Raw genomic sequence first — 57671 nt, 5'->3', positions numbered from 1 at the left:
ATTCTTCTGTTTCCGGTCTAGGGATCAAAGTGTCCTCTGTCACTTTTAGGCGGTGACCATAAAAGTCAGCATACCCCAACAAATATTGAGGCGGATAATTGTTCATCAAATGCTCCAGATCTTGTTCGATCATCTGTTGATCTTCGCTAGAAATGGGCTCATTCATCTGCAACAACCAATCAAGTTTTTGCCAACCTTTACGTTCAAGAAAAAGAAATTGGATACTATGTCCTTCTTTTCCATGATCTTCTAAAAAAGAAGAAGCCCGTGATAGGACTTCTAAATACGTGGTCTTACCCATTTTGCATTTCTTCCAATTTTGATGTTTGGTCATACATGATCAACGCATCCACGATCTCATCCATTTTTCCAGCAAGGATTTGATCTAATTTTTGGATAGTTAAACCAATACGATGGTCAGTCACACGGTTTTGCGGGAAATTATACGTACGGATCCGCTCAGAGCGATCACCCGTTCCAACGGCTGATTTACGGTTTGCATCGTATTCACTTTGTGCTTCTTGTTGGATTTTATCATAGACACGGGCCCGTAAAATCTTCATGGCTTTTTCACGGTTTTTCAGCTGTGAACGTTCATCTTGCATTGCTACCACGATTCCAGTAGGTAAATGAGTTAGACGAACTGCCGATGCTGTTTTATTGACGTGCTGACCGCCAGCCCCTGATGCATGATAGATATCTGTTCTGATATCTTTATCTTCAATATCGATTTCTACTTCTTCTGCTTCTGGCATGACCACAACGGTTGCTGTTGATGTGTGGATTCGTCCTTGTGATTCTGTAGATGGCACTCGTTGTACACGATGCGCACCACTTTCATATTTTAATTTTGAATAGACATTTTCTCCAGAGATCATCATGATGACTTCTTTATAGCCACCGATACCAGTAATACTTGCCTCCATCACTTCCGTTTTCCAACCTTGTGATTCTGCATATTTCTGATACATGTTGAATAAGTCACCAGCAAATAACGCTGCTTCATCTCCACCTGCTGCCCCACGAATTTCCATGATGATGTTTTTATCATCGTTCGGGTCCTTTGGTAGTAATAAGATTTTGATTTTTTCTTCTAATTCTTCTTTTTCTTTTTTCAAATCAGATAATTCTTCTTTGGCCATTTCAGCCATTTCATCATCCAACTTTTCACCTAACAGCTCTTCTGTATCTTTGATCCCTTGTACGACATCTTTGTAACGACGGTAGACATCAACAGTTTCACGAGTGTTTGCTTCTTCTTTTGATAATTGCATAAAACGTTTCGTATCTGAAATTACTTCTGGATCGCTTAGTAGCTCGCCCAGTTCTTCATAACGGTCTTCAATTGCTTGTAATTGATCGTACATCTTTATTCTCCTTCTGTCATAATTGATGGTTCAAAATAGTGTTTCCGACAAACGGGGTAATAGGCTTCATTTCCACCAATTTGTACCTGATCCCCCTCGTAAACTGGTTGACCATCGATATAATGTAAATTCATGATTGCTTTCTTATGGCAGAACCAGCAGATCGTTTTCATCTCTTCGATTTTGTCTGCATAAAGCAATAGATATTTTGATCCTTCAAATAACTCATTTCTAAAATCATTCTTCAAACCAAATGCCATCACCGGAATGTTTAATTCATCAACAATTTTCGTAAACGCAATTACGTGTTTTTTCTTTAAAAATTGCGCCTCGTCGATCAATATACAATATGGCTTATCCTCCATTTGAAAAATGACATCAAAGACATCTGTTTCTTCAAAAATCGGCGTGGCTTCTCTTTTTAACCCAATACGACTAGAGACAACACCAACACCATCTCTGGTATCGATCCCACTTGTCATCAAGACAACTGGTTTATTCTGTTCTTCATAATTATGTGCGACTTTTAAGATCTCAATTGTCTTGCCGCTATTCATTGCGCCATACTTAAAAAATAGTTGTGCCATTTACTTGCTCACCTTCCAGTTTGTTCCTATGGTATTATACTTGATTTTCATTATTTTTTACAGTGAGAATTTTTCATCTGGTAAAAACGTTACTTTAGATTAAAACACTCATACATTTAAAACAATAGCTGCGTGTCTTTCAATCCTTCAAAATCAACTAGTGGTTTGGGAAAACAGTTTTTTTTGCTATACTTAACAAAATTCATCTAACTTATGAAGTCAGGAGTGACCTTATGTCAGAAATCTTCAATCAAATCGCAAACCATTATGATACTCCCGAAAGAAAAGCACTAGCAAAAATTATTCAAGACGAACTAATTTCTCAACTACCTTCTTCCACCAAAGAACTGACTTTTATGGATTATGGCGGAGGTACCGGTTTGGTTTCGTTAGCTTTAGCTGACCGATTCAAGCAACTTCTTCTAGTTGATTCCTCTGATGCGATGCTAACAATTGCTGAAGACAAAATTAAGACTAGCGGATTAACAAACGTCTCTTCGGCAACGTTCGATGCCACAACCGAATCCATCGATCAAAAAATCGATCAAAAAGTAGATCTTATTTTGATGTCATTAGTCCTACTGCATATTCCTGACACACGTTTGATCTTAGAAAAACTCTACCACATGCTTACGCCAAACGGTCAACTTTTGATCATTGATTTTGATCACAATGATGCGATCAACCATCCAAAAGTCCATAATGGGTTTGACCATGAAGCACTTATGGCTCTACTTGAACAAATTGGGTTTCATTCCACGAATATCCACACTTTTCACTCTGGTAAAAATTTATTCATGAACCAAGATGCCTCTTTGTTTTTTGCTAGCGGAAAAAAATAAAAAATAAGCCACAGAATCCTTAAAATAGGAAAAACTATTTCGGATTCTGTGGCTTATTTTCTGGGCTAGACAACTTGGTCATGACCACTGTTGCCTGCTTTTTGCTCATGCTCTTTCTGATACCTGCTCAGAAAGAGACTTAAAAGATTTTGATTTCGTTCAAAGGCCAGTAACGGAAAACTACTTTTCCTTGAATCATGTCTGCATCCACCAAGCCAAATATTCGGCTATCTTTAGAGATCAAACGATTATCTCCCAAAACTAAATATTTTCCTTTGGGCACAACATATTCAAAATCACTTGTGAAATGCTGCGAATTTTCAGCCTGTGCTTGGAAAGCTTCACTGTAAGAATATTCATTCTGCAATTTATCTTTCGCAAAATCTTTTTTAAACTCATTTAAATAAGACTCATTATATTTTTTACCATTAATCGTCAATTGATCATTTTCCATTTTCACGGTATCGCCCGGCATGCCAATGATTCGTTTAACGATCATTCGTTCTTCATCTCCAGGTTCTTTCGTCGTGATAATATCAAAGCGTTCATACTTTGAGATTTTCGACGAGATCAATCGTTGACCATCACTCAACGTCGGATCCATTGAATGTCCGTTAACGGTAACTGGCGTAAATACATAGACCCGAGCTAATAAAATAGCTGCTAGTACTACGATCAAAATACCCCAATTTTTAAAAAATTCTTTCACAACATACCTCCCGCTTTACTTTTGTTTTCTCTTCGTATTATTCAATTGATTTTTTTATTGTTCTTTTTTATTTTACCTTTTTTAGAAAGTAAAGGAAAGAATAAGAATACATCACGTATAACCCTATTTTTTTCTTTTATTATTCAAAGGGAGATTCTGTCATTTTTCATCCACAATTTTCCAACCTGTCTTGATCAACGTGATCCATTAACTTCGTGAATGCTTTCTTCGTTGACTTCTACTGTAAACCATTGCTTCATTTTCTGGTTGTTCTTTTTTCACGATAAGTTTTAAACGATAAGGCTCATGATACCTTAAGCCTTCTTTGACGAAGTCACCACCTACAATAAACAACCCAACTGGTTCGAGCTTTTCATCCGCCGAATCCATAAGAATCGTTCCAACAGGGGCTAAATCCGAGTAGCTGCGCCCAATACTCAACTGATATTCTTTTTCTGCTACTTTTTTAACGTAATAATAAGGATAAAGTGTGTTACGATCCACAAGATAGCCATCCATTCTTCCTAGATCATTTGTTTTAATCTCACCATTCCCGATTAAATAACGCATGTTTTCAGCTAATCGCAATTGATAATCTTCATCATAAGAAACACTGACTTCTTTCGTGTTCACTTTGTCGATTGCACCGCTATTCAGCATCGCTTCTTCTGTTTGAATATTGAATGCTTCTTCCGGTAAATATTTGACAAACAATTGTGTCACATCCGCTTTGGTATTCTTATCCAGAAAGTAATAAAATACATTCAAAATGATAAAATACACTAACACTAAAAAGCCGATTCCATACAAGAAAAATTGTAAGTAATTTTGGTTTTGCCAAAGTCCATAAATAATCCGTAAAAGATACATCGTTGGGATTACACTTAAAATCGTATAGCCTCGATTTAAATATTTAGGACTAATATCTAAATAACCTAAAAACTTATGCACGCTATTGATAATATCTAATAAAATTGTCATTGTGAATCACCTGCTTGCTGATTATACACTTGTTTTCCATCTGTATTTTGGGTTGGCGTTACATTTTTCACGGTAGCCTCTCCACTATCCTGTCCTTCAGTACTTGGTGTCGTATTACTTGGTACTGTTGACGAACTTGAGCTTGGTTCTGTATGATTTCCTCCATTGATCGCATTCGTATCACTGGTTTCGGATGAACTGCTTCCTTGCTTGTCAGACTTTTCTTTCGAACTACTTGGTTGCTCTGTAGAATACGTATTTTCGTTGGTTGAACTCGTATTTTCTTCCCATGTGCTCGATGAATCATTCGTCTGATCCAGTGTTGTCGACGTTTCATTAGATGTGGTCTCTGGTGTTGATGTTGGTGTTGTTTCTTCCACCGAACTTGAACTAGGGGTACGATAACTTGAGCTGTTGACAACACCGGTCGCAGTAGCAACGATTGTTGAAATAGTTAAGACTGCTATTGGTTTCAAAATAGGTGCTACTTTTCGCATCATATCTCTTCCTTTATGTTTTATTTTTCATCACTATTATTTTTTATGCTTGGTCTAAAATTCATTTTTCCACCAAACTGAATATTCGTTTTCAATCGAATCAATCGCTTTTATTTTGACACTTAATTATACTTAACATAAATTTCTTATTTTTTTCTTACGTTTTCTTGAAAATTTTATAATAGAGCTAATTAATTGAAATTTTTGAACTTGCTAAATAATCCTTTGCTTCTTGGTTTATTTTCTTTAAATCACAACCTTGCTGTTTAGCTGCAAAGACACAGCCACAGTAACACTGACGAAAAATGTCATACTCTTTACACATCTGGATCGATCGCTCGTATCCTTTATTTTTCTTAAAATCACTTGGTAAGTAATGAGTTCCATAAATTTTTTGGATATCCATCCCGATTTGGTTGATCAGAGTAGCATTTTTCTTGGGTGAGATCGTTAATGCACTCCCAAAATAATCATAACCAAGTTCTTGGGCTTTTTGTGCTACCAGGTCTAAACGCATATTAAAACAGGCACTACATCTTGCGCCACCTTCTTTTTCTTCCGTAAGGCCTTGCGTAATGACCATTTTATTAAACTCGCTGGGGCGGTACTCATCAACGATCAGCTGAACATGATGATTGGTTTGCTCGTTAAACTGATTAACAAATCGCTTTTGTTCATGGAGTCTTCTTAAATATTCATTTTTAGGATGGATATTAGAATTTGAAAAAAATAAAGTAACCTCTGCAAATTGGCACATAAATTCTAACGTATGTGTGCTGCAAGGAGCACAACAAGTATGGATTAATATTTTTGGTCGAGTTTCTTCTTGTTGCCATTGTTGGATCATTTTTTGTAGTACTCGATCATAATTTATTTTCTGGTTTTTCATTTTTTCAACAATTACCTTTGCATCAATCATTGGGAGACCTCGCTATTCTTCAATTCTTCCATAATTATATGCTATTTGATAGCAAATCAAAAGAAAACGTACATTTTGTTTAAGATTTCTTTGAGTATTATTTATAACCTCGGTATACTGAAAGAAACAACTTTTAAAAAGGAGGATAGTTTCTTGAAATTAACCCTTTTCATGCGGAAATTAAGACGTCGAAGCGAACGTTACGCTTCTAGTCATTTTTCTTCAATCCAAGTCATTGTTTTTTACTATCTTATTATGACCATTGTCTCTTTAGGATTGTTTTACATTCCTTTTTTTCGTGAACCAGATAGTCACGTACCTTTTATCGATATGCTTTTCATGGCGATCAGTACAATCAGTGTAACGGGATTGTCCACATTTGATATTAATTCGGCTTTTAATGATAACGGGGTAATCTTACTTGAAATACTATTCCAAGTAGGTGGATTAGGGATTATGATGATCTCTACTGCTTTTATTATCTTTTCTAAACGAAGAATCACGTTACGACAGCGACAACTGATCATGACGGATATGAATCAGCCACGCTTATCTGGTATTGTTCGTTTGATTCGTATCACCTTTGTAATTTTGTTGTGGTTCCAAGTCCTTTTTGGCGCTTTCTTTTCCATTTATTTCTATTATCGAGGCTACTTTGATCATTGGCGGGATGCACTTTTCTATGGATTTTACCAATCGATTTCTGCTGTGACCAATTCGGGTTTCGATGTCACAGGAAACTCAATCGAGCCGTTTGCACATGACTATCTGTTCCTATTTGTTATCATGTTTTTGATTTTTATTGGTGGGATAGGATTTCCTGTTTTGATGGAATTTCGTGAATGGATTTTGTATAAACGCTCAAAAGCAAAATTACCGTTTCGCTTTTCCTTATTTACAAAATTAGCGGTTTTAGCCTTTATCATCTTATTTGTTGGTGGGACGCTGTTAATTTTTTTACTTGAAAAAGACCATCTTTTTCAAGATTCTAGTTTAAGTGTCAAGTGGATCAATTCTATGTTTTACTCTATGACTACTCGTAATGCTGGCTTACAAATCCATGATTTGGGTAATTTCCAAATCACTACATTGATCGTTTTTTCTTTATTGATGTTCATTGGATGTAGCCCCAGTTCGGTAGGTGGTGGGATTCGTACAACGACCGTAGCAATTATTGGTCTTTATCTCTACTCTTTCCTTAAAAGCGAAGACAACATCAATATTTTTGGTCGTCGAATCGATAATGATGATGTGCGTAAGTCAGTCGTTGTATTTATGTTATCTCTTGGTATGTGTTTTTTCTGTATCGTCTTTTTATCAGCTACAGAAAATCAGCCTTTAATTGCAATTATCGTTGAAGTAACTTCAGCCTTCGGAACCACTGGCTTATCCCTGGGAATTACTGGGAACTTGTCAGTAATTGGGAAAATCACGATCGCAGCTTTAATGTTTATCGGTCGTATCGGTATGTTGTATACTTTGATGTTATTTGTTCCAAAAGAAACACGAGATTTAGGCTACGAATACCCTACTGAAAAAATCATCATTGGGTAAAATTTCAGACAATCGACAAACCTTGAAAGGCTGAATCTGTATTTAGTATACAAAAATGCATCCTGTGTCGCTCTAATAAAAATAACCCAAAGTAGTCAGAAAATAGAAAAGCTATTTTCGGCCACTTCGGGTTATTTATTTGTACTGAAAACTTTGCTCTTATTTGTCTAAGAGGATAATAAACTTCCTAAAACAAAAGCAATTAAATCAAAAGCATAATGCACTGCCCAACTAGTATTCAATGACTTTGTTTTTAAATAGGCTTGGTTAAACCAAAGTCTAATTCCTCCTTGAACTAAGATGACTTGCACAATCGTGAACAACGCTGAACTTCCTAGATAAGTTTCAAAATGAATCAGTCCAAAAATAATTGCTGTGAGCAATGATGCCACCTTAGTATTGATCCTCATTTTTTTACGTAAAGTATCAAAAATAGTGATCGAAAATAGTTCTTCTCCCAGTAAAGCAATTGGTAAAATAAATACAAAAAACCACCAAGGATTATCTTGCGCACTATTTGCTTTCGTCTGAATATCTAACAACTGTGCCAGTATTCCCATGATCATCGAAGCCAACATACCATAAATTTGTGAACCAACTAAAATCAGCAAGAATGTTTTTATCAATCGTTTAGGTGTACTAAATAATTGCCTCACACCAACAAAACCAAATACCAGTAAATAGCTTACTAAACCACTAATAACAAGAAAACTAAACTGAATATAATAAAAGTCAACCTGGGTCAACCCATAGAACCCTACCCCTAACACTCCAAAAGCAATCATTATTCTAAGGACTTGATTATTTGGTTCTGTAATTCTTTTTGTCATATTTCTTGTTCCTCTTCCGTTAAATAATTATCATTTGTTCATTGATTAGTCGCTGACGACCCTTCACATGAGTATTGTTTACGTGTCTTTTATACTGCCCCATCTCCTCAAACAAGCCTTCATCATTGACAGATTTCCAATGATTTATCATGAATGTTTTCCTTTAATTTTCCATAGTATAATCATCTACGAATGAAAATTCTTTTATAGTCCTATATTTAAGACTTTTGGTACTTTGTATCTAAAAATAATCTGACCATAAATACAATAAATATGCGAATAATTAGTTTTTTTGAACTCCACTTGACCTTCATTCGTACTTATTTGTTATAAGAAACGTGCGGATAACACCCCTCGTCTAACTCTACTAAATTCTCTTTCTTTCAGTCGCTTTTCTGGTCACTTTTCCAAAAGTATCTTTCTTAGAATTTTGACAATTTTTTTGCTACTATTACTTCATTACATAAACACATAAAATAATTTTGATGGAGAGATACTATGGAGTATGGTCAGTTAGTACGAAAAATCCGATTAGATAAAGGTTTTTCTCAAAAGGAAATCTATTCAGGAATCGTAACAAAATCTTATTGCATTGAATTTGAAAAAGGAAACCATGACTTGTCTTTCCGACTTTTAGCTCAAGTGTTGGAGCGATTGCTGGTAGATGTGGAAGAATTTATCTTTTTATATGACTATTATCACTCTTCTTCACAAAATTTATGGAAACAATATGAATTGGCTTCTAATACAAAGGACTTAGAAAAGCTCTTTGAGATCTATCAAACGACAACCGCTTCAAAAGATAAAAAAATTCAGCTTCTAAACGCTTTAACTAAAATTGGCCATGATCAATTGAGCGACCATCAAATAGACAATGAGACCTTGGAGTTCCTTGTTGATTATTTAAAATCCATCGAAACATGGACACTACAAGAAATCAAAATTTATACCAACACCTTGAATTACTTTTCAGAAGAACAGCAACAAATTTTCTATAAAAATTCATTAAAAAAAATTCAGATCTATCAAGAATATCCCGCTGGTAAAAAAATTTATTTGACGTTGCTTCTTAATAGTTGCGGTCATTTTATTTCCTATGGGAATTTCTTTTTAGCAAAAGATGCGCTTAGTCATTTAAAGGAATTAACTACCGGAACTGAAGATACAATCTTTAAATTATATCGTATTTATTTTGAGAACATTCTGATTTACTGTACAGAAGAAAAAAGCACAAGTGAAACAATGATCCACTTTATTATCGAAACCTTAGACAAACTGGAGTATTCTTTTTTAAGCGAACAATGTACACTCTTTTTTCAGACGATCAAAAACAACTATTAATTCACTATAGTTATTCCTAAAAAATCAACTGTTATCCGCTGGGGCTATTCTTAGACTAAACGAAACTTCAAATAAAAAATCAAGCCTAGTACCAATCGTTGTTAGACAAGAGAATCGCAACCATTTCTAAAAAAAAAGAAAAGCAATTTAACCTTTTTTTGAACATATGGTATGATTAATTGAATTTACTCGTCGTTAAGACGTTTTATGGAGGTTACATAATGGGAGTACGCAGTCAATTTGCGATTGCTGTTGGTAAAACATCACAATGGGCATTAAAAACCTTCTTTAAAGGAGGATCAAGTTTACCGGGTAAACTTGCACTTAAAATCGACCCACACATTTTAGACAGTCTTGCAAAAGATTATCAAGTGGTTGTCGTTACTGGAACAAACGGAAAGACATTGACAACTGCTTTGACAGTTAATATATTACGGCAACAATTTGATGAAGTATTAACCAACCCAACTGGGGCAAATATGGTTCAAGGAATCGTTTCTACTTTTTTGCAAGCCAAACCTAAAAAAGGGCAAAAAAAATTCGCTGTTTTAGAAATCGATGAAGCAAGTTTGAGTAAAGTAACTGAATACATGAAGCCTGAACTATTTTTATTTACAAACATTTTCCGTGATCAAATGGATCGTTATGGAGAAATCTATACCACCTACAAAATGATTGTAGACGGAGCAGCGAAATCACCTGATGCCACAATTATCAGTAACGGAGATTCGCCAATCTTCAACTCTGTGGAAACAATCAATCCTCGCCAATATTATGGGTTTGATCATGAAGAAGACCATGAACAAATGGCTCATTATAATACGGATGGTGTGCTCTGTCCTAAATGTCATCATATTTTACATTACAAGATGATCACGTATGCAAATTTAGGGAAATACTATTGTCCAAACTGTGACTTTAAACGTCCTGAACTTGATTATCGTCTAACGGATATGTTGCGCATGGACAATGTCTCAGCTGATTTTACGATTGATGGTCATAACTATGGAATTGAAGTTGGCGGGATGTACAATGTCTACAACGCGTTAGCTGCCACAGCGGTAGCTGAATATTTTGGGGTAACCCCTGAAAAAATCAAGCAAGGCCTAGGATACGACGAAAAAATATTTGGTCGTCAAGAAATCATTGATATCAATGGTAAAAAATGTACACTCGTACTTGTTAAAAATCCTGTTGGAATCAATCAGGTCATCGATATGATCGGCTTAGCCCCTTATCCATTCTCACTAGTTGCTTTATTAAATGCAAACTATGCAGATGGAATTGACGTTAGTTGGATCTGGGACGGAAATTTTGAACATTTTGCTGATATGGATATTCCTGCAGTGATCGCTGGTGGGGATCGTCATACCGATATGTCGTTACGTCTAAAAGTTGCAGGAATCCCTGAAGATAAGATCATCGAAACAAAGGAACTGAATGAAGTCATTAAAAATATCAAACAATTACCGACCGAACACGTCTACATCCTAGCTACCTATACAGCAGTTCTTCAATTACGAAAAGAATTAGCGAATCAAGGATTTATCAAAGGAGGGATGAATCATGCCTAATTATGAACTGAATATCGCCCATCTTTACGGTAATTTGATGAATACTTACGGAGACAACGGCAATCTATTGATGCTTAAATATGTCGCTAAAAAATTCGGTGTGACCTGTCATACCGAAATTGTCAGTCTGCATGAACCATTTGAAGCAGATAAATATGATTTAGTCTTTTTTGGTGGCGGACAAGATTATGAGCAACTGATCATTTCAAAAGATATCCAAGAAAAAAAAGCAGCACTAACAAACTACATTGAAAATGATGGTGTGATGTTAGCTATCTGTGGCGGGTACCAATTCCTTGGACACTATTATGTGGGTGCCAATGGAGAAAAAATCCAAGGAATCAGTGCCTTAGACCATTACACCTTAAGTCAAGAAAATAATCGTTTTATCGGCGATATCGTTATCTATAATGAAGAGTTTAATGAAACCTATTATGGTTTTGAAAACCACAATGGGCGGACATTCTTAGGGGAAGGCGAACGACCTTTAGGAAAAGTCGTTCAAGGTCACGGAAATAATGGTGAAGACCAATCCGAAGGCGTCATTTATAAAAATGTTTTTGGCTCTTATTTCCACGGACCGATTCTTGCCCGAAATGAGAATCTTGCGGAACGATTGATTCGTTTAGCACTTAAACAACGTTATGGAACAGAACTTGATTTACCAGTCGAATCTTTAGCATAAAACATAACTTTTGTTACCATTAATATTTGCTGGATTGTGATTGTAAATAAATCAATAGTAACAAGCGCAACACCACAACAGAAATAGCAAACTTTAATAATTGAGCCAAAGAATACGAAAATCACTGCTCTGATTTCTGGTATTCTTTGGCCTATTTTTGATCAAGTAATGATTATTACCTTGGGATACGATTGGAAAAGCAAATGACTTCACTGACGATAAGAAAGAATCGTTTGAAAAAGCGAACTAACTTTTCTGCCGTTACCTCTTTTCATTAACACTTCAACACTATCTTTTAACTAATAATTTTAGCTAATTTGCCAATCAGTTTTTCTTTTTTATTATTCTATTCCCCTTAATTAGTTACCCTTCGACAAATAACAACTGAATCCAAGACCACTCATTCCCTATCATTGATATCTGATTGACCAATCATTTCTAATCATTGTTCCCACAATAATTGATTTCCCGGATCTTCATTTTGCTGGTATAACTCAATAAAATCAATAATGATGGAAGCTTGTTCGATATAAGTTTGTAATATTTTTTTCACTTCTTCCTCTTGGATCAATTCTAAATGTTTCGTTGTTTCTGCAATCTTCTTCTGTTTTAAAAAAACAACCCTTTCTGTAAATAATTTTGGTCTAACTTTCTTGATAATTCTTCACTTTCTAAATATTTATTTAATATCTCTGCTTCGGCCAATTGTTCTAATTCAATGTAAGCAAATGCAAGCATCACTTTTCTTTTGTCAGATAAATTTTCTGGGGACGTTTCAATAACTACTTCCCAATTTTTTTCAAAAAAAGCTAAATCAAATTGTGCATCTGCGGTGGGATAATATTCATTGATCTCTTTCAACCATGTAAATTCTTGTTGCTCTGTCAAATAGTCGATCAATTCATGACGCTTTTCTGGATATTCCGTTGCCGCTTGAAGATAGGCTTGCGCTTCGATTAATTTTGCCCACTCCTGCTCCTCTGTCGTGGTAATTTCTTTTTGATCTACTTTCGTAATAAAGTGTGGCCACATTACGCTAATGCCTATGAAAAGACTGAAAACAATCACCACAATAAACCAGACCCTTTTGATCGTGGGAATCAAAGATAGTAATTTTCCTTTGGTTGATCTGCTAGGTTCACCATACTTAATTGCTTTTTTCGTGCGTATCGCTGCTTTACTTTTTGTCGTCTTCTTTTTACTTCGGACTATCTGATATTGCCCACTGATTATTTCTTCTATGGCATCCTTTAACGGAAATTGTAATTCCATTGAATGAAGAAGGTGATTTTTATGATTGTAAATCCGAATACGACAACTACCTATGCTTTTATTAAGGATCGTTTGTTTATTGACCTCTTCTAATAAAATGAGGGCCTCGAAAATCGGTAGACGCTCTTCTTCGATTTCTAGCCTTTTGACATGATCAATCAGTACAGTTTCTCTTGCCATAGATAGACATCCTTTTCATTTACCAAAAGTGATGGACAAAACCGGTATTTTCATTCTGCGTATTCTTTCGATTCCTTTTCAGCTATCTCTATTGGTTGATACCTTTCCACCAAAAAGTGTTTTGTAGCTGAATCAAACACATACCAAATTTGAAACAGCCCTTCATTCTCAAGTGTTTTAGTAGACTTACCTTCTTGATTCAAACTATCAATCGTCCTTGTGACGTTGGCAATCACTTCAATTTGTTGGTCATTCACGTGACGTATAAAATTCTTACTTTTTATAAAACGAGAATGTCCAAAAAATTGTGGAAAAAAAACGCTTTGCTTTCTGCTTTCTTCTTCAGCAATTTTCGCTTGTTTTGCTAAAAATTTCTCATAATTCAAATAATTATCCCCGTACTCTGTGAAAGTAAAATACGAGCGTAAAAAATCATTGACCTGTTGTTCCGAGAAATGAGCAACAGGTATACGGTTATTTGCTTCTTGCTGTGTGTTCTTTTTACCAAAAGTATATCCAATACTTACGGCTATACTGCTACTGATAACCAAACAAGCAATCGTTGTAAATAATTGATGTTTATTTCTGATTTTTACCCGCTCCCTACGATTCGATAAAAGTAAACTGGTGCCAGTTGTGGATCACCATAATACCCTGCAAATGGAGTAATGACGACATCACCATTTTGACTAAATCCTTTTTTCGTAGCGGGTGTACAGTGAATAATCGTTTTTCCACCAGCATCTAAAAAGAATCCTGTATGCCCAAAATCGCCCGACGAATTACCTTTTTCTCCCCAAATAAATAAGTCACCTGCTTGTACTTCGGAATAGTTGATCGGATAGAGAAGTTGTCCTTCCAAACCATAAAGTGTTTCTGTATTTCCCAACGGTACATTTAGTCCCATTTCATTCAACACCCAAATTACGTAAGACGAGCAATCGTGATAAGGAAATACGCCTCTTTGGTTTCCCTGAGAATAATACACACCTTTTTGATGAAGACTTTGTGCTTTAGCTAAAAGAGCCTCATGAAAGTCAGAGAATCGCTCCCACAGCAATCCCATCTCTTGCTTTCCACCCAATTGCACCATTAATTGTTTGATCGCAGGCACCCAATAACGATTGAGCCCCATGGGATCATTTGTCGCATCAATCGGACAATAGACCGCTCCTAATTGTTCGATAGTTACTCGTTGCTGGTCAATAATCAGCTTTTTAAGTGTTCGACCAGTTGCTTCGATTCCTTCGTCTAACGTACGATATGAAATTAAACCTTGATCATTCATTAGACCAGCTGGGTTATTTTTTTCTAAGATTCCTTTACTAGTTCCCCAGGCACTTTCATGAATCATGATCGCCGCTAAGATCACCGGTGAGATGCCGTTTCTTTTTGCTTCTTGTAAAATTTTATCTGCTCGATCGCTAAACGCATGACACTTAAGCAGAATTAATTGCCGAAATGTCCATTCATCAAATGACGTGTTTTGATTACCAGAGTCTAATTGGAATGTTTCCGAATATGCTACTTCTTCAAAATAAAAACTTGGATTTACTGATTGTCCATTTTTGGAATATTCAATGGTTACTTCATTTTCTTTCGCTACAGTTCCAATCAATTCTCCCGAAACGACTTCTTGGTCATGATTGACTAATGGTGAAACATTCTTTAAGACAAGCTGTCGATTATTGAATTGGATCACGATTGACAGATCAGTCACAGTCGTTTTCCCAGCCATCGGAGCATATAATTCTATATTTTTCTCAGCTTGTAATTGGATTCCCTGAAATAGCTTTTTTTCTTGGCCATCGAGAAAGTAACCATATCTTTGATTGACCATTAATCGATGATCTTCCTTAAATGGCGATTGTAGTTCCATCAATTGACGATAACGACCAATCGTTGAACCAACATTCAATCGTTCTTTCAATTCTTCTGTCCATTCAATAATCTGAGTAAAATATTTTGTTGTTAATGTTGCTTCGTTCCCTTTTGTATGAAGGGACCATAAGTTATCATGGATCTCATGGATTTTCGCTTTGATTACTGGATTTTCGAGTTCCACATTCTCATAACAAATACCCAAATAAGACAATAATTCATCAATATTAGAAACCAAATTCGTGTCTTGTGTCATCCCTATCTGTCCGTTGATTTTAATAATGTTATGCTGCTGACGAAGCACTCGATTTTTTTCAACATCCAAATGAGTCATGTACGTCCAAATATTTGTTAATTCAAATTCATTGATATTGGGTACACTCGAATAAATGACACTGGTTATCCCTATCGTCAGTAAGAATAGTAATACACAACTAAGAACCATGAGTGATCTAAAAAAATGCTATTTATTGGGCTGAACAGCTAAGAACTTACGACGCTTTTTTCTGAAGGGAACTAACATTTTATTTGTAACGCTCCGTTTTATCGATTGATTCAAGCTACTTGATAGAAAAATTTTCCGATACTCGTTGTCTCGTTTGTTCCAATTAGATTTATTCATCGGATTGTTCCTGTTTTCTTTTTATCCGTTCCTCGGGATCAGTCGTGATTAATTCATATAATCTTGTGGTTGAATCAACGGTATTAGAAAAAGGCACGATTGCATGACCTGCACGTATCAACCCTGCACCTTTTGGCGGATGGATCAAGTGTTTTTGTTGTTGAGTAGAAAGACGAAAAAGAGTAGAAAGTTCGTCCAGATCACTTTTAGCCTGTTTTAGCATAATGATAAATTCAGTGTTGCTTAGCATCCTCCGTGCTTTATCTGAAAGCAGTAACGTCTCCACATTTTGCGTGATCCCTGTAGGAATTGCTCCCCACTTTCGGATACGACTCCATAATTCAAAAAAATAATTTTCACAGTAAGGATCATTTAGCATCAACTGCATTTCATCAATGTAAATCCACGTAGTGATCCCTCGATCCCGATTACGTACCACCCGATTCCATACTTGCTCTAAAACCACCATCATCCCAAATGTTTTTAACTGACTTCCTAACTCTTTGGTGTTGTAGATGATAAAACGCTTATTTAACTCAATATTTGTCGTATGGGAAAAAATCGCTAAAGAACCTTCAATATATAATTCTAAGTCTAATACTAGTGCCTGCGCTTCTTTTTCCGGCTGTTCTTTGAGCAACGTAAACCATTCCTTCGCTAATGTTGGCATTTGCTTGTCCTGAGAATGAAAATAGTTAAAATAAGTCAAGCGAGTCACACGATCAATGATGGAACGTTGTGCGGAATTCAAACCCGATTGTCCACCGATCAAAGCTTCAAATGCTGTTAACAAAAAGTCGGATTTTAATTTTACTGGATCAACTTCCCCACTTAAATCATCTGTGATATCCAATAGATTGATAAATGTATCGGTATTTGGTGCAATTTTAACAATTTGCGCATCAAAAGTTTGCCCAATTAATGTATCTTCATCTTCAGGATCAATCGAGATGATTTCGTCTGTTGGATTTTTTAGTAGTGTAGTAATTTCTTCATATTTTTTGGCTACCCCTTTTCCTGAGCCTGAACTACCTAAAATCATTCCACTTGGGGTATTCAACCGTTTCCGATTGATCCGAACTACATTTTTCGTTAGCTTATTCATTCCATAGTATTTACCCTCCTCGTGGTCAAGTTCTTGCGCAGTAAATGGAATAAAAATAGCTGCACTTGCTGTAGTCAATGTTCGGCGGGTTGTTATCCAATTTTTTCCAAATGGAAGGACGGAGTTCATCCCTTCTAGTTGTAGATAATCCAAATAATGAAAGCCACAACCATTTTTTCTGGCAATACTCAAAACTCGTTCGGCTATATCAGTCAATTTTTCTTTTGTGTTTGTTCTGAAATAGACAAAAACCGAAACGAAAAATAAATTCTGTCCTTCTTTTAACAAATCATCTAATAATAAATTAGCTTCATTGATACTATTGGTTAATTCATATGGAATACTTGTATAAGGATCGTAGCCTTTTTGAGTTGCTTTTCTTTGAGCAGCGACTTTGTCTCCTTCCATATAGGCTTTTTTTATTTGAACCAGATGATTGGCTTGCTCAGCCCCGACTGGATCAATGTGGATCGATAACGTGATTTCTTCGGGTATTTCCATCAATTCTGCCATGAGTTTATCTGACAATCTAGCTGGATAGTCTTTTAGGTAAAGAATCTGGGCATATTCCTCATTGATTTCAAAATAGTTTTTCTTTTTAAAATTAAAACTGGAAGGAGCAATCACAGCTTTTGTTGAAAGATGATTAAAGACTAAATCGGAATAGTTAAATTGAAAGTGTTCCGATGATTTCAACAACTGATTGACCAATTTTAGACGCTTTAAACCGTCTAATGGGTCAACCGTTGAGCCAATTTCTTCCAAATTTCCGATTAAATTCTTTTCGATTCGTCCCAATAATTGTTTTGCCTGCTCTAAGTGATTGGCTGGAGTACTGAAAGTCAAATAGTTTTCTTTTGTAAAACGATTCTCCCCTTCATTGATTTTTTGAAGAAGCATCTGATTGACTTCTTCACGATAGCTATCATGTTGATCGCCTTTACTCTCATAAAAAAGCTTATCCGTCATCTCATCAAGCTCAACTCTTTTTTTTAAGATCGTGATTGTTAGATGGATCGTATCATCAAGACTGTTCAATAGTTCACCGTACCTTTGGAATATCAGCAATTGTTCATCTTGTTGAGCAATTTGATAATTCACATCTGAAAATCGAACACTTTTGGAATAATAATTAGGTACAATTTCACAAATGCCACTTTCAAACATTTTTTCATAACGCAACAAATCTTGGACATTACGCTTTGGCGCTAACTTTTTTTGATATTGCCCTCTTTTTTTCTTTTGTTTTTGCATCAAACGAATAAATTTTTTATTATTAGTTTCCGTACTCAACTTGTTTTCTTTCGGCACGCTTACTCCTTTGACCCACCATGGCATTTGAATACAACTCCTCTACAATAGGATAAGTATAATAATTCGCCAATTGAAAATAATTCCATCGAATCTGCACATACTTTTCTAAAGGTAAGTGATTAGGTGTCAGCCAGCCCACTGACAAGATAGGGGCACTGAGTACCATAAAAACGATCCCGATATCATCAATCGGATACTTCCAACTGACATAATTTAAAATGCCCAGAGGAACGATCAAAAGCAACGTTACAACAGCAGAGATAAATTGTCTTAACGAAACGCCAAAAAACAATTTTTCTTGGTAGGTTAAAATTTCTTTTCGAATTGGTACTTCAATCATCGATTTTATTTCCCTCCAGTTAAAAATGATTCTCTAGGCAGTTGCAAGAATGATTTTTGCCCATTTATTGGTATAAAATAAACTAGCACATAATGTTAGACAATTCCCTGATATCCCACTGATCACTGCAATCATTCCCTGTTTTTCATCAATTGAAAACACAGAATGTACGAGCAGTGGATAAAAACTTAATATAATAAATAAGAGGATCCCTTGCAGGGAGGAAGCACAAACTAATTTCAAAAAATTTTTACCAATCGAACTAACTTCTTCATTAAGAAACGTCACAAGAGGTAATGGAGAAATGCTAAAATACAAATAAATTTCAAAAAAACGCATGAAAATAACCAGTTTTGTTAGCACACTTGTTAGTACGGATAAAATCAACGGGATCAACAAAATAATTAACAACGTAAGTTTTTCAAAAAAGCCCCAATGATAGATTCCCTCAATCAATGAAAGAACATCAACAGCCTTACTTCCACCTTCTCGAATCCCAATTTGACTGATACCATTACTGATTGTTGTACTAATTTCAACGATCATATGGATAAATATTGTTAAATGGCGCATGATCAACAGGCTTACTCCTAATTTAAGAAAGAGCGGGAGGAACAACTCCATGCCACCAAAACCGGAATAATTTCCATAAATCTTTTGTGCCATTTGTTGAAACTCCAGCAATAGTAAAAAGCCTAGTACAGAATAAGCAATTGGTTTGATTACTCCATTCATAATTAACTCACTGTATTGATAGATATCAGGTAGATAGGTTTCTAGATTTTGTAGTAGCATATTTTTAGGGTCGTTTGAAAAATTTAATTGATCAGCAATTGTTTGCAGTAAAAATTTGATTGCACCGTTCAGCTTAGCCACTTCCTTAGATTGAAATAGTTGCTACCCAAGCGCCAGCTGCAACGATAACAGCCCCACCAACGATCTGAAAAAGAGCATTTTGCATTCCGGGACCATTATGTTCTTTGATAGCCGCGCCGAGTTGAATAATCCCCCATACAGTGAGCAGACTGCCAGAAGCAAGTACTCCTTTTGAAAACAACGACATCGCTTGCTCAAAATAGTCCATATTATTCTTTCTCCTTTTCTATCGCTTGTTGATTCATAATGGTTACTTGGTAACTAGCATGTACCCGCTCAAAAGAATCACTGATACTCAAACTGACAGTGTAAGTTCCTGGTTTGTTGACATCGACGTTTTCAGTCACTTCGACATCTGTTAAAGATAATGTTTCTTCTTTGTCGTAAACCTCAATTCCTGCTAGCGGATCAAATGCCTCTCCAATAGCTAGCACCTTATCGGCTATGCCTATAAATCGTGGTGGTTCATTGATGACCGTGATTTTCCCATAACCACTGGTTGTTTTGCCATTTGTATCAGTGACTTTAAGAGGAAGCAAATATTTTCTTAATTTAGATGTATCGATCCGATTCCATGCTGCTTCATCTATTTCAATATTTAATCGTTCTAACGGATCTTCTCGATCTGAAACAACCAGTTGTGCAAAATAATCTTCTTTCTTCAAAGCAGAGAAAACATTGACTTGAAGATCCGCCTGGATGATTTTAGGGGCTTCATTCGTTACTTGTACGAGAAGTCGCCTCTCCTCTGCATATTTTCCATATCGATCTTGCACATTGCCAATCCTAAAGAAATATTTTCCTTCTTTATTGGAATCAAAATTAGTTTCTAAGATATTGGTTTTAGTTAATGAGATATCTCCGTCTTCCCTATCCCAAGCTTTCACATAGTCGAAAATATTCAACTCTTGATTTATCTGATGGTCAATCCATTCGGGTATATGGATTACCGGTGCATCATTTTCAATTTTGATAAACGCTTTCGTTTTCGCTTGAGCCCCATGTCGATCATTGACAGAATAAAGCACCTCATAGCTTCCTTCTTTGTTGATATCTAGATTTGTTTCGACTTCAATCTTTGCGGTTAAATCCCCATCTTCTTGGTCCATTGCGGATACTCCTGCTAACAAATCAACTGGTACACCGATCTGCTGGTACATTGTCGTCTGCTTCAAGTTGATTTTCGGTAAGCTATTAACAAAAAAGTAGATGGTGGCATCTGTAAACATTCCTGCCGAGTCGGTGACACGGATCGTAAATTTTTGCTCGCCCAGCTTCGACGTGTCAATAAAATTATGTTTGACTGTGGGAAGAGCGTCGTTACCCATGAGAATCTCAAAATAGTCTGCTGGTTCAAATTTACTATATTGCTCAATGACCATGTAAGTGGATGCTAGTGAAATTTGTGGTTTCTGCCAAGTCGTTTGGTCACTCTCACGATTCTTTTCTTTTTCAATAGAAACTGGAGGGGCCTCATAGACTGGGGCTTGTTTACTATCCGCTCTTTCTTTTGAAGTTTCTAAAGTTGTGACTTCTGTTTTCTTTTTTTCTTTAGCAAAGGCAACGACTAATTGCGCTACCTCATGCTCTAGTTGTTGAAGTGGCAATTCCGTTCCCTCAGTTTTAGAACTAAAATAGTCAAATTGTTCCATGACTGCGATTGCCGGATCATGATCCTCTTCAAGAAAATAATGAGTGGGTATTTCTTCTTTTTCTAAGTTTTTTGTATCAATGATATTTGCTACTTGTTTTTGTTTACTTGCTACTGTTTTTTCCTGATTGTGACTTAGGTAGATGCTAGTAATTCCTGTGATACTTCCACTGATAAAAAGGAACAAAAGTCCATATTTTATCCTGCCTAGATTCTTTTTCGATAACTGATCTACAACGATTGAACGTTTCACCATTCTTTAGACCATCCTTTCTTTTATCTTCTAAACACTTTGATCATACTTTTAGTAAAAATAAGCGAAATCAATTTTTTCACAACTTTACATGTTTCTGCTTTTTTTGAAGATAAAGATAACTGCTAACGATAATAATCAAGCTCAATCCAAGAAGAACCATCTCCAGCGAACGTCGTTCATTCGTTTTTGGCAATATGCTTTGCTTTAATAATAATTTTTCTTTTTTTAATGTAATTGTCTGATCTTTGTTCCTTAAATCATCCTCACGTCCTACTTCATTTTTTTGCTCTTCTTCGTAATATAAGACGTGGGTCGCTGTTAATTGATCGCTATCTTTGAGGATATTTGCCTTCAACTCAAGAAATACTTCAAATGTATCTTCTTTGTTCTTTGGAGTGTAAGTTGATGTCGCTTCACTGACCACTTCTCCTGTTTTCGTATTCTTATATTGCGTAAAAACAGTATAAGTGTGTCCGATTTCGATTGCCTCGCCTTTGACCCACACCACATCTTTCAACTGATTATCTACTGTTGGGTCAAGTGTTTTTTCGCCAGCAATATCGGTAAATAAAGAGGTCAACTCTAATGGTTCCCGTTCATTGTAGGCTTCAAGAACAAGTAGTTCGCCATCCTTTTCAACCGTGACAGAAAAATCCATTGGTTCTTCTAATGGTAAATAGCCTGCCAAAGGTTCCACTTCAACAAATTTATAGTTGCCATAAGGTAGTGCCTCTACATTGATTTTCCCTTCTTTATCAGTCAAATATTTTTCAATTAAGGTTTCAGTCAATTCTCCATTTTCATCCGTTGCTATGTTGTATAAATGAAATGGGACATTTTCTAATGGTTGTTCATTCAACCGATCTCGTTTGATCAATTGGATATCTTGTCGAGCTAAGCGATTCGGAATTTCTAAACGAATCAAGGCATCCGCATTCTCTTCTGTGACACTAAAAATGAGTGGTTCTTCTAGTGGTACATATCCTTCTGGTGCTTTGATCTCATGGAGTTCATAGCGATCCACACCCCAAGGCAAACTTTCTGTGGTAATGATTTCGCCTTTGTCATTAGTTTCAAAAATCTCGGTCTGTTCCGTGTCAGTTGGTCGCACCATCGAAACAAATTCGCCTTCTCCTTCATTTGCCCAAGTATCAAAAATTTTGAACTGAGCGCCTGCGTAAGGTATGTTCTCGCCTGTTTCTTCATCCACTTTGATGATATGCAATCGAGATTCAATCACTTTATCTTCCAATAAAAAGAAATGGGTATAACCGTCTTCCGTGATCGTCACTTCAAATGGTTCGATCAATAAATAGCCATCCACACCTTGGGTTTCTTCAATGGTATAAGTGTCATAAGGTAGATTCTCAAACTTGAAATACCCGTTCTTACCAGTGACTTGGACATATTCTTGTCCAGTGGTGTGGGAAGTAGCTGTCAGTTCAACGCCTTCTAAAGGTGGCTTTACCCCCTGTTGCTCTTTCGCCAGTCTGGCAATTACTTCAAAAACGGTTTGAGGAATCAAGGGGCGTGAACCAAACTTATAGCCTTCTACATTTCCTTTGATGACTCGATCAGTCACCGTTTTACTGTGAAGCGCTACGGTTTCATTTTGTCCAGCATACGTGAGGTTAACGGTATGTTTTGTATCATCCAAATTGTAGCCTTCTGGCGGTTCGATTTCTTGGAGATAATAGGTTCCTAACTTTAATCCTTTCACCTCTGCTTGTGCTATGCCATTGACATCTTGCATCGTTAGTTTACTAATAGAAGTCCCATTCTTATCGGTTAATTCGTAAACAGCTCCTACCAATTGAGAAGCCCCTTGTGGTTTACTGCCTGTTTCTTCATCTTCTTTGATCACTTTGAGATTTGCTAGTTGCTCTTTATTATCTAAACTGATCGTGGTGGTCTCATTGGCTTTGATGGTCACTGTCTGAGGTGTGGCATTGAGGACATAGCCATTCGGTGCTTTGATTTCTTGTACCGTGACTTTTGTGTCGACTAACAAATCATTCCAGGTAGCATAGCCATCAGAATCTGTAGTGATTTCTTTGGTTTTTCCATCAGACGTAGTAAAACGAAAAACGGCACCTGCCAATGGTTGCTTGGTCGTTTCATCTACTTTGCGTACACGGGCATTGCCGTTTTTTAAAACAGTTATGGTTAAAGAAATTTTTTTACGTTCATTTAATCTGCCAACCATCATATTTTGGGTATATGGGTGTTGATAAATTAGCGGAACACCTTGAAAAGTAGAGGCAATATCATAGTCAAATTCAACTCGACTAGTCGCTTCTGCATTTTTGTTGGCAAGAATCGTTAATTGATTTCCTTTTTTAGAAATACTTAGTCCTTGTGAGACGAAAGATGGTAATGACTGATAATTACTAAAGGCATGGGTCGTGTCAGTTAAGGTGATACTTTCTCCAACTTTTAAGTTTATCGTTTGTTTGTCAAAAGAAGGTGATGTATAGAAATAATTGACATTTTTCATGACAGCAGATTTAAAGGTTTGATAGTCCGTCATCGAAAATACCCCTGAAATACTCAACGGTGTAATCCCTTGTTGTTCCCATGCCAAAATTTGAGTCATCAATTCTTTTTTCAACGTGTGGCCCGAAACCATCAGCCCGTAATACTTAATCAAAGAAATTTTTTTCATCTGTTCAGTATTTCGCTCAGCGACTGTATAGCCAGAGTTATTTCCAAGATTAAGTGCAGCACCTGGTTCTATGCACAAGGCAATTTCATTGTTGATCCGTTTACCGTACCAGCCATATTCACGTACACCGTTCGATAAGCGAATATCAATATTGGAGATATGAGCATTGGGGTCAACATAAATCGTTTGATTGTTTCGTTGGTGGGTTTGAGTTTCTCCTAAAGCAGCATGAATCGAGTGAGTGATGTAATTCGAAAGAGTTGTCGTATATAATTTGCCGTCTTCAGTTTGAATCAACTGATTCTCTTGAAGAAAACTTATCTTACGATCGTCTTGATCTGTATTTTCTAAATTTCCTGCTAAAACAACAAGTGGTCGGCAAAACGAAACGGATAATAAATGAATGATCAAAAATATGCGTACAATTAACTGGTATTTTTTCATCGAAATTCTCCTGTTTTTTGATAATAAACCTGCTTATCTACAAAAGTTCTCTCATAAACATAGAATTACTACTGACACTAAAAATCAAAATATTCGCTACTGAATCAAGCGAATCACATATTCATTTTTAGTGCGGTCATACCTTAAAACGCCACTTTTTTGTATCTGATTGATCAATTTTGCTTTGTCTCCATTTGTCCATCCATCTTGATGAACAAGTTGTTCATATTCACGCAAAGTAATCTGTTTTCTTTTACTACTACGCATAACAGTTAATAATCGCTGGAGTTCTGTCATCAAGTTGTCACTCCTTAAAAATTTTAAGGCCACACCATTTTTAGGATAAATGGAAACCTGACTTTTTTAGGAAAAAGCCAACCCATATCCTCACGGTCCTCGGAAAAAACATTACGTAAGAAATTTTTCTTCAAACCATTAATCACAGTTATCGGTTCCGTCCTCCGTGAGAGATTCTAGTCATACTTTTGCTGTTAGCATGCCAACACTAACAGGACTGTCATTTAGTTGAGCATCGATAAAGATTGACAGCAAATCATCGTTATCAGTTAGATTGCTAACCAGTAATGATGCTCACATATAACGTTTTCAACGAACAAATATGTTTTTTTGCAACGACTAAACTTGCCAAGCTTTTACTTTCATTGGTCGTTCCACGTACTGTAAGTTTTGTTTTGTGTTCCTTCGTTTAGCAAAGATAAGACCGCCAGAAGAAACGGCTGTTTTTATTTGTGGATAAATCTTGTAGTCAGGTAATTCTTTTTTTGTCTCTTGATTGATAAACTGTCCATTCCCTAAATTAGCCCACGTAGAACCATCAAATAATCGAATCGTTAGTGCTTTACTTCGAATTGCTTTTTTTGAACAGATTCGTAACACGTAAATCCCTCCTCACTCTATAATTACGATTTATTTGCGATTCTTCCAAAAAAAATAAAAGACATTGATCAACTTAAGTCAATCAATGTCTTTCAGTTCAGCTTATTTTGTTTTGGGGAAGAGTTAGATCATTACAGTGATCGTAGCAGCAGCTAAAATCAAGACTAGTCCAATAACTGTAACAGTCATTTCTTTCTTGGTTTTCTTTTGTCCTAGGAACCAAATACCAGTCAGTGTCGCTAATACTACGGATGTTTGAGAAAGAATAAACCCTGTTGCTAACCCATTCATATCTGGTTGAGCTGAAATTAAATAAGTTAAAGCAGCGAAGGCAAAGAAAAATCCTGAAAAAATATGTTTATAAGAGACCACTTCGACAAACGCTGATTTTTCTTTAAAACTTAAAACAGCTGAATAAACAACAGCAACGATTACCATACCAATTGCTTGAGGTAAAAAGGCATGCATTCCATCAATTGAAGTTGCTTGAGGAGCTGCGGAATAAGCCCAGTAGCCGATTTCACCTACTGCTAACAAAAGGACCGCTTTTTTCAATAAGTTACTGCCTTCTGTATTTTTCTTTTCAGTCCAAACAGTCATCCAAGCACCTAAAATAATCAAAACTAAAGCAAAGGCACCCAAGACTTTCGCAGTAGCGCCTGGCCAATTTCCTAAAGCAAACACGCCCCACAATGAAGCCCCTAATAATTGAAAAGCAGTAGTAATAGGCATTGCACGAGAAGAACCAATCAAGGTAAAGGATTGGAATGTAATGATTTGGGCGATTGCCCAACCAACACCAGATAAGATTGAAAAAGTCAGGTCAGATCCTGTTGGTAACTCCATTCCTTTATATAAAGCAAAAACAATTGCAAAAATCAATGTTCCTAATGTTGAACCTAAAATTTGATTGACCGGACGTCCCCCGATCTTAGATGCGATCGTAGGATATAACCCCCAACCAAGTAGTGGGCCTAAGCCAATTAAAAGCGCGGTAGTATTCATGGTAGACTATTCCTCCTTCTTTTTTAAAAAACGACGCCGCTTTCTAAAATAATATTAGCATAAGGTGTCATTTCCCCTGTGCGAATAAACGCATGACACTGATTCAAATCAGCTTTCATTTTACTATGAGGGATAAAAGTAATAGGTGTTTCAGGTAGCCGTTGTTGAATTTCCGATAATACTTTAGGGTTTTCTGACTTGATTTCTTCAGCTAAATAAATACGTTGAACTTCTAACTCTTCAAGCACATTGTTCAAGACTTCCATAAAGCTTGGAATACCATTATCCACAGCCAAATCGATTTTTTCAGTTGTCATCGGCACGGGCATACCTGCATCACCGATACTTAATGTGTCAAAATGTCCCATTTGTGCGATTACACGAGAGATATCTGAATTGATTACTTTTGATTTTTTCATAATAAAAACGTCCTTTCTTAATTCAATTCTTGTTTATATGGAATAGAAGGTTGTGCGCCAAAACGTTGAACAGTCAAAGAAGAAGCTTTATTTCCATAGGTAATTGCTTCCTCTAAATTACTAAAATCAGTTGCTAACATGCTACTCATCGCACCAATGAATGTATCACCTGCAGCTGTCGTATCGACTGCATTCACTTTGAACGCTGGCACGATCCCATTTTTGCTGTTTTTAATCGAGTAAAATGCGCCTTTACTTCCGATCGTGATAATTACAACTTCGATTCCTAATTGATGTAAGTGAGCTGCAGCCTGTTTTAAGCTTTCTTCGTCCGTAATCGAAATCCCTGTTAAAATTTCTGTTTCTGTTTCATTAGGAATAATCATATCTGTTACTTTCAATAACTCTTCAGGCACATTTTCTAATGCTGGGGCAGGATTCAAAATTGTTTTTACTCCAACCTCTTTTGCTAGGTTAAAAGCTTCAATCGTACTTTCTATAGCGCTTTCAAACTGTGCAATGATAAAATCACTTTTTTCGATGATCGCTTTGTTTTGTCTAACTTGTTCTGGTGTAAACGCATTGTTCGCTCCGGCATGGATCATAATACTATTTTCCCCAGCATCATCAACAATGATGTAAGCTTGACCAGTCGCTTGGTTTTCAAGAGTTGCTACACCTTGTAAATTGATTTCTTCTTGTTCTAAAAGCTCAGCCATTGTTTTGCCAGCTTCATCGGTACCAATCGCTCCAATAAAATGAGTAGTAGCTTCTGAACGTCTTGCAGCAACTGCTTGGTTTGCTCCTTTTCCTCCGCCAGCTGAAAATGTTTCTTTCGTGTGGATCGTTTCTCCTGGCTTAGGCATATGTTTGACTCGGATGGTCCGATCTAAATTAATGCTACCGATAACTGTTACAGTGTTCATTCCTTCATCACTCCATATTACATATTAATTGAATCAAACGCCATTCATCAATAATTAAAACGTTTTAACTCTACACCGAAAATATACCACAGATTGAAAGCTATTTCAAGAACCTATTTTTCCTAATTTTTTATTAGCAATCAGCAGCTTCATTTTTACCAGCATTCTAAAACAAAAAAGCTGAACACTTGTGCTGACTTGCTTCAGTTAGATCTTGGTCTAACTTAAGACATTCACAACACAAAGCTCAGTTTTTTTTTATTTCACAACACTAATCAGAAAAAATAACCATCTGCAAAGTTAACTAATAAATCACTGATTCTTTATTTCGATGTTTTACCTGGTTCAGAGGCAATGATTGATAACTCTCCTTGAACCGTCCATTCTGTCACATCATTTGGTAAAATAAAACTTGCCCCTTTAGTTAATGGGTAAATTTTTTCATTAACAACTAACTCTCCTGCTCCATCGATTACTGTCGCTAATGTATAAGGTGCTTGTTTTTTAAATGATGTGATTCCTTTGATATCCCATTCATAAACATTAAAAAACTCGGTCTCTAAATACGTAACGATCGAAGAATTCCCTTTACGTACTTCTTTCATTTGAATCTGTGGCGTAATAGCTGGAACAGTTGTCACATCAATTGATTGTTGGATATGCAATTCACGCGTATTGCCATTTGCATCTTTACGGTCATAATCATATACACGATAAGTCGTGTCCGAGCTTTGTTGCGTTTCTAAAATCATGATCCCTTTACCAATTGCATGGATCGTTCCACTAGGGACATAGAAAAAGTCGCCTTTTTTAACTGGGACTTTTTTCAATAAGTCATCCCAACGACCCTCTTGGATCATCTCAGCAAGTTCTTCTCTTGTTTTTGCATGATGGCCATAAATGATTTCTGCTCCAGGTTCAGCATCAATGATATACCAACATTCTGTTTTTCCTAACTCACCTTCGTGCTTCATTCCATAAGCATCATCTGGATGGACTTGTACTGATAATTCATCTTCTGCATCTAAGATTTTAATTAATAATGGAAAGACAGGCTCAGTTGGGTTGCCAAACAATTCCTTGTGGTTTTGCCATAACTCGTCTAATTTTTGTCCTTGGTATTCACCGTTTTCAACGACACTTACACCATGTGGATGTGCGCTGATCGCCCAATCTTCACCGATTTTATCATTAGGTATATCAAATCCAAATACTGATCTTAAACGGCTGCCTCCCCAAATCTTTTCTTGAAAAACTGGTTTTAAAAACATAGGTTCTTGCATAGTTCAAACTCCTCTCAATGTTCATAGTTATTATAGCATCATTTTTTTAATAACGCTTTCTCTTTCAAAAATTTTTCAACAATTTCATCACGACAACGAATATAAGCTTCACGATGATCCGTTGGATGGATACGGTTTGATAAGAAAATAAATGCTTCTTGTTCAATAATGTCAATTAGTAAGAACGTGCCCGTATAACCAGTATGAAAAAGAATTGGTTGCTGTTGTTCTAATCCTTTTTTTAAATCCCATCCTAAGGAACGATTGCCTTTTTTCGTTGGCGTATGATCTTGTAAAAGCGAGCGAATCGTTTGTTCTTCTAAAAAACGCCCATTTTCAGCTTTCCCTAAATTCAAATACATTTTTACAAAGGTAATACTGTCCTCTAAATCAAGAAACAACCCAGCATTTCCTGCATGCTCAGCGAGTACTCTCGCTTTAGGATCATGTGTAACTCCCCGCAAAACCTCACCTGAAGCGAGTTGTTGTGTGGGAACAATTCTTTTAGAAGGATAAGGTAAAAACGTACTGTGCATCATCCCTAAAGGCGCTAATACTTGTTCTTCAAATAATTCTGTGGCTGGCTCTTGGAAAATCTCTTCAAGCATCAATCCTAATAAAATCGTGCCTGCATCTGTATATTTCACTAATTTCCCTAACTGATCACCAGGTTGAAGCTTTAAATAGGCTTCGATCAGCTGTTCTTGAGAGAGTTGATCTCGATTAGGAATCCAAGTTTCAATATTTGATGTATGAGTCAGTAAATGTCGTATCGTGATTGTTTCATTTTCAAAAGCCGGTAAATAATGGTGTAACGGTTTGTCTAAGTCGACTTTACCATCTTCCCACAAGCGTAACACTAGACTGGTGGTAGCGATCACTTTTGTTAAAGAAGCCACATCAAATAATAGATCTGCTGTCATTGGTTGGGTTTCAGGTACGATCTGTGCATGACCTGCTGAAAAAGTTTCAACATGCTTATGCTTAATAAACGCACCAACAACACCAGGATAATGACCTTCTTCAAGTTTATTTAAAATCAACTGTTTCGTTTCTGGGTACATTTTATTCTCCTTCTCTGTCGAAGAAATCAATTTTTGTTCATCATGCTAAGTCAAATCATATAGCTTTCTCCAAGAGGATGCAAGTAGATAAAGGTCGTGAAAACATCGGGTAGCTCCGATGACAATAAAAAAATTTTTTAAATCAACTTTTCTTCCATCATCTTATATCTTAGAGAAACTTCTTTAGTTGAAGAGTTGTTTCTGGTATCTCTTTATATATTGAACAAAAAATCAGCTTTCGATTTCCGTTGTTGCTTGTGATGCGCTTTGCCAACAATGAACAAAAGCAAAAGCCCCTAAACATCAAATCGTTAGGAGCTATTTCTACCTATTCAATTATTTGTCTTCGCTTTATTTTTTGGCTTTTTTGGTATCGATCACAAACCACCATTCGATACCAATCGCATCATAAATTGCTAACACAGTATGTCTTTGATCGATAAAGAAGTCAACTGCAGTTTCATTTAAATGCTGAATCAACTGTTCCATGCTTTCTTGATCAATCACGAATTTCAAGAAATCTAAACCTAATACTTCATGAGTCGGCAATGCTAATGCCTCACTATTTGCTTCTGAGATTCCTACATGGAAGTTCCCTTCATTTAAAACATGTAATCCGTTCTTTTCTTCCCGAACTTTTAGTCCCAGTAAATCACTTAAAAAACGGCGTTCTTCTTCGCTATCAAAAACGTTTAAATGGATTTTTTCAAAGTAAGAATTAGCGGATAATTTTTTGTAACGCTCTTCTGACTTACGTAATAATGACTCTTGATCCATTGCTTCTGGTTGATTTCGTTCTTGAACATTGTCCTCTTCGTGATAAATTTCTAATTCGTTACCTTCTGGATCCTTAAGTAAGATCCCCATGCGCCCTTGATCTTCTAACGCATCTTCAATTGGATAGTTTGTTTTACGGATACGGGAAAGGATATCAGCCATTTCTGCTACCGTTGGAATAATCAATGAAAAACGTTTCAGTTTTTTGATTTCCCCAATGTAATCATGCGCTCTAGGACTTTCTTCTAGCAATAGCATCTCACTATTTTGCTCTTGTGTCCCTAAAATAGCTAATTCATTTTCTTCCCGTTTCAAATCAAAACCGATCGTATTTTTGTAAAAATCAATCATTTTATCTCTATCTTTAACCCGGATTGCTACACTTTTTAGGTAAGTAGTAGACCCCAATTTAAATTCTTTCATTTTTCTTGCTCCCCTCTACGTCCAGCTTTATTTTAACGATGCTTCACATTTCTTTCAAGCAATAAATGGGTTTTTATTAAAAAAAATGTGAGAATTTTCGCATTTTCCACGCAATACTGCAATTATTTTTAAATAACATTCATTATAATAAATAAAACGCATGGAACGCTTCAGATGCTCTTTCCATGCGTTTTACTATTAATGAATTGTTAAGAAACAGCTTCTTCGGAAAACTGGCTATTATATAAATCAGCATAAAATCCATCTTTTTCCATCAATTGATCATGATTTCCCGTTTCAACAATTGAACCATGGTTCATGACAATAATGTTATCAGCATCTCGAATGGTTGACAGACGGTGAGCTACTACAAAGCTTGTTCGATTTTCTAATAAACGATTCATCGCTTTTTGGATCAAAATCTCTGTCCGAGTATCCACACTAGAAGTTGCTTCATCAAGTATCAATACATCCGGATTAGCTAAAAATGCCCGAGCAATCGTGATTAACTGTCGTTGCCCTTGGGAGATGTTGCTGGCATCTTCATTTAATACCGTTTGATAACCTTCAGGCAGTTTGCGAACAAAGTCATCAACATGGGCAGCTTTGGCTGCTTCAATCACTTGTTCGTCAGTTGCATCATCGTTTCCGTATTTGATATTGTCGTAGATGCTACCTGTAAATAGCCATGTATCTTGCAGAACCATTGAAAATTGAGCACGTAAGTTATCTCGAGATAAATCTCTCGTATCTACCCCGTCATAACGGATACTTCCGCCAGAAACATCATAGAAACGTTCTAACAAGTTGATCAAGGTCGTTTTACCAGCACCAGTTGGACCAACAATTGCCACCATTTCTCCAGGTTTCACATCCAGATTAAAATCTGTCATCAATAGTTGATCTTTGGTATAACCGAATTGAACATTTTCAAAACGAACTTTATATGGTGTGTTCTCTTCAACAGGTAACCCAGATTTTTTATCAGACATTTCCTCTTCATCCAGCACTTCAAAAACCCGTTCCGCAGATGCAACAGTTGACTGGATCGTATTCATTAAACTTGCAAGTTGAGTAATCGGCTGTGAGAATTGTGTCGTATATTGTAAGAACGCTTGAACGTCCCCAAGTGTCATATTCCCATTTGCAACTTTGACCCCACCTAATACAGCAACAAATACATAGCCAAGATTTTTAACGAAGTTCATCAAAGGCATAATGATGGCAGAGATAAACTGCGCTTTCCACCCAGCAGCATATAACTTGTCGTTTTCTTCTTCAAAAACTTCTTGGTCTTTGGCTGTATGATTGAAAGTTTTGACGATCGTATGACCACCATAGGTTTCTTCTACTTGGTTGTTTAAGAGACCTAAACTTTTTTGTTGATCTGCAAAAAAGACTTGGGATTTTGGTGCAATGATCATCACGACGATCAAACTCAATGGAATCATCAGTAAAGCCACTAACGTCAATTGCCAACTAATAGAAAGCATCATAACGATGACACCGATCAAAGTAACTGCACTTGTTACAAACTGTGTTAAGTTTTGTTGAAGGGTACTGGCAATATTATCCATATCATTGATTGCACGAGACATGATGTCTCCATTTGTATGTGTATCATAATAAGAAATCGGTACTCGATTCATTTTTGCTTCTAGATCATGACGTAACTCATAAACTGTTCGTTGTGATACTCGTGTCATAATAAATTGTTGCAAGAAATTGAATACTGCAGAAATCAAATACATCACAATAACCGTGGCGATGATTTGAGCAATTTTATCAAAATCAATTGGAAATTTAGAAATTTGTTGCCCCGCTTGCATTTGTTTTGCACCAGCCATCACCCCATTAAAAATCTCAGTAGTTGCTCTCCCTAATACTTTTGGTGTTTGGATCTGGAAAATGACTGCTGCGATCGCTAATACAAATACAGCAATGATCGCAACCGAGCGTTTTGACATATAGCCAAATAAACGTTTCACTGTGCCCCAAAAATTCTTTGGTTTTTCTCCTTTTGCCCCAATGTTTCGACCGGGTCCGTGACCGCCGCCAGGCATTGGTCGTTGAGAAGGTTTGGTCGTTCCTTTACTCATGCTAGATCCTCCTCTCTTAATTGTGAATGAACGATTTCCTGATAGGTTTCATTCGTTTTAAGAAGTTCATCGTGTGTGCCTTTGCCAACTAGTTTTCCTTTATCAAGGACTAAGATCATATCCGCATCCATTACTGTACTTACTCGTTGTGCAACTAAAACCGTAATACTTTCTTTCATATTTTGTTTTAAAGCTTGACGTAATTTTGCATCTGTTTTAAAGTCCAAAGCCGAGAAAGAATCATCAAATACATAAATGTCAGCTGGTTTGACTAATGCTCGAGCAATCGCCAAACGTTGTCTTTGCCCACCAGAAAAATTTCCTCCGCTTTGTTCAACATGACTGTCTAAGCCCTCTTCCATTTCTGAAACGAAGTCTTTGGCTTGGGCGATTTCTAACGCTTTCCAAATCATTTCATCAGTAGCATCTGCTTTGCCGTACTGCATGTTTTCTCTGATCGTGCCAGAGAACAACATGGCTTTTTGTGGAACAAAGCCCATCAATTCACGCAAATTATACTGAGTCATATCGGTAATACTTACACCATCAATCTTGATTGTTCCTGATTCGACATCGTATAGTCGTGGGATAAGATTGACCAAAGTAGATTTACCCGAACCAGTTCCACCAATAATCGCAACAGTTTCGCCTGATTTTGCTGAAAAGTCAATATCTTCTAACGCCAGTTTCTCAGCTCCATGGTACCGGTAGTTGACATGTTCAAATGAGATTGTGGCAGCTTTACCTGCAGGAGTCACCTCAGTTGGGTTCTCAGGATCTGAGATACCTACTTTTTCATCTAATACTTCATTGATCCGATCAGCAGAAGCTTGCGCTCGAGGGACCATGATAAAAATAGCTGAAAGCATCATAAAGCTAATTAAAATTTGCATAGCATACGTCATAAATGCAATTAGGTTTCCGACTTCTAACGTCATATCTGCTATGTAGTGTCCACCAAACCAAGTAATTGCTACGTTTGTTCCACTCATAATCAAAGTCATCATCGGCATCATCAATGCAACGATCGTGTTGACTTTAATTGCTGTATTTGTATAATCTTTGTTTGCTAAATCAAATCGATTTTCTTCAAAACGTGTCTTATCAAACGCTCGGATTACCCTTACCCCTGTTAATCCTTCACGAAACACTAGGTTCAAACGGTCTGTCTTCTTTTGCATGCTCTTGAATAGTGGTACCGCAAAAAACATGATTCCGCCGATCACCACTAGCATGATTGGAATAACTACTAAAAAAATTTTGGTTAATTGATGATCTTTTTGATAAGCAAGAAAACTTGCGCCAACCAATGTGATCGGTGCATTGATCATCATTCTTAAAAACATTTGCGTAACCATCTGGATTTGTGTCACGTCATTAGTTGTACGGGTAATCAAGGATGCTGTACCATATTTGTCAAATGCATCTTTTGTTAAACTTTCAGATTTTTTATAAACATCGGTACGTAATTGCTTTCCTAATTTTTGTGACTCACGTGTAGCAAAAAAGGTATTTGCGATCGCTGCGATGATACTAATCAAAGAAAAACCAATCATAACAAAACCTGTTTGCCAAATATAATCAACATCACCTCGTGCTACACCTTTATCAATGATATTTGATGTGAGCGTCGGCAAATAAAGATCTGATAAAACTTGGATAACCATGAACAACGTGGCTGCAATAGCTGAAGTCAGTGAAATCCGTTTGACGATTTTTAGCATGTAATTCCCCTCTTTCTATTGATATACGCCGTCTTTCAACCATGATAGTTTTAATTTAAATTCTTTAATGGCATGATCCACGGAGTAATTTTCGTTTTTTGAAAATGATTTATAGGCATGAGCAATCGTAGTAAAGACGATATTCATGATCAATTGGATCAGTAGTTCCAGTTCATGATCATCGTTTACTTTCAGTGTCGTTCGATCAATCAATCCAATTAATTCTTTCGCCTCTTTTTGATGCTTTTCATGTGAATGACGCTGATCATCTTTTGTATGTGGCACGACTTTACGAGAAGCACGATAGTCCAAGTTCATGAAAAGATTACGATAAAAAGAAGCATTTTCCCCGACTAAAATCTCCCGAATGATTTTAGTAAAATAAAGCTCGAATCCTTCGAATAAATCCCCATCGACATCTTTTATCAGTTGGAATATATCTTTTGAACTATCACGTCGAACAGTTTCAAAATAATAATAGTAAAGATCCTCTTTGTCTTCAAAATACTGATAAAAACTACCTCTAGGGATTTCTGCGATTTTCACGATATTTGCGATGGAAGCATCTTTTAATGGTACTCTGGAAAATTCAATCCTAGCTGCTTCTAATAAACGTTTCTGCTTTTCCTCTGGTAGATGAAAAAAAGTTTTCGTAGGCATCTTTTTCCTCCTTCCTAAAATGACACACTGTCACATGACACTATGTCATTATAACACCAAGAAGATGTTTTGCAATGCTTTTCCATATTTTTTTCATGAAAAGACTAAAAAAATTCATAATTAAAAATCGAACCTTAAAAAAACTTGATAGCCTTTTCGCTTTCAAGTAAACTAGCTATGTTAGTCAGATAACAAGTCAGCTTAAAGGAGAGAATATTATGGCATCAGTTTTAGTAGTAAAAGGGCACCCATTAACTGCACAGGAATCACGTTCAGTTAAAGCATTAACAACTTTTTTAACTAGTTACAAAGAAAATCATCCGGAAGATGAAGTGACTGTTTTAGAGCTTTATCGTGATGATATCCCAGAAATCGATGAAGAATTACTTTCAGGATGGGAAGCACTTCGGGCAGGTGCTGAGTTCTCTACTTTGTCTGAAAGTCAACAACAAAAAATTGCTCGTTTCAATGAATTGACCGACCAATTTCTTGCTGCAGACAAGATCGTTATTGCAAATGCTTTATGGAACTTGAATATCCCAACAAAATTAAAAGCTTGGTTTGACACCGTCAATGTCGCTGGCAAGACATTCCGTTATACTGAAAACGGACCAGAAGGATTAGTTTCTGGTAAAAAAGCTTTGCACATCCAATCCAACGGAGGCATTTATAACGGTCAAGACTTCGCTTCTCAATATGTCAAAGGCATCTTGAACTTTGTCGGTATCGATCAAGTGGATCAATTATTTATTGAAGGTATCGACTATACCCCTGACCGTGCAGAAGAATTGATGCAATCAGCTTTAGATAAAGCTGCAGCATTTGGTCAAACGTTCTAATAAAAGCTACTTGCAGGTTTACTATAAAGTTAGTCCCTTACTAACTTTGATTGTTGCATAGCGAGTACCTAAAAATTTATTAAAAAAAATTAAAAAAAACGAAGAATCTCGAAAATATTTAAACTATTTTCGCTTTCTTCGTTTTTTAGTCATGTGTTTTTAGTGCACAGTTGGTTAGTCACTTTGTTTTTCTTCATATAAACTAGAGATAGTTGTATACCATTCAAAAACATGTGAGATAACCACTTTTGCTGCAGCATATACTGGAATACCTAAAATCACACCGACGATTCCAAACAGCTTCCCAGAAGTTAATAAAACTAATAAGATCGTGACCGGATGGATCGCCAATTGATTCCCTAAGACTAATGGAGAAATCAATCGTCCTTCAATCGTTTGTTCTAAAGCAAATACGATCAATACTTTGATCAACATGATCGGTCCCGCCACGATTCCTAAGAATACGGCCGGAATCATTGCTAAAAATGAGCCTAGATAGGGAATCAAATTTAAAAAACCGGCAATGATCCCTAAGGTGACTGCATAATCGAGTCCAATGATCGCAAATCCAATCATAAACATGATCGCTACTGCAAAAGCCACCGTCAATTGTCCACGGATATAAGAAGAAACTTGATCGTTCATTTCACTTAATACTTTCAAAGTTGGTTTTCGCATACGTGTTGGTAGGAAATTCACAAAATAAGGGGCAAGTTGCTTGCCATCTTTCAATAAATAGAAAAGGATAAACGGCATAGTTAGCAAAGCAACAATAATCGTAGCAACTGCTCCCACAAAACTTCCTAAACTTTGAACCGTACTTTTTGAAATATCTTGGAGCATATCACCTGCTGAACTCATGAACTTATCGCCAGTAGCTTCCAATTGTTCCCTAAATTGGTTGAATAGAGGATCTCTTAGTATTTCTGTCAATTTATTATCGATCGTATCCACATATTGAGGAAAATGATTGATAAAACTCACGGTTTGCTCTTGGATTTTAGGAATGATTACCACTGTTCCCCAAGCAATCAGTGCCACGACTAATACAAATAACCCGATGATGCTATAGAGCCTTGGAACTTGGCGCTTTTCCAAATAGTCAACAACTGGATTCATCAAATAATACAAAATTGCCGCTAAAATAATGGGTAAGCCAACGATCGCCAGGAATTGCCAGATCGGGGCAAATAGATAGGACACCTTAGTAAATAAAAAAACGATCAATAAGATCAAAAGTACTACTAATAACGCAGTAACGACTTGATTATTTAAAAACCATCGCCAAAACCAAGAGACTGGTTTTGATCGCTTGTTTTTTCCTTCCATAATCTCACCTACTTGTATTTGATTTGTGTACCGACATGAATCTCAGGTAACTGATGTGGTGTTAAGTAAAGACCGTTCACAATACTATTTTCCTCAGAATAATAATCAAAAATCAGCGTAACATGTCCTACTGTGTTTAAATTTTCATTTGCCAATCTTCCCACATGTTCAATCTGATATTCTTGTTGATCAAAAAAAAGTGAATCCCCTTTTTTTAATGAAAATTTTTCGGTAGAAGTAATCTTTTGGATCACTGAATAGTTACGTAGTGTAGTTGTTGCTGTTCGATCAAATAAAATCAAGATCGGTTCTTGTTCACTTACTGCATTTTCTCCGATTTCTTTGATGGTTGCATGAATCATTTTATTCTCTCCTTTGTTACAAATTCTGTCGCTCACTCTATATTCAGTATAACATATTCTCATTGTTTAACTCTCCTGTTTGAAATGTGCTAAAATAAACAAGGAACCTATTTCATACATTCTAGGAGGGATAAAATGAAAGAAAAAATCATTTTAGGGACGTACACAAGACGTGTGAGTGAAGGAATTTATACCATTGAATTAGATACAGAAAAAGCAGAAGTCTCAGGATTGAAGCTAGCTGTAAAAGAAAATAGTCCAACTTACTTAGCAAAAAGTGAAGCTGGTAATCTTTATAACGTCACAAGTCTGGACGGTTTAGGTGGGATCGGGGCTTACGATCAAGAATTCCATTTTTTGAATGCGGTAACAGAATCAGGCGCTCCTTTATGTTACGTTGCAGTTGATGAATCTCGTCAATTAGTATATGGTGCTAATTATCATAAAGGTGAAGTCAATGTTTATCGTATTCTAGACGATGGAGGTCTCGAAGCAACTGATGCCGTTTTTCATCAAGAAGCAACTGGTCCTCATAAAAATCAAGACCATGCACATGTCCATTATACTGATTTAACTCCAGACAACCGCTTAGTGGTTTGTGACCTAGGAACGGATCGGGTCTATACGTACGATGTATCTGATCAAGGAAAATTAACTATAGTTTCTGAATTTGTGGCAGAACCTGGAACTGGTCCCCGCCACCTTGTCTTCCATCCTGCAAATGAAACCATTGCTTACCTATTTGGTGAACTTGATAGTACTGTTCGTGTGCTTTCGTATAATAAATCCCAAGGCAGCTTTGAAGAAAAACAAAAAATTAGTACACTACCAGATGATTTTCAAGGAGAAAATGGTGGTGCTGCAATTCGTATTTCAGATGATGGTCGATTTGTATATGCTTCCAATCGTGGCCATAACTCAATTGCAGTCTTTGCAGTTTCCGAAAAGGATCAACTGTTGGAATGTATCCAAATTATTTCTACTGAAGGCGATTTCCCTAGAGATTTCGCTTTAGATCCTACGAACGACTATGTCTTATCTGCCAATCAAAATACCGATAATCTTACGCTTTTTGCGCGAAATAAAGAGACTGGTTTACTAGAATTACGCCAAAAAGACATCTATGCACCAGAATGTGTCTGTGTTTATTTTGAAAAGGAGCAGTAACATGAACAAAGATGAAGTATTGGATCGATTACGGGAAGAGTTAGAAATCCCTTTTTTCCAAGGAAAGTTAGAAGAAAAAGAATATAGTGAAGCAGATTATCAAAAATTAAAACAAGATTTACTTCAATATTTTGATGATTATGTCAGAAATGTTGAAAATTAAATAAATGATCGGAAAAGTACTACTTGATTTGATCATGAAGAAAAAACTCGAAACAACTTTTTCACGTTTCGAGTTTTTTGGCTTAGTGTTGAAACTCCGCTGGGTATATTATTTGTTCATCTGAACTACATTGTTTTCGGTGAACGATTTGTTGAGAGCATCCTCTATAAGTTGAATTTGAATATGGAGGGATTGAGTTGAACTGAGACAAACGATCGGTAAATAGCAAAAACCGTCAAGTTGGTTAGGCTTGACGGTAAAAGTGAATTATTCGATCGAGTAATTCAAAATTGTTGTTGGTATAGGTTACTTTCATATAATAAGTGATTGACTAATTTTTATCATAAAAAACATATGATAATTAAATTAAAACACTCTATTTTTCAACGAAACTTTATACTGTTTTATTTTTTCAACAATAAATTTGTCATTTTTTGGATGGCTGAAGAAATATTTTCTGTCGCTTGATCCTGTTTTTCTTCAGAAGCATCAAATAAATCATGGTCAACTCCAGACTCTGGTTGGATACTTTGAGTCATTTCTTCACAACCAGCCACGTAGGAAGTATAGGCTTTTTCAAAACTTTTATGAATACCCATTACTTTTGCTGGTGGTCGCAACTGACTGATTTTTTTCAATATCACACGATATTTTTTTGTTCCTTCTTCAAACAAATGAACGATTTCAGCTAACTCTTCTGGAGACAAGTCTTCTGTTTTTTTCTGATCAATCGCTTCTCTGATCACTTGATATTTTGGATGCATCTGTTCACCGATCTCTTCCGTCTCTTTGACCATTCGATCGACTGATTGTACATAATAACCAATATTTGGTAACATTCTTTCTCCTACTTTCGATTTTATTTCTCTTTTATTTTACCTTTTTTTAGCACAATTGAATAGGCTTTCTACCCAGAGTAATAAAGTCATATGTTATTTTTCAAAAAAATTTGTTTGTAAACTGTATTTTTCTCCAGAAACAATATCATATTGAATCATCTCATAAGCTTGATAAAGTTCTGCTTGTTTTTTGTTTAATTGTGCTTCTCGCTGCCATTGCCCCTCTTGGTAGTATAGTTCTCGCTCAAACGCTGGTAATTCATTTTGAAGTGCCAACAATAATTGATAAAAACCAGTTGTCTGTTGATTAGTCTGATTCATCAAGTCAGCAGCAAAATAAAAGGGACTTGTAACAGGAGCTTCGGTTTTTTCTAATTCTCCTTGACTATCAAACATCAAAAACTGTGTTTCGTGTAAGGTGTGTTTCTCATTACTATTTTGAATGGTGTCAGAATAGATCCCTGGTAAATGATCTCCCCAGAAAACAACTAGCGTTCTTCTTGATAACTTCTTCAGTTCTTCCGTGAACGCTTTTAAGGATTGGCTACTATACGAAATATCTTGAAGATAATTTTCTAAACTACTTATCCCACTATTATCCTCGGTTTTGGCTGTATATTCGAGCTGCTGATATTTTCCATCATAAGGCATATGGGTTTGCATCGTCACAAGATGGATAAATTGGGGTGTATCGTCCTCTTTTAAAAGATCCATCACTTCTTGATAAGCAGAAGCATCAGAAATGTAGGGATTATCTTCAATGGTGTCTGTATACGTCATCGTATTTTCACTAATAAATTCATCAAAACCTAAAACCTCATAAACATCTTTTCTTTTGTACATCGAGGTGTTATAAGGATGGATCGCAGTCGTATGATAATTTTGATCTTTCAATGTTGAAACGATCGAAGGTAATTGATTCATTTTGGGTACTAACATTGTGTAGGGTGTTGTTAATTGGGCATTGAATAGTCCCATTGAAAAACCAGTTAATGCTTCAAATTCGATATTGGCTGTTCCCCCACCATAATTTTGAGAAAGCATCTGACCACTATAAGTCTGATCAGCCACCGCATAATAATCTGCCAAAGGATCACCGGTAATTTCCACCCCATTCAAACGACTAGGATCTGAAAAACTTTCGCTCATCACATAAATGATATTCGGTTGTTCTTCTGAGGCAGTTTTATTTTTTTCATCTGCCAGCTTTTGATAGTGTGATGTAATTTCCTTGATTTTTTCTTCAGAGTACCCTTTTGGCTTTTCCATTGGATCGATTTTTAAATTGTATAAGAAACCACCAATAAAACCAGTATTATAATAATTCATCTTTTGACTATAAGGAATCCACAAAGCCGTTTTGTTATATGCTTTACGTAATAAATTATTTGGGTTATTGAAATGACTAATATAAATAAGCGCAAAGATCGTAGTAAATAATGTGATCACTCGGATGGCTTGAAATTTCTTGTCTTTCTTAAAACTCCGATAGATAGCCCAGCAACCACCTGCTACCACCAATAGGATCATTCCTGCTAATAGATAAAACGAGGTTGTGCCTGTCATATCTTTTAATAAACCAAACTCTTTGATCATCTTTAGGTCGTCGGGATAAATCGGTTCTTGTCGATAGGTCATTTTTAAATAGTTTGCGTAACCTAATATTCCAATGCCAACAAGATAAAAGAATGTTCCAAAGAGAAAAGAACCTAATACTGCCACTAAAAAAAGGAAGATCATTAATAACACTAAACAAGCTAATAAAAATTTTTCCGTATGCCACGAGAAAGCAAATTTTACAGCTAGATCAAAAGAAAGATCGTTTTGACACCATTGTAAATACAAATTGCTTAGTCCAACGACAAAAACGATACTTATCGCCACTAATGTATATTTTAACCAATTTTTCTGTTTGACAGACAATTGATTGAGAATATCTTTTATATGTCTTTTCAAATGGATACTCCTTTAATTCATTTATTATTCGATACCGCTTTCCTTATTTTAATGATTTCCAGATAACAAGTAAAGAACTGTCTGCAAACCCTTATCTTTTTTTATTCGTTGTCCGATTTGATTGCTCACAAATTGTCGACTGCTCAATATCGTATTGTAAAAGCATAACAATAGTATGCAAGTAGCGACTTATAAAAAAGGCGTTAAAAAATCCTCCATGCGTTTATAATCTTAATTAATAGTACTTCATTGACGTACTACTACAGAATAGAACTGAAACCCAATGAATAGCTATTTTTAATCTTTTGTCTTAAATCTTGAAAAAGAACATGCGGTTCATATTCTCTTGATAATAGAAATAACCCGCTATATCCAGAAAGTGCGAGAAGCTGTTTTCGGATATAGCAGGTTATTTTTCCATCTGAACTTTACTATGACAACCTTATTTTTTACTAAATGACGAGTTCATTAAAAACAAGCAATGCTACTTCATTCATTGGTGTGATCTTCAACAAAGTTTTTAGGCTTATTTCCAAAAATCATCTAACACTGAGATAGGTAAGTGTCGTTTATGCTGCGTTTTGTTCCACCAAGCTTCAATTTTTTGTTTGGCATCTGTTGGAACTTCTTTACCTTCTAAATAATCATCAATCTCAGTGTAAGTAACACCTAAAGCAACCTCATCGGCGATCAACGGCTTGCCATCTTCCAAATCAGCTGTTGGGATTTTGGTATAAAGTTTCTCAGGTGCCCCTAGTTCTTGTAATAATTGTTTTCCTTGACGTTTGTCCAAGCGGAATAATGGTAATAAATCGGCGCCACCGTCGCCATACTTTGTAAAGAAACCAGTAATGTTTTCAGCTGCATGATCCGTTCCCAGGACTGCTCCTGCATGCCCACCTGCAATTGCATACTGTGTAATCATCCGTTGACGAGCTTTGATATTTCCTTTATTGAAGTCACTGACTTCGATCCCTGCAGCGACTAATTCAGCAACTTGCGCATCGACAGCAGGTTTGATATTCACTCGTAGGCGAACGTCAGGCTGGATAAATTCAACTGCAGCTTTCGCATCCTCTTCGTCTACTTGTTCGCCATAAGGTAAGCGTACAGCGATAAATTGATAACGATCGTCTTGTGTTTCTTCACGCATTTCTTCCATTGCTAATTGAGCCAAACGTCCCGCTAACGTAGAATCTTGTCCCCCACTGATTCCTAAAACAAAAGTTTTTAAGAAAGGATATTTCTTCAAATAAGCTTTCATGAAATCAATACTAGTTCGAATCTCACCTTGTGGATCAATGGTTGGTTTGACACCTAATTCTTGGATAATCTCTTCTTGTAAGCTCATTCTTTTTCCTCCTTAATATTCATTGTATAAAGTAGCTACGTTTTTCTTCATCCGTTCCATCGTAGCCATTTTATGATTCCAACAATCTGTTGATAAATCAACTGGGTATTTTTGTGGATTAAGGTCACGTTTGTACTCTTCCCACAGTGAATCAAGGTTATCACGTGTATATGCTTTGATTTCATCTAAAGTTGGTAATTCATAGACCCGTTCGCCCTTCACGAAAATATCTTGTAAGATAGGTCGAGCTGTAAAGTCACGCACCGTTTTATTGATAAAGGTATGCACAGGATGAAACATAAAAATCTCTGCTTCCTCTCTAGGATCTTCATCCCAAAGCGTAACGTAGTCTCCTTCTGATTTGCCATCAAAATTGCGAGTGATTCGCCACACTTGTTTCTTGCCAGGAGTTGTTACTTTTTCTGCATTGCTGGAAAGCTTGATTGTATCGATCATTTTGCCCTCTTTATCTTCAATTGAAACCAATTTGAAGACTGCACCAAGCGCAGGTTGGTCATAGGCTGTAATCAATTTCGTTCCTACACCCCAAACGTCGATTTTAGCTTTTTGCATTTTTAAATTTAAAATCGTTGCTTCATCTAAATCATTTGAAGCATAAATTTTAGCCTCAGTGAAACCAGCAGCATCTAATTGTTCACGAACACGCTTCGAAATATACGCCATGTCGCCACTATCGATACGAACCCCAAGGAAATTGATTTTATTGCCTAATTCTTTTGCTACACGGATCGCACTAGGCACACCAGATTTCAAGGTATCGTAAGTATCAACTAAGAACACGCAGTCTTTATGAGTTTTCGCATAAGCCATAAACGCTTCATAATCATTTCCATAAGATTGAACAAGTGCATGCGCATGCGTCCCACTTGCAGGAATCCCAAAGATTTTCCCAGCTCTGACATTACTGGTAGCATCTGCTCCACCGATGTAAGCAGCTCGAGTCCCCCAAACAGCAGCATCCAATTCTTGCGCTCTTCTAGTACCAAATTCTAACAATGGATCATCGCCGATCACTGATTTGATTCTTGCTGCCTTCGTAGCGATCAACGTTTGAAAGTTCACCATATTCAGTAGGGCTGTTTCAATCAATTGACAATGTGCTAACGGACCTTCCACTTGGATCAATGGTTCATTGGCAAACACTAATTCACCTTCACGCGCCGAGCGGACAGTAGCTTTAAATTTAAATTCTTTTAAATATGTTAAAAAACCTTCTGGGTAGATGTCCATTTTGCGTAAGTATTCGATGTCTGACTCACTAAACGTCAAATTTTCTAAGTATTCAACAAGACGTTCTAATCCTGCAAACACGGCATACCCATGGTTAAATGGCATATCACGGAAATAGCATTCAAAAACAGCGTGGAGATCCGCACGACCTAATTCCCAGTACGTTTGCATCATGTTGATTTGGTATAAATCAGTATGCAACGTCAAACTGTCATCTGGGTAAATTTTATTCATCTTTATATTACTCCTCTTGGCAAGTTTTCATTTCTTATCCATTATAACAAAAAAACGCTGGAGTAGAAGAAATCTTGATTATTTTCTGAAAAAGGACAAATGAAAATAAATTTATAACCCAGAACAATAATGAACCAACCTCAAAAAATTTAGACTAAAAAGTGACCTTTTTTGGGGTCGACTTTTTTATGGTTACAGACAATTTTGAAGTGAAATTAAAAGTTGTCCAATCTTCCATGATTTTTCCGAAAAAACTGAATTTAATCACCGCTTCTCTCATAAAAGACTACAGACATTAGGCTGTTCGCCCTCCGTACAGTGCAGAGGACAAACAGCCTATGTCAATTTTTTTACTTCCCACTTTTAGGTGTCGTGCCTATAGGAATATTTAAAGAAGTGAAAGGTTATAAATTTTCTATTTTTTATAAATGAACAGATAGTGCTAATAAACTTTCCGCCTTCTTGCATAAATTACTTAAATGAACGATGTCGCATTTTCCTACAGCCTTAAGAATCAGCGTTCTAGCTTCTTTGATTGTTTCAGTTGTTGTGTTTGGAGATAATGTGGTATATGTATTGTCGGTAAATAAATTGTTTACAGCCTCTACAGCATTTTGGACAGCTGAATCTACTGAATTGGTACTTTCTAATAACAATTTTTCCGCCTTCTTGCATAAATTACTTAAATGAACGATGTCACATTTTCCTACGGCCTTAAGAATCAACGTTCTAGCTTCTTTGATCGTTTCAGTTGTTGTGTTTGGAGATAATGTGGTGTATGTATTGTCGGTAAATAAATTGTTTACAGCCTCTACAGCATTTTGGACAGCTGAATCTACTGAATTGGTACTTTCTAATAACAAGCTTTCCGCCTTCTTGCATAAATTACTTAAATGAACGATGTCTCATTTTCCTGCGGCCTTAAGAATCAGCGTTCTAGCTTCTTTGATCGTTTCAGTTGTTGTGTTTGGAGATAATGTGGTATATGTATTGTCGGTAAATAAATTGTTTACAGCCTCTACAGCATTTCGGACAGTTGAATCTGAGACAGTTACTTGTTGAGCTGCGTTAACGGTCATGGTATTTATTGTCCCAGCACTAATGCACAAAAACGAGGTAAATAATAATAGTTTACTATATTTCATCAAATCAATCCTTTTATATTTTATTTTTTATCATGACATCCTAAAGTTCATATTCTCTAACCATTAATAAATGTCGGTATTGATTTTTCTCCAAGTAATCGGATGATTATGTTTATTCTATAATAGATGTCTGAATGGGTTTAAATTTGATTATCATCTAAATAAATCATCCTTGGATTCAATAGAGATCTAATAATACATAGTTACATAAACTTAATTTTCTTTTCCTAAATAAAAATATTACACTTTGCGCTTTCTTATATATTTAACTACCTCCCTTTATCTATAGTAATAAGATTTATGTAACATATCTCCCGACACTTAGCATTATATACTGATAAAGAGGTACCATCATAAATTTTTTTTATATTTTAATAAGTATTAGGAAAGAGTTATAGTTTGATGTTGGAATTGTTGTAATAAACTAGATAAAAAGTGAAGGAAAATCGAGGATTTCTATTATGCCAAGAGATTCAGTTGATAAAGTAAGTAAAATTGTTGCCGTCAACCTAATGATCGAAGAATAATTTTTTGTGAAAGAAGTTAGCCTGTAGCTAAAAAAACAGGCTCACCGCTTGTATCGTTGGATTCAAGAAGTTAAAAAATATAAAGCAAGTGCGTTTCTTAGAAAAGGGAACGCACTTTTTGATGCTCATGATGACATGAAGAAGTTAGAACAAGAAAAGCATTACTTAAGAGAGGAACGAGGCTTATAAAAAAGTTCCTAGTTTTTTTGAAGTCAAACAAGCGTCCGATTTCCAGTTCAAAAAAACAGAAAGAAGTTTTCTTCTTTCTGTTGAATTTATCCTAAGATTTCTCGTTACCAACCTCGTGGGACAAAGAGACTCAATTCAGAGACATCACCTCAAACTCAGATGGAAATATTTAAATGTATTAAAACTTACTACAATACTAAAGGGATGCATTTTGCCCTTAGTCATCCATCCCTAGAGACCTGGAAAAAAATTTTTCTCTTATTCTCTGAACCAAGTATCTAGTTTTTCTTAACAGCTCCAATTTTGAGACCGGTACACAACTTACTCATTTGCAGAAGACTGTTTTATTTTTCCTCCAGTGAACAACCTACTTTCTGTTCAACAATCACGATATCTTTATTTGGTCGTTTGAATTGGACACCTGCTCGTTCTAAGTCTTGTTTTACACCAATATGGACCTTGACGTCTTCACGTTCTGCTTTCAAAATACGACGGATTGCAAAATCAATTTCTTGCTTGGTGATTTTTTTCTTCGTATTAATCATCAATAATTGGGATTTTTCATACGTATCAATGTATAAAATCTGTGTTCGATCAAGCGAATAAAGTTTATAGTATTTGATGGCTTTACTACTAAAGAAAAAATCTACTACTTTAGGATAAAACGTCTTAATATTTAAATTACTTGTAACTGGCGTTTCGATTAATTTCATCTTATTCCTCTTTTCTATTATTATTTATAACAAGCGCTCAACAAAGGAATCGCTTTCAACATGACATATTTAAAGCAGAAAAATTCGTTTTTCTACTTTACTTATTATAACATAAAAATAAACACAAAAAAATATTCAAAATTTCTTGACCTTCTAGTTACGTCAAGGAATAAGATCATTCTATAAGGAGGTTAAGCATGGAATATACTATAAAAAAAATGGCAGAAATTTCTGGTGTTAGTCCTCGTACCCTGCGTTTTTACGATCAGATTCACTTACTGAAACCATCACGGGTGACTGAGTCTGGCTATCGGATCTACACTAGCCAAGAAGTTGACCGACTACAACAGATTTTGTTTTATCGCTCCCTTGATTTTAAGTTAGAACAAATTGCAGAAATTTTAGATAATCCAGCTTTCGATCATCGACAAGCGTTGATCCAACATCAAGAAATGTTACAAGAAAAAAGAAAACAGCTCGACACACTATTAATGACTATTCAACATACATTGGAGAGTTACGAAGGAGGAAAACCGATGAAAGATCATGAGAAATTTGAAGGATTTAAAAAACAAAAAATAATGGAAAATGAAACAAACTATGGACAAGAAATACGAGAAAAATATGGAGACGACACCGTTGAGAAAGCAAATAAAAAATGGCAAAATATGTCTGAAGAAAAATTTGAAGAAATGCAGTCTTTAGAAAAACAACTCTTAGCTGATTTGACAGCTTATTTACAATCAGACTCTGATCAAAAACTAGCATTGAAACTATTTGAAGAACACAAAAAATGGCTTACTTTTAGCTGGCCTTCTTATAGTTCCGAAGCTCATCGTGGCTTAGGCTTATTGTATATCTCTGATGAACGATTCACCGCTTACTATGATGAGCGTTGTGGAAACGGAGCTGCCCAAGCATTGAATACGATCATTCAAACATACGCGGTTGAATAAGTTGTCTTTGAGTGGACGTTCATTTTAGGAAATAAGTAGCGAAGATCTCACTTTATGATCCATCCTGTCAGAATGCAGATACTACATTCTTTCATAATCCATTGGCGTCAAAAAGAAACCGAAGCAATCACAAAAATAGGAGAAACTATTTTTGGCTATTCGGTTTCTTTTTTAGGTTTTTGCGTTACTTCGATCTACTTTTGATTCCGCATTAAAACCATTTCGACTATCGCACAATAAATCGATAAGGAATTTTGATTTGATCTTTTTTTTCTTCGATAAAAAGTAGAAAGGCCGTTTCTCCACACTCTCTTAAGCCATGGTCAATCGTAGAAAAAGACATTAGCTCACTGATCAACAGATTATCACGACCAACAAGACGGTTTTTACTTTCTAAGATGGAGCTTTGCAATATACCGGCAGCAACTGTATCTGAATTAGTGAAGACACCATCTACCTTTTTTTCTTTAAAATACGTCGCTGCATTCACCCCTTGTTCATAGTCAATACAGTTCCAAAAAACATTTTCCTCTTTGAAATCGGGAAATATTTTTTTACAAAGTTCCAACGTCACTTTTGTATTAAAACTAAGACGACCACTTCTTCCTAAAGTAACGCCAAGCTTTTCCACGCCTTGTTTTTTTAAATACAATAATGCTTCAGTAATAGATTGTTCACGATCGATAAACACGCAACCAGCTTCTGTTTCTTTTATTTCTTCACAAAAAATGATTGGCCCATACTTTTGATAAGAGAGCAATACATCTAAATTGTTGGCACGAGAAGTAACGATCAAACCATCAAATCGTTTACCTGCAAATTCTTCTAAATACATTCTCTCTCTTTCTGCCTGATAATTTGTTGGTAACAAGGTCACCTGATAATCTTCGTTGAAGGCGACTTCAATGATCCCACTAAGCAATTGATCGAAATAAGGATGATCCGTATAAGGCAGAATAACACCAATATTTTTTGTTTTTCCATAACTGAGCTGTCTGGCACTTGCATTAGGAACATACGATAACTCATTAATGACGGATAGAATCTTGGCACGTTTTGTTTCGTCAACATAAGGATGATTATTGATCACCCGTGAAACGGTAGAGACAGAATAGCCCGTCAGTTTTGCAATATCTCTGATGTTTGTCATGCTTTACTAAAACCACCTATACAAAAAGATTTTCCTGTAAATAGTCTACCACAGCATGCCCACATTCAAAAAATTGATAGAACGTTCCATCATATTCAAAGCTAATACGTTGCCCACCCAGATACGTATCTTTTGCCAATCCACTAATTTCATCTAAAGGAATTTTTTTCATTACCGTTTTATTTAACCCTTGAGGACTAGACAATTCAAGCATTGTTTCTTTAAATTCAACAAAAGCATAAAAATAGTCATTCGTAGCGCCATTGGTCGTTTTGATATAAGTATTCATCAGTAATTCCTCCTTTTTGATGAATTGAGTATAGCTTATGAAACGCGTCTCATAGCAAGATCTTTGCTTCACCTTCTAAAAAAACGAGCAATACGATACATACTTTTGTCTTCGAATCTTTAAACTTGTCTTTGAATTTTTAAAAAGTAGAACTTTATTTTAATTATCTAGAAAAATAAGTTCAAGTACCTCATTCAAACTCTGCTACTATGCATTTAAAACAGTAACTGAGAGGAGTTTTTCAATTGTATAAAAAGACGAAAAAAGCAGGTATACTGAAAAGAATACTGAGACTAATAAAGTATAAAATAAAGACCATACTACAACGCAGAAGATTATTAAAAATAATGAGAAGAAAACATCGAATAAACGAACGAATGTCTAACCTAGTAAACATTAACGAATACTGCCTAGTAGAGAAACCTATGCCATTAAAAAGTACAAAGGAAAATAATCACTCCTTGTTGTCTAAGAATGAGAATCTGAAAAATATGAAGAATATAAAGAAGAAAAAGAAAAAAAAAGACAAAAATAGTAGCACATCAAGATCCTCTAGCTTCACGTATATAGGTCGTTCTAGACCATAAGCAACTATCCGCATCGAATGATTGATTAACTAAATATCTCTTAATTTTTTGCCCTTTTACTTAAAACAAAAAAAAGAAGAAAGAACCCTTTTATATCAGGGTTCTTTCTTAATGACTACATCATGCCGCCCATCATTGATGGATCCATTGCTGGCGCTGCAGGTGCTGCTGGTTCTGGTTTGTCAGCAACTACTGCTTCAGTTGTTAATAATAGAGCTGAAACAGATGCAGCATTTTGTAATGCTGAACGAGTAACTTTGGTTGGATCAACAATCCCTGCTTCAACCATATTTACCCATTCGCCTGTTGCAGCATTGAAACCTGTTCCTAATTCAACATTTTTCAATTTGTCAACGATGACTGAACCTTCATATCCCGCATTTTCTGCGATTTGACGAATTGGTTCTTCTAAGGCACGAACAACGATTTTCACACCTGTTGCAACGTCCCCTTGAGCTTCAACTGCTGAAACTTTGTTGATGACATTCACTAATGCTGTACCACCACCTGAAACCATACCTTCTTCAACGGCTGCACGAGTTGCATTCAATGCATCTTCAATTCGTAATTTCAATTCTTTTAATTCTGTTTCAGTTGCTGCACCAACTTTGACCACTGCAACCCCACCAGCAAGTTTTGCTAAGCGTTCTTGTAATTTTTCACGGTCAAAATCTGATGTTGTTTCAGCAATTTGGTTTTTGATCAATTGAACACGTGCTTCAATGGCTGTTTTATCGCCAGTGCCTTCAACGATTGTTGTGTTATCTTTGTCTACCACAACTTTTGAAGCATTTCCTAGGTTTTCGATTGTTGCATCTTTCAATTCTAATCCTAAGTCGTCCGTAATCACTGTTCCGCCTGTTAGGATAGCGATATCTTCAAGCATTGCTTTACGACGATCACCGAAACCAGGTGCTTTCACTGCAACAACGTTAAATGTCCCACGGATTTTGTTCAAGACTAATGTTGGTAAAGCTTCTCCATCCACATCGTCAGCGATGATCAATAGCGGACGAGATTGTTGTAAGATTTGTTCTAATAAAGGCAAGATGTCTTGGATATTAGAAATTTTCTTATCTGTGATCAAAATGTATGGATTTTCTAAAACAGCTTCCATTTTGTCATTGTCAGTTACCATGTATTGTGACAAGTAACCACGATCAAATTGCATACCTTCTACAACATCTAATTCGGTTTCGATTCCTTTTGATTCTTCAATAGTAATAACACCATCATTACCGACTTTTTCCATTGCATCAGCAATCAAATGTCCCACTTTTTCTGAACCAGAAGAAACAGCTGCAACTTGAGCAATTGCTTCTTTAGAATCTACGACTGTTGAAATGTTGTGTAATTCTTCAACTGCTGCTTTTGTTGCCAATTCGATCCCACGACGAATACCTAAAGGATTTGCTCCAGCTGTTACGTTTTTTAATCCTTCACGAACAATTGCTTGGGTTAACACAGTAGCGGTTGTTGTTCCGTCACCTGCGATATCATTGGTTTTTGAAGCCACTTCAGAAACTAATTTTGCACCCATGTTTTCAAAGTGATCTTCCAATTCGATTTCCTTTGCAATCGTTACGCCATCATTAGTAATCAATGGTGAACCGTATGATTTTTCTAATACAACATTACGACCTTTTGGACCTAACGTTACTTTTACTGTATCAGCTAATTTATCAACTCCACGTAGCATTGCTGCGCGTGCATCTTCTGCAAATTTCAATTCTTTTGCCATGTCTATTCACCTCATCAAATTTTTTTCGTACTTTTTTATTTATTCAACGATCGCCATGATATCTTTTCCTGCAACGATCAAATATTCTTTTCCTTCAAATTTTACTTCTGTACCGGCATATTTTTCAAACATCACTTGGTCGCCCGCTTTTACAGCAGCAGGAACTTTTTCTCCGTTTTCCAATAAACGGCCTTCACCGACTGCAACAACTGTTCCTGTTTGTGGTTTTTCTTTAGCGGATGAAGCTAAAACAATTCCTCCAACAGTTGTTTCTTCTTCTTTTGCGACTTCGATAATGACGCGATCACCTAATGGTTTTAACACGATAAATCCCTCCGATAACTCTTTTTTTGGATTCGTTAGCACTCTTGCACATCGAGTGCTAACCTACATTTTTAATAATACTCATACTTTGATTTTTTTGCAAGCTTTTTAAATGAAAGTACACTAATTTTATCCGTAACCGTTAGAAGTCCCTTAGTAATAGCCTCTAAATTGATCTATGTTATAATTAATTTCTATTCTTGCAGTCTACTTCTGCCTATCTTTAAGGAGGTATTTTATGTCATTAAAAAAATATAGTTTCGCTAGTATCTTTTGCTATGGACTCATTTTTCTTTCCCCATTGATCCTTTCATCTATCGGAATCGTCCATACTGTTACTGACGTGATTACAGCAACGACGATTGCCTATATCCTAGGAGCAATTGTTTTAGCTTTCTTTTATTTCAAGCAAAATGAACCACTACCACTAGAAGCAGCCATTCCTAGTGCTTCGACACCAAAAATCATCTTATATGGGTTTGTTGGGATTTTCATTGCTTTGATCTTACAGGCACTTGCAGTGACGTTGGAAACTCTTTTATTTGGTAACAGCGCTCCTTCTGAGAATACACAAAATATTATTCAAATGATTCTTGAAGCTCCAGCCTTTTTAATAGCTACCACAGTTGCTGGTCCAGTCATGGAAGAATTCGTCTTTCGTCGCAGCATCTTAGGTATCGTTGGCAAATATACAAACTTTTGGATCGGGGCAATCGTTAGTTCCTTATTGTTTGCTTTTGCCCATAACGATGGCCACTTACTGATCTACTTTTTCTTAGGTTTTTTCTTTAGTCTACAATACAAAGCAACGGGAAGAATCTGGACCTCGATGATCACACATGTGGGAATGAATACATTGGTGGTAGTGGTGCAGATCGCCGTACAAAAGGGCTGGATCGCTGCTTCATGAGCTGCCAACTAACACCAATCTAAAGACTCGCCTTATCCTATCTACTGACCAGCAAATCTTAGTCGCTGGTCTTTTTTTGCGTTCTTTCCGATCCTAGCTCATTCTCTTAACAAATTTTTCCTTCGTAGTTATGAAAAAGATCGATTTATTTAGAGCTATTCATTATGTTTTATCCGCTAGCTACTAGCAGTTTCCATTTATCGTGACACTCACCATTTCCTTTTTAACCTTCTCAAAACACTTTGATGTTCTTCTCTAATAGCACACTTATTTTAAATACGACAGAAAACAGCAGTCATTGCCATTTGGATTATTTTCAGATCCTATTAAAATCATGTTCATCTAGGAGGTTGAGACAAAAGTGTTCAGCATCAAGAAATAAGAAGGAATTTCCGAAAATTGCTTCTCAAATTTTTGGTAAATTTCGGCTTATTTCCGAAGATGCTACTTTTGTCTCACCGTTTATTCGTTTTTAGAGATACTAGAAGAGACTGAGACAACTTTTGTCCCAGTCCCTAGTTCATAGAAAAAATTTAACCACATCGACATCGTCTTATGGGCGCCCACAAGAGTTATCAACTTTGCACTAAACCAACTCGTTCCCCTTCTCATCCAACTAAAGTGTCTTTGCTTTCGTTTTACAAAAATACGCAGTATGAGAGAAAAACAGCCTAACAAAAATGCGATTAAAAAACACTTTATTTATAAAAAGATAAATACAAAAGTGATTTTAAAACAATTAATATTGTTTTATTTTTGTTATTAAATGAGGAACTTGCTAATTCATTACATACTTTAATTAATTTTATCAATCATTACTACTTACGAATGCACCATCTCTTAGAAAAATCATTTAAAAAAAGACATCTCCTTTATATCGGACTGACTGCTGTCATTCACGATTTTATAAAGAATAAAACAAAAATAAAATTTTTTATTAAAAAACCGCTGTTTTTATTATATATCTATCAGACTATCATTTATTTAACTTTTACAAAAAAGTTATTTTATATGTCACAAAATAACATTTTTAGGAACGTATCTTTCAAAAAATAAAGGTAGTGTGTTGCGAAATGAATATCTGGCAAATGATTGATGACTTATTGAAGAAATATTATCTGACGAATGATAAAGATATCTTAGATTTAATCATTTTAGATTTAGACCCTTATATAAAATCTTGTGCGCATCGTTTTGTATTTAAAGCACAATCTAACGGAGTATTTATTCCTTTTGAAGACTTCTACAGTAACCTTTGTTTAGCAATTTGGGAAGGCATTGAAGATTTCAAGAGTATCTCAGGCTCCACGTTTAAAAATGTTACGTTGCGAAGGATTTATATTGCTGAAAAGAAGACTTGGAAACAATATAAAAAATCCGGAAGCAAGGTCTTCAATAAAGATGGGATTACTTATGACGTGACAAGATGGGAAAACATCGAATCGCTACATCATTCTAAAAATTGCACAGTTAAAAGTGCAGAACGTTCGATCGAGGAAAAACTTCTAATAGAAAATTTTAAAAAACAGGACTTTTTTAGAGGTACCTTCATTGAACTGCTTTATCACGGTTATTCTTGTAAAGAAATTTGTCTCCTTTTAGGAATCAGTAAGACTTACGATGCAAAAACCAGAAAAAAATGTCAACGAATCAAAGAATCATTCTGGAAATATATTGCCTAATCACTATGTTTTTCTTTCCCTATTCATCTACTTTGAAAAATAGCAAAGCATTTCAATGGTATGTCTATCGTCAATGTGGATCACATCTGATTATGTTTCCAACTTTGAGTGTTATCGGTATCTCGCATGGAGAGTGCAAAACAGCGAAACATTTGATATGTTCTAATCATTTTTCTAAAAATTTTTAGCTGGTTTCAACTTTTTGATTATGTAAAAGTAATTGATACACCTATTAGGCGTAATAAAAATTTTCATCCTTTTCACTAATACAATAATAATAGGAAGCTAGTTTCACTTTGTATCTGTCTGTTTTGAGCAATGTCCCTCTTGCCTAGTCTTCTCTATTATATTTTTCATTTACGGTCTAACTATACTTGATCTTTGAATAGCTGTTTCAGCATTTGTCAAAAAATGCCGAAGGGACTGGGAAAAAACTTGTCTCAACCTCCTTCGGCTAATTTTTTCGGAAAGGATCCTGTTAATCACAACTATTTTTCCTTATTTATTATTGACCATTCAGCACTTGTTTTAAACTAGTTTGGATCAACTGAGTATCTGCTGGATTGTCCAATTCCAATTGGCTAGCTTTGGCGTTTGCGGCAGCAGACGGTGTTTGAACAGATTGTTTCACCTTAGGATCTGTTAACGAGTTGATATATTCAGATTGTTCTTGCCACGCCTGCTTGATTAAACGATAGTATTCATCTGTTTTCTCGCTTTCATTAGCAATCGTTTCAGTAGTAGTTGAAGAATCCTTTATTTCTTGCACATTTGAATCTTCTGCAGGATTATTTCCCGTCGATTCTACATTACTAATAGGTTGATTCTCTTTTTCCTTGGTGGTACTATTTTGTGAATTTTCTGTAGAAGTCTTGGTGATCTGCGTGGAAGTCTGATCCGTGCTGGAAGAGGTACGATCAACTCCTGAGTTTGAACATCCCGCCAACAATAACAACCCTAAAATAATAAAATAACTATTTTTCATAAGCACGCCTCTATTAAACAAACATTTATATTTAATTAAATATAATAAAAAATCACTATCAATAACCAATGAACAATATATCTTATCTAAAATTTAAACTATTATAGGCTTATTGAAAGTACACCCCGTTGTTAATAAAACGTAACTGAATGAGACAAAAATCCTCTCTGCTTTAAATGAACAAAAAAAACACTCAAAACAAGTTGTTTGAGCGTTTTTTGGGTTATATAGTTGACTACGGCTAAATCGAAAATAACTCCGTTGCTTCTGAGGGATCGGTATCATAAATATCAAATTCATAACCGACACCTAGATCTTTTTCTTTTAGGACATTCTCCATCGTCAAGTGAGCTAGTTCTTTTAGATTGTTTTCTTTACTCAAGTGACCAAGGTAGATACGTTTGGTACGATCACCAATAACATCTGTCATGACTAAGGCGCCATCTTCATTGGATAAGTGCCCCCGATCACCTAAGATCCGTTGCTTTAAATTCCAAGGATAAGGTCCCATCCGCAACATCTCTAAATCATGGTTACTTTCCATCAAATAGCCATCTGCATTTTTGATGATTCCTCGCATATGATCACTGCAATAACCTGTATCAGTTAACATCACAAATGAACGGTTTTCTTTATGGAAACGATAAAATTGCGGAGCTGCAGCATCGTGAGAAACGCCAAAGCTTTCAATATCTAGATCCCCAAATGTTTGCACCTTCCCCATTTCAAACAAATGCTTTTGTTCAATAGGAACATTCCCAATTAATGGAGACATTGCTTCCCATGTTTTTTCATTGGCAAACACATCTAAATGATATTTCCTTGCAAGTACCCCTACCCCATGAATATGATCTCGATGTTCGTGAGTGACTAAAATCCCGTCTAATTGGTCAGGTGTCCGATCAATTTGAGCCAACAAAGAAGTAATTTTTTTCCCGCTGAGACCAGCATCTACCAAGAGCCTTTTTTTATCACTTTCGATATAAAGTGAATTTCCAGAGCTTCCACTGGCTAGGATACTGATTTTAAAAGCTGGTTTTTCTTCAGCCATTTGACTACTTCCCTTCTTACTTTGTAAACTTTTTTCATTATACTACTTTTTTAATGATCTTCCACCTTTGGAATCGTATTATTTGTTACAATCGTATTACTAAATGCATTGACCGACTCTACTTGGATCGATTTATCAGGTGTTTCTATCGCCACATACCAG

The 57671-nt window shown here is 36.0% G+C and carries 55 protein-coding genes (2 of these 55 cut by a window edge); 11 read left to right on the top strand and 44 right to left on the bottom strand.

The window, feature by feature from the left end; all coding sequences use genetic code 11:
- The 3 genes in view from prmC to IGK91_RS02350 are tightly spaced (at most 2 nt apart) and all read right to left on the bottom strand, a layout consistent with a single transcriptional unit that may run on beyond the window.
- Positions 1 to 301, bottom strand: partial view of a peptide chain release factor N(5)-glutamine methyltransferase gene (prmC, locus tag IGK91_RS02360; protein ID WP_181934182.1) — the start only. It extends 539 nt beyond the left edge of the window; only the first 301 of its 840 coding nucleotides appear in the window; it begins with the start codon at positions 299 to 301; the stop codon falls past the left edge of the window.
- On the bottom strand, positions 294 to 1367 hold the full coding sequence (gene prfA, locus IGK91_RS02355) for a peptide chain release factor 1 (protein WP_010719998.1): 1074 nt from the start codon (positions 1365 to 1367) through the stop codon (positions 294 to 296). Before prfA ends, prmC begins: the two co-directional genes overlap by 8 nt.
- A gap of 2 nt (positions 1368 to 1369) precedes the next feature.
- On the bottom strand, positions 1370 to 1954 hold the full coding sequence (locus IGK91_RS02350) for a thymidine kinase (RefSeq protein ID WP_010719999.1): 585 nt from the start codon (positions 1952 to 1954) through the stop codon (positions 1370 to 1372).
- Between the two features lie 233 nt (positions 1955 to 2187).
- Between IGK91_RS02350 and IGK91_RS02345 the strand changes: the two genes are divergently transcribed.
- On the top strand, positions 2188 to 2796 hold the full coding sequence (locus tag IGK91_RS02345) for a class I SAM-dependent methyltransferase (RefSeq protein ID WP_034866230.1): 609 nt from the start codon (positions 2188 to 2190) through the stop codon (positions 2794 to 2796).
- Positions 2797 to 2935: 139 nt separating this feature from the next.
- On the opposite strand, the gene lepB is transcribed toward IGK91_RS02345, so the two are convergent.
- The 4 genes from lepB to IGK91_RS02325 all read right to left on the bottom strand — a co-directional run bounded on the left by lepB (position 2936) and on the right by IGK91_RS02325 (position 5902).
- A complete protein-coding gene (lepB, locus tag IGK91_RS02340) occupies positions 2936 to 3505 on the bottom strand; it encodes a signal peptidase I (protein ID WP_010720001.1) in 570 nt (189 codons plus the stop codon).
- 207 nt (positions 3506 to 3712) lie between these two features.
- On the bottom strand, positions 3713 to 4486 hold the full coding sequence (locus IGK91_RS02335; RefSeq protein ID WP_010720002.1) for a DUF6681 family protein: 774 nt from the start codon (positions 4484 to 4486) through the stop codon (positions 3713 to 3715).
- Positions 4483 to 4983, bottom strand: a complete 501-nt coding sequence (locus IGK91_RS02330; RefSeq protein WP_025480242.1) for a hypothetical protein — start codon at positions 4981 to 4983, stop codon at positions 4483 to 4485. The genes IGK91_RS02335 and IGK91_RS02330 overlap by 4 nt, the downstream gene beginning before the upstream one ends.
- 187 nt (positions 4984 to 5170) lie before the next feature.
- A complete protein-coding gene (locus IGK91_RS02325; protein WP_010738402.1) occupies positions 5171 to 5902 on the bottom strand; it encodes an epoxyqueuosine reductase QueH in 732 nt (243 codons plus the stop codon).
- Positions 5903 to 6073: 171 nt separating this feature from the next.
- On the opposite strand from IGK91_RS02325, the gene IGK91_RS02320 reads away from it, so the two are divergent.
- On the top strand, positions 6074 to 7456 hold the full coding sequence (locus tag IGK91_RS02320; RefSeq protein WP_148282908.1) for a TrkH family potassium uptake protein: 1383 nt from the start codon (positions 6074 to 6076) through the stop codon (positions 7454 to 7456).
- Between the two features lie 167 nt (positions 7457 to 7623).
- Here IGK91_RS02320 and IGK91_RS02315 read toward each other — a convergent pair whose 3' ends face one another.
- Positions 7624 to 8286 carry a CPBP family intramembrane glutamic endopeptidase gene (locus IGK91_RS02315; protein ID WP_010738403.1) on the bottom strand — a complete coding sequence of 221 codons (663 nt, stop codon included), beginning with the start codon at positions 8284 to 8286 and terminating at the stop codon, positions 7624 to 7626.
- A 498-nt stretch (positions 8287 to 8784) separates the two neighbouring features.
- Here IGK91_RS02315 and IGK91_RS02310 point away from each other — a divergent pair, with 498 nt between their 5' ends.
- The 3 genes from IGK91_RS02310 (at position 8785) to IGK91_RS02300 (ending at position 11886) form a co-directional block, all read left to right on the top strand.
- The gene (locus IGK91_RS02310; RefSeq protein WP_010738404.1) at positions 8785 to 9627 is read left to right on the top strand and encodes an Rgg/GadR/MutR family transcriptional regulator; all 843 of its coding nucleotides are present in this window, start codon (positions 8785 to 8787) and stop codon (positions 9625 to 9627) included.
- Between the two features lie 221 nt (positions 9628 to 9848).
- Positions 9849 to 11201, top strand: coding sequence for a Mur ligase family protein (locus IGK91_RS02305; protein WP_010738405.1), 1353 nt, complete (start codon positions 9849 to 9851; stop codon positions 11199 to 11201).
- On the top strand, positions 11194 to 11886 hold the full coding sequence (locus IGK91_RS02300; RefSeq protein WP_010738406.1) for a type 1 glutamine amidotransferase: 693 nt from the start codon (positions 11194 to 11196) through the stop codon (positions 11884 to 11886). The genes IGK91_RS02305 and IGK91_RS02300 overlap by 8 nt, the downstream gene beginning before the upstream one ends.
- A gap of 609 nt (positions 11887 to 12495) precedes the next feature.
- Here IGK91_RS02300 and IGK91_RS02295 read toward each other — a convergent pair.
- The 20 genes from IGK91_RS02295 to IGK91_RS02200 form a co-directional block, all read right to left on the bottom strand.
- A complete protein-coding gene (locus IGK91_RS02295) occupies positions 12496 to 13338 on the bottom strand; it encodes a hypothetical protein (RefSeq protein WP_229060313.1) in 843 nt (280 codons plus the stop codon).
- Positions 13339 to 13388: 50 nt separating this feature from the next.
- Positions 13389 to 13889, bottom strand: coding sequence for a hypothetical protein (locus IGK91_RS02290; RefSeq protein ID WP_258924952.1), 501 nt, complete (start codon positions 13887 to 13889; stop codon positions 13389 to 13391).
- A gap of 41 nt (positions 13890 to 13930) precedes the next feature.
- Positions 13931 to 15664, bottom strand: a complete 1734-nt coding sequence (locus tag IGK91_RS02285) for a peptidoglycan amidohydrolase family protein (RefSeq protein ID WP_258924951.1) — start codon at positions 15662 to 15664, stop codon at positions 13931 to 13933.
- Positions 15665 to 15833: 169 nt separating this feature from the next.
- A complete protein-coding gene (locus IGK91_RS02280; RefSeq protein WP_181916086.1) occupies positions 15834 to 18284 on the bottom strand; it encodes a VirB4-like conjugal transfer ATPase, CD1110 family in 2451 nt (816 codons plus the stop codon).
- Positions 18223 to 18600 carry a PrgI family protein gene (locus IGK91_RS02275; RefSeq protein WP_010720014.1) on the bottom strand — a complete coding sequence of 126 codons (378 nt, stop codon included), beginning with the start codon at positions 18598 to 18600 and terminating at the stop codon, positions 18223 to 18225. The genes IGK91_RS02280 and IGK91_RS02275 overlap by 62 nt, the downstream gene beginning before the upstream one ends.
- Before the next feature lie 33 nt (positions 18601 to 18633).
- Positions 18634 to 19476, bottom strand: a complete 843-nt coding sequence (locus IGK91_RS02270) for a hypothetical protein (protein WP_081122960.1) — start codon at positions 19474 to 19476, stop codon at positions 18634 to 18636.
- A gap of 4 nt (positions 19477 to 19480) precedes the next feature.
- On the bottom strand, positions 19481 to 19684 hold the full coding sequence (locus tag IGK91_RS02265; protein ID WP_010720016.1) for a hypothetical protein: 204 nt from the start codon (positions 19682 to 19684) through the stop codon (positions 19481 to 19483).
- A gap of 1 nt (position 19685) precedes the next feature.
- On the bottom strand, positions 19686 to 21383 hold the full coding sequence (locus tag IGK91_RS02260) for an immunoglobulin-like domain-containing protein (protein WP_034866215.1): 1698 nt from the start codon (positions 21381 to 21383) through the stop codon (positions 19686 to 19688).
- A gap of 76 nt (positions 21384 to 21459) precedes the next feature.
- On the bottom strand, positions 21460 to 24492 hold the full coding sequence (locus tag IGK91_RS02255) for a SpaA isopeptide-forming pilin-related protein (RefSeq protein ID WP_181934181.1): 3033 nt from the start codon (positions 24490 to 24492) through the stop codon (positions 21460 to 21462).
- 96 nt (positions 24493 to 24588) lie between these two features.
- Positions 24589 to 24789, bottom strand: a complete 201-nt coding sequence (locus tag IGK91_RS02250) for a TetR family transcriptional regulator (RefSeq protein ID WP_081122957.1) — start codon at positions 24787 to 24789, stop codon at positions 24589 to 24591.
- 339 nt (positions 24790 to 25128) lie between these two features.
- Positions 25129 to 25389 carry a hypothetical protein gene (locus IGK91_RS02245; protein WP_010738415.1) on the bottom strand — a complete coding sequence of 87 codons (261 nt, stop codon included), beginning with the start codon at positions 25387 to 25389 and terminating at the stop codon, positions 25129 to 25131.
- Between the two features lie 123 nt (positions 25390 to 25512).
- Positions 25513 to 26394 (bottom strand): ribose/proton symporter RbsU, encoded by an 882-nt coding sequence (gene rbsU, locus IGK91_RS02240; RefSeq protein WP_010720021.1) that lies wholly within the window; start codon positions 26392 to 26394, stop codon positions 25513 to 25515.
- 23 nt (positions 26395 to 26417) lie between these two features.
- On the bottom strand, positions 26418 to 26813 hold the full coding sequence (gene rbsD, locus IGK91_RS02235) for a D-ribose pyranase (protein WP_010720022.1): 396 nt from the start codon (positions 26811 to 26813) through the stop codon (positions 26418 to 26420).
- A gap of 17 nt (positions 26814 to 26830) precedes the next feature.
- Positions 26831 to 27739, bottom strand: a complete 909-nt coding sequence (rbsK, locus tag IGK91_RS02230) for a ribokinase (RefSeq protein ID WP_010720023.1) — start codon at positions 27737 to 27739, stop codon at positions 26831 to 26833.
- Between the two features lie 323 nt (positions 27740 to 28062).
- Positions 28063 to 29022, bottom strand: a complete 960-nt coding sequence (gene manA, locus IGK91_RS02225) for a mannose-6-phosphate isomerase, class I (protein WP_081122955.1) — start codon at positions 29020 to 29022, stop codon at positions 28063 to 28065.
- 38 nt (positions 29023 to 29060) lie between these two features.
- Positions 29061 to 30086, bottom strand: a complete 1026-nt coding sequence (locus tag IGK91_RS02220; RefSeq protein ID WP_010738418.1) for a serine hydrolase domain-containing protein — start codon at positions 30084 to 30086, stop codon at positions 29061 to 29063.
- Positions 30087 to 30437: 351 nt separating this feature from the next.
- Entirely contained in the window at positions 30438 to 31286 is an 849-nt protein-coding gene (locus IGK91_RS02215) for a VOC family protein (protein WP_081122954.1), read from the bottom strand.
- A 209-nt stretch (positions 31287 to 31495) separates the two neighbouring features.
- Positions 31496 to 33385, bottom strand: coding sequence for an ABC transporter ATP-binding protein (locus IGK91_RS02210; RefSeq protein ID WP_010738420.1), 1890 nt, complete (start codon positions 33383 to 33385; stop codon positions 31496 to 31498).
- A complete protein-coding gene (locus IGK91_RS02205; RefSeq protein WP_081125300.1) occupies positions 33382 to 35109 on the bottom strand; it encodes an ABC transporter ATP-binding protein in 1728 nt (575 codons plus the stop codon). Before IGK91_RS02205 ends, IGK91_RS02210 begins: the two co-directional genes overlap by 4 nt.
- 15 nt (positions 35110 to 35124) lie before the next feature.
- Positions 35125 to 35769: a TetR/AcrR family transcriptional regulator gene (locus tag IGK91_RS02200; RefSeq protein ID WP_081122951.1), complete on the bottom strand. Its 645-nt coding sequence runs from the start codon at positions 35767 to 35769 to the stop codon at positions 35125 to 35127.
- 218 nt (positions 35770 to 35987) lie between these two features.
- Here IGK91_RS02200 and IGK91_RS02195 point away from each other — a divergent pair, with 218 nt between their 5' ends.
- A complete protein-coding gene (locus tag IGK91_RS02195) occupies positions 35988 to 36608 on the top strand; it encodes an NAD(P)H-dependent oxidoreductase (protein WP_010720030.1) in 621 nt (206 codons plus the stop codon).
- 174 nt (positions 36609 to 36782) lie between these two features.
- Here IGK91_RS02195 and IGK91_RS02190 read toward each other — a convergent pair whose 3' ends face one another.
- On the bottom strand, positions 36783 to 37937 hold the full coding sequence (locus IGK91_RS02190; RefSeq protein WP_010720031.1) for an AI-2E family transporter: 1155 nt from the start codon (positions 37935 to 37937) through the stop codon (positions 36783 to 36785).
- 8 nt (positions 37938 to 37945) lie between these two features.
- Entirely contained in the window at positions 37946 to 38299 is a 354-nt protein-coding gene (locus tag IGK91_RS02185; RefSeq protein WP_010738423.1) for a PTS glucitol/sorbitol transporter subunit IIA, read from the bottom strand.
- Positions 38300 to 38434: 135 nt separating this feature from the next.
- Between IGK91_RS02185 and IGK91_RS02180 the strand changes: the two genes are divergently transcribed.
- Entirely contained in the window at positions 38435 to 39466 is a 1032-nt protein-coding gene (locus IGK91_RS02180; protein ID WP_010738424.1) for a lactonase family protein, read from the top strand.
- Position 39467: 1 nt separating this feature from the next.
- Positions 39468 to 39629 (top strand): hypothetical protein, encoded by a 162-nt coding sequence (locus IGK91_RS02175; RefSeq protein ID WP_010720034.1) that lies wholly within the window; start codon positions 39468 to 39470, stop codon positions 39627 to 39629.
- Positions 39630 to 40033: 404 nt separating this feature from the next.
- On the opposite strand, the gene IGK91_RS02170 is transcribed toward IGK91_RS02175, so the two are convergent.
- The 7 genes from IGK91_RS02170 to IGK91_RS02140 form a co-directional block, all read right to left on the bottom strand.
- Positions 40034 to 40468 carry a hypothetical protein gene (locus IGK91_RS02170; RefSeq protein WP_010738426.1) on the bottom strand — a complete coding sequence of 145 codons (435 nt, stop codon included), beginning with the start codon at positions 40466 to 40468 and terminating at the stop codon, positions 40034 to 40036.
- Positions 40469 to 40561: 93 nt separating this feature from the next.
- Positions 40562 to 42412, bottom strand: a complete 1851-nt coding sequence (locus tag IGK91_RS02165; RefSeq protein ID WP_179133079.1) for an LTA synthase family protein — start codon at positions 42410 to 42412, stop codon at positions 40562 to 40564.
- A gap of 538 nt (positions 42413 to 42950) precedes the next feature.
- A complete protein-coding gene (gene nadE / locus IGK91_RS02160) occupies positions 42951 to 43775 on the bottom strand; it encodes an ammonia-dependent NAD(+) synthetase (RefSeq protein ID WP_010720037.1) in 825 nt (274 codons plus the stop codon).
- A gap of 12 nt (positions 43776 to 43787) precedes the next feature.
- Positions 43788 to 45260, bottom strand: a complete 1473-nt coding sequence (locus IGK91_RS02155) for a nicotinate phosphoribosyltransferase (RefSeq protein ID WP_010738428.1) — start codon at positions 45258 to 45260, stop codon at positions 43788 to 43790.
- A gap of 422 nt (positions 45261 to 45682) precedes the next feature.
- Positions 45683 to 46123 (bottom strand): toxin Cry1Ac domain D-VI-related protein, encoded by a 441-nt coding sequence (locus IGK91_RS02150; protein ID WP_240144535.1) that lies wholly within the window; start codon positions 46121 to 46123, stop codon positions 45683 to 45685.
- Positions 46124 to 46165: 42 nt separating this feature from the next.
- A complete protein-coding gene (locus IGK91_RS02145) occupies positions 46166 to 46405 on the bottom strand; it encodes a hypothetical protein (protein ID WP_430605320.1) in 240 nt (79 codons plus the stop codon).
- 1060 nt (positions 46406 to 47465) lie between these two features.
- Positions 47466 to 47834 (bottom strand): DUF1827 family protein, encoded by a 369-nt coding sequence (locus IGK91_RS02140; protein WP_010738431.1) that lies wholly within the window; start codon positions 47832 to 47834, stop codon positions 47466 to 47468.
- Positions 47835 to 48031: 197 nt separating this feature from the next.
- Between IGK91_RS02140 and IGK91_RS02135 the strand changes: the two genes are divergently transcribed.
- Positions 48032 to 48790, top strand: a complete 759-nt coding sequence (locus IGK91_RS02135) for a MerR family transcriptional regulator (RefSeq protein WP_034699548.1) — start codon at positions 48032 to 48034, stop codon at positions 48788 to 48790.
- Positions 48791 to 49016: 226 nt separating this feature from the next.
- Here the strand turns inward: IGK91_RS02135 and IGK91_RS02130 are convergent, their stop codons facing one another.
- The 4 genes from IGK91_RS02130 to groES all read right to left on the bottom strand — a co-directional run bounded on the left by IGK91_RS02130 (position 49017) and on the right by groES (position 52881).
- On the bottom strand, positions 49017 to 49940 hold the full coding sequence (locus IGK91_RS02130) for a LacI family DNA-binding transcriptional regulator (protein WP_010738433.1): 924 nt from the start codon (positions 49938 to 49940) through the stop codon (positions 49017 to 49019).
- Between the two features lie 16 nt (positions 49941 to 49956).
- Positions 49957 to 50229, bottom strand: a complete 273-nt coding sequence (locus IGK91_RS02125; protein WP_010738434.1) for a hypothetical protein — start codon at positions 50227 to 50229, stop codon at positions 49957 to 49959.
- A gap of 702 nt (positions 50230 to 50931) precedes the next feature.
- Positions 50932 to 52557: a chaperonin GroEL gene (groL, locus tag IGK91_RS02120; protein ID WP_081122944.1), complete on the bottom strand. Its 1626-nt coding sequence runs from the start codon at positions 52555 to 52557 to the stop codon at positions 50932 to 50934.
- A gap of 39 nt (positions 52558 to 52596) precedes the next feature.
- A complete protein-coding gene (groES, locus tag IGK91_RS02115) occupies positions 52597 to 52881 on the bottom strand; it encodes a co-chaperone GroES (protein ID WP_010738436.1) in 285 nt (94 codons plus the stop codon).
- Positions 52882 to 53119: 238 nt separating this feature from the next.
- Here groES and IGK91_RS02110 point away from each other — a divergent pair, with 238 nt between their 5' ends.
- Together IGK91_RS02110 and bacL2 are read left to right on the top strand one after the other, a co-directional pair.
- Positions 53120 to 53791, top strand: a complete 672-nt coding sequence (locus IGK91_RS02110; RefSeq protein ID WP_010738437.1) for a CPBP family intramembrane glutamic endopeptidase — start codon at positions 53120 to 53122, stop codon at positions 53789 to 53791.
- A 1073-nt stretch (positions 53792 to 54864) separates the two neighbouring features.
- Positions 54865 to 55473, top strand: coding sequence for a BacL2 family protein (gene bacL2, locus IGK91_RS02105; RefSeq protein ID WP_034866194.1), 609 nt, complete (start codon positions 54865 to 54867; stop codon positions 55471 to 55473).
- Positions 55474 to 55978: 505 nt separating this feature from the next.
- Here bacL2 and IGK91_RS02100 read toward each other — a convergent pair.
- From IGK91_RS02100 to IGK91_RS02090, 3 genes are all read right to left on the bottom strand, one after another.
- A complete protein-coding gene (locus tag IGK91_RS02100; RefSeq protein WP_010738439.1) occupies positions 55979 to 56458 on the bottom strand; it encodes a hypothetical protein in 480 nt (159 codons plus the stop codon).
- Positions 56459 to 56699: 241 nt separating this feature from the next.
- The gene (locus IGK91_RS02095; protein WP_010720049.1) at positions 56700 to 57509 is read right to left on the bottom strand and encodes an MBL fold metallo-hydrolase; all 810 of its coding nucleotides are present in this window, start codon (positions 57507 to 57509) and stop codon (positions 56700 to 56702) included.
- 50 nt (positions 57510 to 57559) lie between these two features.
- On the bottom strand, positions 57560 to 57671 hold the 3' end of the coding sequence (locus IGK91_RS02090; RefSeq protein WP_010720050.1) for a two-component system regulatory protein YycI. Its footprint extends 761 nt past the window's final position; the window shows 112 of its 873 coding nt (coding positions 762–873); the start codon falls outside the window, past its right edge — the gene reads right to left on this strand; the stop codon is at positions 57560 to 57562.

This window comes from Enterococcus sp. DIV1208, from assembly GCF_050530455.1.
Lineage (GTDB): Bacteria > Bacillota > Bacilli > Lactobacillales > Enterococcaceae > Enterococcus_B > Enterococcus_B hirae.
The sequence above is the reverse complement of the archived record's forward strand: the minus strand, read 5'-3'. Positions and strand labels throughout refer to the sequence as shown.

Coding starts and splice junctions, on each gene's coding strand:
- prfA (WP_010719998.1), bottom strand. CDS start 1,367: ATGTACGATCAATTACAAGCAATTGAAGACCGTTATGAAGAACTGGGC.
- IGK91_RS02350 (WP_010719999.1), bottom strand. CDS start 1,954: ATGGCACAACTATTTTTTAAGTATGGCGCAATGAATAGCGGCAAGACA.
- IGK91_RS02345 (WP_034866230.1), top strand. CDS start 2,188: ATGTCAGAAATCTTCAATCAAATCGCAAACCATTATGATACTCCCGAA.
- IGK91_RS02335 (WP_010720002.1), bottom strand. CDS start 4,486: ATGACAATTTTATTAGATATTATCAATAGCGTGCATAAGTTTTTAGGT.
- IGK91_RS02330 (WP_025480242.1), bottom strand. CDS start 4,983: ATGCGAAAAGTAGCACCTATTTTGAAACCAATAGCAGTCTTAACTATT.
- IGK91_RS02325 (WP_010738402.1), bottom strand. CDS start 5,902: ATGATTGATGCAAAGGTAATTGTTGAAAAAATGAAAAACCAGAAAATA.
- IGK91_RS02320 (WP_148282908.1), top strand. CDS start 6,074: ATGCGGAAATTAAGACGTCGAAGCGAACGTTACGCTTCTAGTCATTTT.
- IGK91_RS02315 (WP_010738403.1), bottom strand. CDS start 8,286: ATGACAAAAAGAATTACAGAACCAAATAATCAAGTCCTTAGAATAATG.
- IGK91_RS02310 (WP_010738404.1), top strand. CDS start 8,785: ATGGAGTATGGTCAGTTAGTACGAAAAATCCGATTAGATAAAGGTTTT.
- IGK91_RS02305 (WP_010738405.1), top strand. CDS start 9,849: ATGGGAGTACGCAGTCAATTTGCGATTGCTGTTGGTAAAACATCACAA.
- IGK91_RS02300 (WP_010738406.1), top strand. CDS start 11,194: ATGCCTAATTATGAACTGAATATCGCCCATCTTTACGGTAATTTGATG.
- IGK91_RS02295 (WP_229060313.1), bottom strand. CDS start 13,338: ATGGCAAGAGAAACTGTACTGATTGATCATGTCAAAAGGCTAGAAATC.
- IGK91_RS02285 (WP_258924951.1), bottom strand. CDS start 15,664: ATGGTTCTTAGTTGTGTATTACTATTCTTACTGACGATAGGGATAACC.
- IGK91_RS02280 (WP_181916086.1), bottom strand. CDS start 18,284: ATGCCATGGTGGGTCAAAGGAGTAAGCGTGCCGAAAGAAAACAAGTTG.
- IGK91_RS02275 (WP_010720014.1), bottom strand. CDS start 18,600: ATGATTGAAGTACCAATTCGAAAAGAAATTTTAACCTACCAAGAAAAA.
- IGK91_RS02265 (WP_010720016.1), bottom strand. CDS start 19,684: ATGGACTATTTTGAGCAAGCGATGTCGTTGTTTTCAAAAGGAGTACTT.
- IGK91_RS02260 (WP_034866215.1), bottom strand. CDS start 21,383: ATGGTGAAACGTTCAATCGTTGTAGATCAGTTATCGAAAAAGAATCTA.
- IGK91_RS02255 (WP_181934181.1), bottom strand. CDS start 24,492: ATGAAAAAATACCAGTTAATTGTACGCATATTTTTGATCATTCATTTA.
- IGK91_RS02250 (WP_081122957.1), bottom strand. CDS start 24,789: ATGACAGAACTCCAGCGATTATTAACTGTTATGCGTAGTAGTAAAAGA.
- rbsU (WP_010720021.1), bottom strand. CDS start 26,394: ATGAATACTACCGCGCTTTTAATTGGCTTAGGCCCACTACTTGGTTGG.
- rbsD (WP_010720022.1), bottom strand. CDS start 26,813: ATGAAAAAATCAAAAGTAATCAATTCAGATATCTCTCGTGTAATCGCA.
- rbsK (WP_010720023.1), bottom strand. CDS start 27,739: ATGAACACTGTAACAGTTATCGGTAGCATTAATTTAGATCGGACCATC.
- manA (WP_081122955.1), bottom strand. CDS start 29,022: ATGCAAGAACCTATGTTTTTAAAACCAGTTTTTCAAGAAAAGATTTGG.
- IGK91_RS02220 (WP_010738418.1), bottom strand. CDS start 30,086: ATGTACCCAGAAACGAAACAGTTGATTTTAAATAAACTTGAAGAAGGT.
- IGK91_RS02215 (WP_081122954.1), bottom strand. CDS start 31,286: ATGAAAGAATTTAAATTGGGGTCTACTACTTACCTAAAAAGTGTAGCA.
- IGK91_RS02210 (WP_010738420.1), bottom strand. CDS start 33,385: ATGAGTAAAGGAACGACCAAACCTTCTCAACGACCAATGCCTGGCGGC.
- IGK91_RS02205 (WP_081125300.1), bottom strand. CDS start 35,109: ATGCTAAAAATCGTCAAACGGATTTCACTGACTTCAGCTATTGCAGCC.
- IGK91_RS02200 (WP_081122951.1), bottom strand. CDS start 35,769: ATGCCTACGAAAACTTTTTTTCATCTACCAGAGGAAAAGCAGAAACGT.
- IGK91_RS02195 (WP_010720030.1), top strand. CDS start 35,988: ATGGCATCAGTTTTAGTAGTAAAAGGGCACCCATTAACTGCACAGGAA.
- IGK91_RS02190 (WP_010720031.1), bottom strand. CDS start 37,937: ATGGAAGGAAAAAACAAGCGATCAAAACCAGTCTCTTGGTTTTGGCGA.
- IGK91_RS02185 (WP_010738423.1), bottom strand. CDS start 38,299: ATGATTCATGCAACCATCAAAGAAATCGGAGAAAATGCAGTAAGTGAA.
- IGK91_RS02180 (WP_010738424.1), top strand. CDS start 38,435: ATGAAAGAAAAAATCATTTTAGGGACGTACACAAGACGTGTGAGTGAA.
- IGK91_RS02175 (WP_010720034.1), top strand. CDS start 39,468: ATGAACAAAGATGAAGTATTGGATCGATTACGGGAAGAGTTAGAAATC.
- IGK91_RS02170 (WP_010738426.1), bottom strand. CDS start 40,468: ATGTTACCAAATATTGGTTATTATGTACAATCAGTCGATCGAATGGTC.
- nadE (WP_010720037.1), bottom strand. CDS start 43,775: ATGAGCTTACAAGAAGAGATTATCCAAGAATTAGGTGTCAAACCAACC.
- IGK91_RS02155 (WP_010738428.1), bottom strand. CDS start 45,260: ATGAATAAAATTTACCCAGATGACAGTTTGACGTTGCATACTGATTTA.
- IGK91_RS02145 (WP_430605320.1), bottom strand. CDS start 46,405: ATGAAATATAGTAAACTATTATTATTTACCTCGTTTTTGTGCATTAGT.
- IGK91_RS02140 (WP_010738431.1), bottom strand. CDS start 47,834: ATGAAATTAATCGAAACGCCAGTTACAAGTAATTTAAATATTAAGACG.
- IGK91_RS02135 (WP_034699548.1), top strand. CDS start 48,032: ATGGAATATACTATAAAAAAAATGGCAGAAATTTCTGGTGTTAGTCCT.
- IGK91_RS02130 (WP_010738433.1), bottom strand. CDS start 49,940: ATGACAAACATCAGAGATATTGCAAAACTGACGGGCTATTCTGTCTCT.
- IGK91_RS02125 (WP_010738434.1), bottom strand. CDS start 50,229: ATGAATACTTATATCAAAACGACCAATGGCGCTACGAATGACTATTTT.
- groL (WP_081122944.1), bottom strand. CDS start 52,557: ATGGCAAAAGAATTGAAATTTGCAGAAGATGCACGCGCAGCAATGCTA.
- IGK91_RS02110 (WP_010738437.1), top strand. CDS start 53,120: ATGTCATTAAAAAAATATAGTTTCGCTAGTATCTTTTGCTATGGACTC.
- bacL2 (WP_034866194.1), top strand. CDS start 54,865: ATGAATATCTGGCAAATGATTGATGACTTATTGAAGAAATATTATCTG.
- IGK91_RS02100 (WP_010738439.1), bottom strand. CDS start 56,458: ATGAAAAATAGTTATTTTATTATTTTAGGGTTGTTATTGTTGGCGGGA.
- IGK91_RS02095 (WP_010720049.1), bottom strand. CDS start 57,509: ATGGCTGAAGAAAAACCAGCTTTTAAAATCAGTATCCTAGCCAGTGGA.